The sequence below is a fragment of the Aequorivita sublithincola DSM 14238 genome, from assembly GCF_000265385.1.
GTDB lineage: Bacteria > Bacteroidota > Bacteroidia > Flavobacteriales > Flavobacteriaceae > Aequorivita > Aequorivita sublithincola.
The window spans coordinates 2,351,176-2,408,846 of record NC_018013.1; the positions used below are offsets into that span (position 1 = coordinate 2,351,176).

Consider the following 57,671-nt stretch of genomic DNA (forward strand, 5'->3'; position numbering starts at 1 on the left):
TTGATGAAGCAGATATTAATGATGTGGAAAATTCAGCTCACTTCAAAGTGAAATTGAAAAAACGCTTCAGCAACCGCTTTAAGTTGAATTTTGGCGCAGAACAATTTGTGACCGACTTCAACGAAAATTACAGCGAACCCAATTTTGGGGCGAAGCTTGGTTTCAACAATAATATTTCTGTAGCTTTTACGGAAGCAGATATTATTTTTTCGAGAAAACTAGCTTTAAAGCTTGGCGTTCGTGGAGAATACAGTGAATTGTTCAAAGAATTTACCGTTTCTCCTAGAGCTTCCTTCGCCTTTAAAACTGGAAAAAGTAGTCAGCTTTCTTTGGCTTATGGCGATTTTTTTCAGCAACCAGAAAATGAGGTTTTAAAATTCACAAATAATCTAGAAGCGCAGCACACGCAACATTACATTATGAACTATCAATATTCCGCAAACAACAGGATATTTCGTGCGGAAGCCTACAGAAAACAATACAGCAATCTCGTAACCTTTAATGAAACAATGCCTGACGTAAATAGCACATTTGCAAATAACGGCGATGGTTACGCTCAAGGTTTAGATATTTTTTGGCGCGATAATGAAAGTATTAAAAACGTGGATTATTGGGTGAGCTATTCCTATTTGGATACGCAACGGAAGTATAAAAACTTTCCAATTGAAGCGACGCCAAACTTTGCGAACACTCACAACATTTCGGTAGTAGGAAAATATTGGATAGAAGATTGGAAAAGCCAAGTTGGTTTTAGTTACCAATATGGGAGCGGTCGCACATACACAGATTTAAATAAACCAGGTTTTCTTCAGAGTAAAACAAAAAGCTATAATGGCGTTAGTTTAAACTTGGCGTATTTAATATCACAACAAAAAATTCTGTATTTTTCAATAAATAATGCCTTCGCTTTTAAAAATGTGAATGGTTATCAATACGCTAACACGCCAGATGCAAACGGTAATTTTGCTAGACGAGAACTTCGCCCAGCAGCAGACCAGTTCTTTTTTGTAGGTTTCTTTTGGACAATTAGTACGGACGGTAAGGACAATCAGTTGGATAATTTGTAAAGTTTTGGATGACTGATGACAGAAGACGGAAGTTTCAAACTTTGTCAAAGTTGGAACGAAACCACAATTCAGCTTCAATATTCGACAATTGGGTTGATAGATTTTTTCAGAAGAAATATTTTGAAGCAAATTTGAATTATAATTTAACGACAACAATTAACAAATAACAATTAACACTTAACTTTAAAACCATGCAAACCGTATTCACTTATCTCACAATTTTCTTTACCGCTTTGGTACTGCAAGCTCAATCTGACACTGCCGAGACAAAAACAGATGCCGCATCCACAAAATACCAACAAGGTATGAAAAAAGCCTTCTCACTCTGGCAAGAAAACAAATCTTGGGAAGCCGCAAATGTTTTTGAAAGAATTGCTACGGCAGAATCAGACAATTGGTTGCCGCCATATTATGTGGCACAAATAAATGTGATTAACAGTTTTTCTGAAAAGGATAAAACCAAGCTTACGGCACAATTGGGAAAGGCGCAAGATTTTATAAATGATGCCACGGCTATTTCCAAAGAAAACCCAGATTTGCTGGTTTTACAAGCACAATTGTACACTGCTTGGATTGTTTTTGACGGACAACAATACGGAATGACCTATTCCGCAAAAGCTTCAGAGCTATACAACAAAGCGCTGGCACTGGCTCCAAACAATCCACGGATGATTTTGGCTAAAGCAGAATGGGACATAGGCGGCGCACAATATTTTGGACAATCCATAGAGCCTTATTGCAAGGATATTCAACGAGCCATCGATCTTTTTGCTACTTTTAAACCAGAAGGAGAATTTTATCCAAGTTATGGTGAAGAGCGAGCCAAACAAGTTCAAGCGGAAAGCTGTAAATAAAAATTTTTGCCACGAATTCACGAATGATTGTGTAAAAATATTCGTGGCAACACCATTAAAATTATGAAGCACCTTTTAAAAGACCTCGGAAAAGCACTATTCGTAGGTTCATTGGTTTTTATCATTATAGGAATCATTGAATATATGAACGGCCACACTTACAATAGTGGCAGGGATTTGCTTGTAGGTTTTTTGTATAATCAGATGTATTCTGTGGTTCTTTATATTGTGAATGCCCAATATTTTGGTTTTTTGCTGAAACAATTTCCTAATTCCGTATTTAAAATAAAGAATCTTTTTAAGGGCCTTTTAGGCGGTGTGACCATTACACTTTTAAGCATCTTTTTATTGCGAATTTTTACAGAAGTAGTGATTGATGGAAGAAGTATTTCAGAATTTATGGCTTCGGAACGCATTGAGAATTACTACATAGCCTTTGTAATATCTGTTGTGGTAACATCAATTTTTTATGTTGCCTATTATTACCGAAACAAGCAGCAAAACATTGTTACCGAACAAAAAATAATTGCAGGAACGGCTTCCGCAAAGTTTGATGCGCTTAAAAATCAGCTCGATCCACACTTTCTTTTTAATAGTTTGAATGTTCTTACCAGTTTAATTGAAGAAAACCCTGAAGCCGCAACACGTTTCACTACAACGCTTTCAAAAGTGTATCGATATGTTTTGGAGCAGAAAAGCAAGGAATTGGTGACCTTGGAAGAAGAACTGAAATTCGCCGAACTTTATATGTCTTTATTGACTGTACGTTTTGAGGATAGTATAGTTTATACTCCGCCTTCGCAGTTAACAGATCCGCAGGCTAAAGTCGTGCCTTTGTCGCTTCAACTTTTGCTCGAAAACGCTGTTAAGCACAATCAAGTAATGCCTTCAAAAAAACTTTACATTACTATTTCCGAAGAAAATGGAAGTTTGGTTGTAACCAATAATATGCAACCAAAACAGGTTTTAAAAGAAAGCACAGGAATTGGCTTGCGAAACATTCGAGATAGATATGCTCTTTTAACGAAGCGTTCAGTAATCATTCAAGAAAACCGAAAGGAGTTTAGTGTTGCAATTCCTATTTTAAGCGAAAATATTAAGTTTATGAACACTTCAGATACATTTATTTCAGAAAAAAAATACAAGTTAGCCAAAAAACGGGTTGAAAAATTGAAAGGTTTTTATATACACTTTGGTATTTACCTTATCTGTATTCCAGGGTTTATCTATCTCAATTTCCTTTCGGAAGCAGGATTTCCGTGGGCCATTTTCCCTATTGTGGGTTGGGGAATCGGCATTACAAATCACGCTTCTGAAACGTTTAATTACAATCCATTCTTCGGAAAAAACTGGGAAGAGCGCAAAATCCGTGAGCTTATGGATAAAGATGAATAAATTACGGTTCATCCTATAAATAGTACAGTTCGGGTGTTTCTATTTTAAATTGAAGCTTGACTATAGTACTTTTATACTATAATTTAAAAACAACAATTATGGATTCTCAAGAAAAAGACAATAAATATTTTAAGGCGAAACAACACGTTGCTCAATTAAAGAAGTTTTATAGCAGCTTGATGTTTTACGTAATATTTATAGTTGCGCTGGCAGGATTAAATTATTATGTAAATGAATTACGCCATCCATGGTTTTTATGGGCAGCTTTTGGTTGGGGAATCGGTCTCTTTTTTCAAGCGTTGAAAGTATTTAAATGGAATCCATTTCTAAACAAGGGTTGGGAAGAAAGAAAACTGAAGCAGTTTATGGAAGAAGAGGAACGTAACAATAATAATTGGAACTAATATGAAATATTCTGAAAACATAAAATTAAGAAACGCCCGCAAGAGATTAGAAATGCTAAAGAGTTTCTACAAACATCTACTGGTTTATATTGTCGTTAACATCATCTTATTTGCTATAAGAGGTAATATATTAGGGTTTTTTCAGAACACTTCGCCAGATAAAAATTTCATAGAATGGATAGATTGGAATATTTTAATAGTTCCTATTTTCTGGGGAATCGGATTATTATTTCACGCTGCAAAAGTTTTTCAATATAGATTTAAGTTTATAAAAAACTGGGAAGAAAGACAATTGGAAAGATATGTTAAAGAAGAATAAAATGGAAACTAAGAGAAGTCTAGCATATTTAAGAGCAAAGAAAAAAGTAGAAACCCTAAAAGGTTTTTATAGTCACCTAACAGTTTATATACTCGTGAATGCTGGAATCATCCTAGTTTCAGCCAATGTTTTCAATAGCAACCCTATAGACTTTTCGGACTGGGGAAACTATGTAACCACCTTTTTCTGGGGCATCGGATTGGTGTCTCACGCATTATATCTAATCTTTGTGCTTAACGTAAGAAACAATTTTTTGAAAGATTGGGAAGAGAAAAAAATAATGCAGTTTTTGGAGGAAGAACAAATGTGAAAATTCCAAATTCCAAAAAACCAAATTCCAAAAAAAAATAAAAAATGCGGACTGAATAAATCAATCCGCATTTTTTATTTTAAAGTTTAATAATCCTCTTATTGAAATTTCTATCCAATCAAATCATCAATAATCTTTGCCAGCTCAAAATCCTTTTCAGTTACGCCATCGGCATCGTGGGTAGAAAGGTAAATTTCCAATGAATTGTAAACATTGCTCCATTCCGGATGGTGCTGTAGTTTTTCGGCTTCAAAAGCAATTCGGGTCATTGCCGAAAAGGCTTCCTTAAAATCTTCAAATTCAAAAATGGTATGCAACGCACCTTCGTGGTAGTCCCAACCTTCAAATTCCTTCAACTTAGCTTTGATTTCTTTTTCTGATAATGCTTTCATATTTTTTATTTTTAATTATTGAGGTTTAGCGCGTTAGCTTATTTGATTGATATAATTTCTTCTTTCAAACTACATTCTTCAATAACTTCCGAAACTGTAATTTGTTTAGAAATAGGCAATTTATTTCCCTTTGGAAGAATCGCATTATAACTATCATCGTTACTGCTAAATACACTTTTAAAGATAGGCAATTTATCGCCCAATTTAGAGGTGATTTCTCGAAAAAGATCTTCGTGATGCACCATATCATTGCTAGCCAAATGAAAAATCCCGAAAAGCGAATGATTGATAATGTAATGAACCTGCTGGCAGACTTTGCTAATCGTTGTAGCCGTAATCACTAAATTTGGAAACACATCAAAGTTCGCTTGATGCCGAATACATTGGCGTAGATGAAGAATCTCTGGAGAATTAATACCTAAAACCATCGGCAATCTCAAAATCCCTGTTTGCTGCGGAATGGTTTCCAACAATAATTTTTCTATTGAAATTTTGAATTTTCCCGAAGCGGTTTCCGATAGCGTACTATCATTTTCATAAGAAGGAAGTCGAAACTTTCCATCAAAAACTTCTGAAGACGAAATATAAAGCACAGAACAAGCCTCATTTAACAAAGCGAAATTCACAATTTGCTGATGTACTTCAAACTGATTTCTATAATCTCCTTTTAATGCTGAAATGATAACCGTCGGTTTTATAGTGTTAAGCAACAATAATATGGAATCTTCTTCAACGCAGAATTTAGAGAATACTTGGTTTTCAGAAAACGCGCCTTCTTGTTGGCAGTAAGTACAATGCACATCAAAATAGGGTAGAAGTTCTTTGTACAAGGCATTACCAATGAAGCCACTGCCGCCCAAAATCAAAATCCGCTGTTTTTCTTCTCTCTTTCTCATTAAAATCTTTCGTGAAAACGCTAAAAAATAGACAGTTTCGTTCTTGTTGTAAATTGTTCCAAAGCCTGCATTCCTAAATATGGATTTCCTTTTGGGTTCAAGGCTGGCGCCCAAGTAGCAATAGTAAAGCAGTGTGGTAAAAGTGCTACGATACCGCCGCCAACGCCACTTTTCCCTGGCAATCCTACTTCAAAAGCAAATTCGCCAGCTTCGTCGTAAAAACCGCAAGTAAGCATTATTGCATTAATTCGCTTCACTTGGCTGGCAGTTAAATGCTGAACATTTTTTAAACAAGCTCCTTTGTTTGCAAAAACGAAAAAAGCGTTGGTAAGTTGCTTGCAATCCATCATTATGGAGCATTGATGAAAATAAAAATCCAAAACATCTTCTACTTCATTATTGAGATTTCCGTAGGCTTTTAATAAATTTGCCGCAGCATAATTGTTGAAACCTGTAATTCGTTCAGATTCGGCAATTTTATTGTTGTAGGAAATACTATCGTCGTGCGTCAATTCCTTTACAAAATTTAAAAAGTCTTCTTTAGGATTTTTTAAGTGAGAAAGCAGAACGTCAGCAATCACAATGGCTCCGGAGTTTATTAACGGGTTTCGAGGAATTCCGTTTTCCAGTTCTAAAAGCGAAAGATGGTTAAAAGGGTTTCCCGAAGGTTCCACATCTACACGTTCCCAAAGATCATTTCCAACAAGCTGAAACGCCTTTGCAAGCGAAAGCACTTTTGAAATACTTTGAATTGAAAATTTTTCTGAAGCATCGCCAACAGAATGACTTTCACCAGTAATCAGCTGAAGATGGATTCCAAATTTATCTTTTGAAACATTCCCCAACTCTGGAATATAATTCGCGACTTCTCCCGTGTTGTCAACCTTCTTGAGCGAGCTGTGAATTTCTTCCAATATGGCTTGATAATCTAGCATTAACCTTTGTAGAATGGTGTTTTAACGATAGTTGCCGCAACCGGTTTGTTTCGTATTTGAATAAATATTTCCGTTCCGGGAGCGCTATTTTCAACAGTAACGTAACCCAAACCAATGGCTTTGTTTAAAGATGGCGCCATTGTTCCGCTGGTAACGATACCAATAATATTTCCGTCTTTGTCGGCGATTTCATAATCGTGACGCGGAATACCGCGTTCAGTAAGTTCAAAACCAATTAGTTTTCGTTTTACTCCTTCTTCTTTTTGCTTTTTTAGGTTTTCTGAATTCACAAAATCCTTCGTGAATTTTGTAATCCAACCCAAACCAGCTTCAAGAGGCGAAGTAGTATCACTTATATCATTTCCGTAAAGGCAGAAGCCCATTTCAAGTCTTAGCGTGTCGCGAGCAGCCAAACCAATTGGTTTTATTCCGAAGTTTTTTCCCGCTTCCATCACTTTGTTCCAAACTTGTTCCACTTCGCTATTTTTGCAATAAATCTCGAATCCGCCGCTACCGGTATAACCAGTTGCGCTAATAATTACGTGTTCAATTCCTGCAAAATCGGCAACTTTAAAATGGTAAAATTTAATCGCACTCAAATCTTCAGAAGTTAAAGATTGCATAGCTTCAATAGCTTTCGGCCCTTGAATTGCCAAAAGTGAATAATCATCAGATAGATTCCGCATATCGGCGTCCATCGTGTTTTGTTTTTCAATCCAAGCCCAATCTTTATCAATGTTTGAAGCGTTTACGACCAATAAATATTGCTCGTCTTGAAGTTTGTAAACTATCAAATCGTCCACAATTCCGCCAGTTTTATTAGGTAAACAAGTGTATTGCGCCTGGCCATCCACAAGTTTTGAGGCATCGTTGCTACATACTTTTTGAATTAAATCCAAAGCTTTAGGACCAGTCAATAAAAATTCGCCCATATGCGAAACGTCAAAAACGCCAACGCCTGTGCGCACCGTTTCGTGTTCTGCGTTTACGCCTTCATAAGAAACAGGCATATTATATCCTGCAAAAGGCACCATTTTAGCGCCCAATTGTTCGTGTATGTGAGAAAGTGCTATGTTTTTCATCTTGTTTCTAGTTTTCTTTGAGTGCCCTGCGACTCTGCTCAGGCTTTAAGTTTGATAATAATTATTTAGGTCTTTTGTAATAAATTTTAAGCAAATGTATTACAATCGTGCAAAGGTAACGAAAGTTTGAAAGGTTTATTTTTATCAAGATTTTCGTTAAAATCGTCTAATTTGCAGACCTTTTCTCAATGATTTCATTTACTTTTAAAACAAAAACAATGGCCACAACAACTTCATACAATCCATATAATAACGTAGAATTACAAACATATAAAAATCATACAAAACAGGAGGTTTCAGATCTAATTGATAAAGCGGACAAACGTTTTTACAGCTGGCGTGAAACTTCTTATTCTGAGCGAAAAAAGCTGATGCTTGCTGCAGCTGCTGAATTAAAAAAGAATACAAGAGAATATGCAGAAATGATGTCTTTGGAAATGGGAAAGCCAATTTCACAAGCCATTGGCGAGGTTGAAAAATGTGCTTGGGTTTGCGAGTTTTACGCTGAAAATGCTGAGAAACAACTTCAAGATGAAGTTGTGCAAACGGATGCTTTCAAAAGTTATGTGAGCTATGAACCTTTGGGTATCGTACTTGCCGTAATGCCTTGGAACTATCCATTTTGGCAAGTTTTCCGTTTTGCAGCTCCTGCGTTAATGGCTGGGAATATTGGTCTTTTGAAGCATGCTTCAAACGTTTTTGGAAGTGCTTTGAATATTGAAAAGGTTTTTAAAAGAGCAGGTTTCCCAGAAAATTGTTTTACCACTTTATTGATTGGCAGTAAGGATGTTAAAGAAGTGCTTGAAAACGAAAAAGTAAAAGCAGTAACCCTGACGGGAAGTGGCCCAGCTGGTGCTTCCGTGGCTTCGATTGCGGGTGAAAACATAAAGAAATCTGTTTTGGAATTAGGCGGAAACAATGCGTTAATAGTGATGAAAGACGCCGATATTGATAAAGCCGTTGCAACCTGCGTACAAGCACGATTTCAGAATACGGGACAAAGCTGCATCGCTGGAAAAAGATTGATAATAGATGAATCCATTTCCGAAGAATTTGTAGAAAAAATGGTAATAAAAGTCCGTGAACTTAAAAGCGGCGATCCAATGGATGAAAAAACCTATGTGGGAACTTTGGCACGCGAGGATCTTGCGAAAGATTTGGAAAAACAAGTAAACGCTTCCCTAAAATCTGGCGCAAAATTAGCAATTGGCGGAAATCGTCAAGGTGCCTATTATGAACCAACCATTTTGACAAATGTATCTCAAAAGATGACCGTTTTTGAAGAAGAAACCTTTGGCCCTGTGCTATCAGTAACAACTTTCAAAACAGTTGAAGAAGCCGTTGAAATGTCAAATAATTCAGAATTTGGTTTGGGCGTTTCCATTTTCAGCAAAAACATTGAAGCAGCAGAAAAGCTAGCTTTTCAATTTGACGAAGGTGCTGTTTTTATAAATGAATTGGTGAAAAGCGACCCAAGATTGCCTTTTGGCGGCATCAAGAAGAGTGGTTACGGCCGCGAACTTAGCCAGCATGGTATTCATGAATTTGTGAATAGGAAAACGATTTTTATAAACAAGTAAGATTGTGACTGAGCACTGAATTTAAAAGATTTCTTATATTTACGTTATGAAGAAGATAGAAATAAATGTGCCGAATTCTGTGGATGAACATTCCATAAAGATGCAATTGGCAGGAATTTTATTTGAACAGGGCGTTTTATCCTCTGGTCAGGCTGCAGAATTGGTGGGTATTTCTCGTAGGAAATTTCTGGAAACCATTGGTGAATATGGCATATCCATTTTCTCTGAAACTATGGAGGATATTCAAGAATCACTCAAATGGCTAAAACAGTAATTGCAAACACTAGCTGTTTAATCTCTCTTCATAATATTGGACTGCTTTATATTCTGCAAAAACTTTTTGGAGAAGTTTATATCACTTCTGACATTCAAAGGGTATTTGGGCAATCACTACCAGATTGGATTAAAGTTCAAAACCCAAAGAATTCCGAACTGCTCACCACCTTTTATGCAAAATTGGATAAGGGAGAAGCCAGTGCCATCGCTCTAGCATTGGAAATACAAAACGCCACCGTTATTATTGATGAATTAAAAGGAAGAAAATTTGCCGAATCTTACAACGTGAAAACCGTTGGAACTATCGGCATATTAATATTTGCAAAAGAAAAAGGATTAGTTGTAAATGTAATGGAGGAAATTAATAAAATAATTGAGAGTGGCTTTAGAATTTCCAAAAAATTGCTCACAGAATTAAACGATGAACATAGAGAAGATAAAACTAAAGGATAATATTTAAAAAAAATATACCAATGCTCGACCAACTCCTAAAATACGACACTGAATTTTTTCTTTTTTTAAACAATTTAGGAAACACTTCTTGGGATGGATTTTGGCTTTTCGTAACCGAAAAATGGTCGTCAATACCTATCTATGCTATTCTTCTGTATTTAATTTACAAGAATTATGGACTAAAAGGAACACTCGTAGTTATTGTTTGTGTTGCATTAATGATTACTGCTACAGATCAATTGGCAAATCTTTTTAAATATGGCGTTAGGCGTCCGCGGCCTTGTCAAGTTGCAGAGTTAAAAGAACAAATGCGCTACATTGCCGATGGTTGTGGTAGGTTTGGATATTTCTCTGCACATGCCGCAAGCTCAATGGCGGCTGCTTTGTTTTTAGGACTGAGTCTTCAGAAATGGTATAAATATTTACCGTTTTTATTACTTCTTTGGGCTGTGATTACTGCTTATAGCAGAATTTATTTGGGCGTTCATTATCCGTTAGATGTAATTACAGGAATGGCTTTTGGGGGCGTTATAGGTTGGCTGTTTTATCTTCTGCAAAAATGGGGACAGAAGAAATTTAATTCGTAAATTATGTTAGGTTGAGCGCAGTCGAAACCTCTTTCTAATAACGAAATTTCAAATCAAGAAACCCCTCAACTGCGCTCGGGGTGACATTGCGATTACTTTTTAGTTACAACAAACAAATCCCTATACAATCTATTTTTATGTGTTCGGCTGTCTTTTCCCTTCGGATTCATATCGTAACGGACTATAAATTCTTTATTGAATTCTGAAAAAGCTTCCTCAAAACTTTCGTGATTATTGTCAGAAACCATCACGCCAAATTGATTTTCCTCTGGAATTAAAATATTTTCGTCTTCTCTTAAAATTTTCATCTTTTCGCCATAATCCCAGATAAGCTCTGGCGTCATATCTGAAAATTCATAGATTTCTATGTTCTTCTCTTTCGCAAAAGTATTCGCTTCTGAAAATGGTTTATACTCAGGGTTGTCAGTAATTGCAGCACTCAGTGGAAGTCCGAACCAAATTACCATCACAATAAAAGCTATTGTTAGATAAAAAACGCTTTCAATTTTTCTTCGGAAGAGATTTCTATACATTAAAACCGCTATTGTTAATAATGCAATCGAAAGCAATACAAACCAAACCCAATTTCCGGCAAGTCCGTCTTTCAGAAAGATATAGCCACCTATTGGAAATGCAATTCCTATAAAAGCAATTAGCCCAAAGTTGAAATAGACTGGAATTGTTTCCCTTTTATCTTTCAATTTTTTAAATTTTCTGAAAAGATATTCAATATAAAAACCCGTATTCAAAGCCATTGGAATTAATACTGGCAATAAATAGCGCGATTTTTTCTCTGGAATTAACGAAAGTAAAATCACTGAAATCATCGTCCAAAGAAAAGTGAAGAAGTAGGCTTTTTTATTAAAAACTCGATTCTTTAAATATGGATAAATCAAAGCTATAAATGCCGGAATGGTCCAAACGCCGCTCTGCGTAAAAAAACTCCAGTAATAATAAAATGGCTTAGTTTCATAACTAATCCAGTTTGTAGTTTCTTTTTTGGTGATTTCTGCGGCAGCTGGATCAAATTTTAATGTGTACCAATGCCACCAAGTGGAAACAATTGTTGCGACTATTAGAAAAGCAATCAACGGCAACCAGCGCGATTTAAAGTTTTTGTATTTGTAAACAATTCCAAAGGCAATCAAAAAGGGGAGGAGCAATGCGTAAAACGAAACAGGGCCTTTGCTCAAGAACGAACAACCAAAGAAAAGTCCAGCCAAAAGTGCATTTCTATATTTATGGGTTTCTTCCGTGAAAAATAAGTACAGAAGATAGATGCAACCCATCATAAACCCGTGGGTGTAAATATCCCACTGCCCATCACGAGCGGAGGCAACGATGTAAAACGAAGTCGCCAATACTAACGAACTTATAAAGGCATATAATTTTTCCGAAGTTAATTTTGTGGCAAGTTTATAAGAAAAAAGCACTAAAATTAAACTCATAATAGCTGCCGGAAGTCGTAGTGCCCAAATAGTTTTTATTCCAAATATAGCTGCAGAAAAAGCAGTAAGCCAAGTAGGAAGCGGCGGTTTTTGATAGCGTGGTTCACCATTTATTGTGGTTAATAACCAGTTGCCATCTTGCAACATTTCACGTGCCGTAATGAAGTTTCTCGCTTCCATAATATTTACTGGCAACGAGTTTAAATTCACGAAGAAAATAGCCGCGCAAGTAATTAAAAGAAGCAGTAAATAATTCTTTTCAATTTTCATAACGCATTTGTTTTTTCCAGATAAAAATATTCCGAACGTAAATAATCAAACCAGCAATGTGGCCTACAAAAAGTACTGGATCTTCTCTAAAAATTGCATAGGTTAAAATTAGCGAAGCCCCTAAAACACTCATTCGCCAAAAGCCAACGGGTAATTGTGAAGTTTTTGTTTTTTCAGAAACTATCCATTGATATACAAAACGAAGTGTGAAAATTAGTTGTGAGACAATTCCTAAAAGTAGGAGCCAAAAAGGAATGTCGTCGTTGTTGAAAAGCTTTTGGATGTCATATTCGCCGTTATTGTAAGCATAAATTACAACGAAAACTGGAAAGACAAAAAGAAAAATTTGCAACCATTTGGGCGATTTCTTCCATTCGCCTTGCAATTGTAAATTTCGAATATAAATGTAATAGGTTAAGGCTTGACCGAGCATAATCGCGAAATCATCACGTAAATGTCCGTAAACGAAAAGTAAAAAGGAAGCGAGCAAACTCAGTTTCCAAAAAGCTGAAGGTGTAATTATACGCTTGCTTTTTTCGGAAAGAATCCATTGAACAATAAGCCTTCCGCTGAAAAGGATTTGTGCCAAAAAGCCAATGCCATACACAATCCAGTTGCTCATCTTTTGCTTTTAATTTCGTAGTTGATGTATTTTTTCTTCATCCAAAGGTAAGCGAAACAGTCCATCAGAGGCCCAATCAATCTATTCCAAAGTCCAAATTTTGCAGTTCCCGCCATTCTTGGAAAATGTTTTACAGGCACTTGTATAATTTTTCCGTTTTGCAAAAGAATCATTGCGGGTAAAAACCTGTGAAGGCCTTTAAACATTGGAATGCGTTTTGCGTAATCACTTTTTATAACTTTTAGAGGGCAACCCGTATCGTCCATTCCGTCATTTGTAAAAGCTCTACGAATTCCGTTTGCAATTTTGGATGACATATTTTTTACGAACTTATCCTTTCTATCTGCGCGAACTCCTGTAACCAAATCGTATTCGCCAATATGTTCCAGCAAAAGGTTGAAATCTTCTGGCGCAGTTTGTAAATCGCTATCAATATAACCAACCAACGGACTTTCAACATAATCAAAACCTGCTTTTATGGCAGCGCTCAGACCTCGGTTTTCTTTGAAATTTATAAAATGAAAAGCCTCATTGCGATTACAAATTTGTTCAATTAGCATTTGGCTGTTGTCCTTAGAACCGTCGTTTACAAAGAGGATAGACGTTTTTTTAAAGGCGATTTTGGTGTAGTCAAGCAGTTCCTTTTCAACACGTTCTAAGTTTTCTTCTTCGTTATAAACGGGCACAATTATGGTAAACTCGTACATTCAGTTTTTTTGAAAAGGTTTGTGCAAAAGTATTTCTTTTTTGAAGAATAAGGCATAACGCTAAAAAAGATGTTATTTTGCAGATGAAAAGGAAGCAAGAAACAGGACTTAAATGACACAGGACAATTTTGGATATAAAATCCAAATTCGTCTTGATTCCTGAATCCCTTCAGTCTTGTTTCAAAAGAAAATATATGAAAATACTCGTTACAGGCGCTGCCGGATTTATAGGTTCCCATACTTCGGAAAGATTAAAGAAACTTGGTCACGAGGTGATTGGTATTGATAATTTTTCGCCTTATTACGATATTTCACTAAAGAATCTGAATGCCAAAGTCCTTTCAGGAAAAAATATCAAAATCCTAAACCTTGATTTAAGAGATACTGATTTAGCTGAAAATCTCCCAAACGATTTAGATTTTATATTCCACTTTGCTGCGCATCCTGGTATTTCTAGCACTTCTTCGTTTGAAGATTATTTCAGCAATAATATTTTAGCAACACAGCGTTTGCTTGAATTTGCTGAAAGACTTGCAAAGAAACCATTTTTTGTGAATATTGCTACTTCTTCAATCTATGGGTTGGAAGCCACTTTTCCTGAAAGCGTTCCGCCGAAACCCGCTTCTTGGTACGGCGTTACAAAACTTGCTGCCGAACAATTAGTGCTGGCAAAAAGCCGTGAAAACAAATTGAAAGGAACTTCACTTCGTCTGTTTTCAGTTTATGGGCCGCGCGAAAGACCAGATAAACTTTACACTCGCTTGATAGATTGTGGCTTGAATAATAAAGCGTTTCCGTTGTTTGAAGGTAGCGAAAAACACTTGCGCAGTTTTACCTATGTACAAGATATTGTGGACGGAATTGTGAGTGTTATTGGTAAAGAAGAAGTCTGCAATGGCGAGGTTTTCAACCTAGGAACAGAAACCGAAAGCACTACCGCACAAGGAATTGCGACGGCTGAGGAAATTCTTCAAAAGAAAATAAAAACGGGAATAAATCCTCCACGTGACGGCGATCAATCCAGAACCAAAGCGAATATTGATAAAGCTAGAAAACTGCTCAGTTATAACCCGCAAACAACTTTGAAAGAAGGATTGATTGCTCAAACTGAATGGTTTAAAGAAAATTTTTAATTTTTTGTAATTATCTAATATTCAGTAATTTATTTTCACTTCCGTTTTTTGGTATCTTTTCACCTTTATTACCATTTGTTTGAGAAATTAATTTAAATGTATATTGCCATAAAATAAATATGAAAAAAACTACACTCCTCTTCTTGTTTATAGCTTTTAGCTTTAATTATATTTTAGCGCAATGCCCTACAGGACCTATAGTTCTTTCCACACAAGATGATATAGATAATTTTGCTATAAACTATCCTGGTTGTACACAGCTTACCAATAATTTAACAATAAGCGGAAGTACCATTGAAAATCTAAATGGTCTGAGTTCCATTACGTCCATTGATGGAGATTTAGTGATAACCGCGAACACTCGCCTAAGATATTTGGCAGGGTTGGATAACCTAACAAACATTACTGGAAAATTTGAAATTTCAGGTACTCTGATCTATAATTGTAATGGTCTTGGATCCTTAACAAATATTGGCGGTGATTTTGTAGCTAGAAAACTTGAAAAGTTTTTAGGTTTGAGTTCTTTGGTCTCTATTGGGGGAACTTTGAACATAGAATATAACGGTAGTCTCGAGACTTTAATTGGTCTGGATGCACTTACTACTATTGGTGGAGATTTAAAATTTAAGAATAATAATAATTTATTAAGATTATTGGGTGTAAATAATTTGCAAAGTATTGGAGGAGATTTTGCAATGATAAATGTAAATATTAATTCTAATAATTTGGATGGATTACAGAGTTTGGAAAGTATAGGGGGGAATCTTGACATCACCTCTTCCATAAATTCTATGTATGGATTAAGTGGACTTACCAGTATTGGTGGCAATTTGGATTTAAATTCAGGTTCATATATTAACGATTTAGATGGATTATTATCGTTGAATTCTATTGGAGGAGATTTCATTATTACAAATAGCACTATTGAAGATATGACATGTGCCACCCTCCAAACTATCGGTGGCTCATTATTAATTCAAAATTGCGACGAGCTTACCAACATTAATTTTCCTGGGATTGCTGGAGTAGGTGGCTATATGTCTATTTTTGATAATGGTGTTCTAACTTCAATTGCAGGATATACTCCATTGTCAGCCGTAGGTAGTTATTTAAAGATTTCCAACAATGGGTTAATGACAACCATCCCCGATTTCAACAATCTTACTACTGTTGGTGGGGATTTAAACTTGAGCAACAATTTTTCGCTTCTTGCCGTAAATAACTTCCAAAGTTTGACGAATGTTCCAGGATCATTGGATCTTTCAAACTCTGCGGAATTATTAAGCATTTCAGGGTTTAATGCTGTTGAAACAATTGGCGGTGGCTTGAAACTCGATTCAAACCCAAAATTAGAAACGCTTGCCGGTTTTAATTCGTTGCTTTCTGTTGGAGCAGATTTTAAAATCAACAATAATAATAGTTTGATAAATTTTTCAGGTTTTAATAGTGTTACTGAAATAACAGGTGCGTTTTCAATTAATCAAAACCCAAATCTTCAAGCTATAAACGTGTTTAATGCCTTGGAAACTGTAGGCTCTTATTCAATTATAGGAAATCATAATCTAGATACATTAACTGGTTTCAACGCAATTACCACCATTAATGGAAATTTTGAAATAATTGATAACATTGTGTTGAGTAATTTAAACTCTTTTCCATTGGTAACCACTGTTTCAGGTAGTTTTATCTTTTCTAGTAACTCTATTGCCACACAATTTCAAGGTTTTGAAAATTTGGAAGCTATTGGTGGAGATATGAAATTTACTACTAGTCCATTACTTGTTTCAATGCCAAGCTTTAATTCGCTAGCATCAATTTCTGGAGATGTCTGGTTTGATAGAGTAGATTCGTTCAAAAACTTAAATACTTTAAGTTCATTAACTGCCATTGGAGGGTCTATGCGATTTGAAAATATGGAAACCTTTAGTGATGTGGAAGGTCTGAATAATTTATTGACTATTGGTGGAGGTATTTATATTGCTCGCTGTAAAATACAAACTGGTTTTGATTCCTTGGTTTCTATGGGAGGAACTTTTTATTATACAGATATAACCATTGTGCCTCAATTTCAGGGCTTTGATTCTTTGGAAACCCTTGGTGGATCTTTCGTACTCTCTGGTATTAGTTCCGATTTTCAATATTTTTATTGGCCACCCAATTTAACAACCATTGGTGGAGGGATTAGTGTTGTTGGATGTGGTGCGTGGGAAATTATAGGCATGGAAATCTTAACATCTATAGGCAGTAATATCACATTTTACCAAAATGGGATAAGGAAAATTGATTTGAATTTATTGGTTAACGTACCTGGTCATGTTGAGATAAATCGCAACGGTGCCTTGAAACATGTAAATTTTTCTTCTTTAGAAACTGTGGATGAACATTTTGAAATTGAAAAATTGAGCACCTACCTGAATTTGAACAATCTAACCACAGTAGGAGATTATTTTAAATTAGAAGAAATGGGAAACTCCTCAAACCCAGTTGTTGATCTTGTAATGAGTTCTATAACTTCAATTGGCAGCGATGTTACAATTGATGGTACGGTAGATTCTCTATTAGGTTGGGAAAACTTAACAACCATAAATGGAAACCTTTCTTTAAAGAGTAAAGATTTTATGCCTGGATTATATGGCTTAGAAGGCCTAACAACGGTAACTGGAAATTGTGAAATTCGCGGCGATTTCTCTACCTTCTCTGGTTTAGATAATCTAACATCCATTGGTGGTTATTTCAGGTCCACTCCCGTTCAATTTGCAGGAAGCCAAGGCAATCCGGTTGAAGATTTTACAGGCTTGGGGCAATTAGGTTCCATTGGCAGCGATTTCTTAATTGAGGGAAGAATTCATACGCTAAATGGTATTTCAAGTTTGGAGACCGTAGGTGGGAACCTTAAAGTTTCAATTGACTTTAATTTGCAAAATTTAATAGGTTTAGAAAATTTGCAATCCGTTGAAGGTGATTTATTAATAAAATCAAATACCAATTTAACAAGTCTGGAAGGTCTGGATAATTTAGATTATAACTTACTTGACAACCTTGAGATTACAAGCAATCCCAACCTAAGCATGTGTTCTATTTTACCAGTTTGCGGCTATTTACAGACCAATACAAACTATATCATTTACGGCAATGGTACAGGTTGCGATAGTGATAACGATATTTTGAGCCTGTGTAATTACAATACAATATTAGGAAATGTGCGTTATGACTTTAATGTGAATGGTTGCGATTCTTCAGATTACGGAGCTGGTTCGATTCTTATTGATGTTTCAAATGGGGTTAATAATTACAGAACATTAACTAAAGATGATGGTTCTTATTTAATTTTTGTAGGCGAAGGAACTTTCACAATTTCAATAAATTCTGAATCCTTACCAGAAAATTTTGAAGCTACGCCAGCTTCAGCCACAACAACTTTCACAGGAAACGGAAACGAAGACACCGTAGATTTTTGTTTAACAGCCACTACAATTTTTGACGATTTAAGGGTGACTATACTTCCTTTAAATCAAGCGCAACCAGGGTTTGAGACAGAATACCTGATTGTCTATGAAAACTTGGGAACCCAGCCGCTCAATGGCGATGTAACATTACAATTTGATGATTCCCGTCAAAGCTTTTTAATGGCAAACCCTTCGCAAACAACCATTAATAATGATATTATTTCTTGGGATTTTACAGATTTACTGCCTTTTCAGTCAAAAGAAATACGAGTGGTTTTCAACACTTTTCCACCACCAATTAACCAAGGCGGTGATATTCTACATTTCAGCACGACCATCAATCCGATTGGATCAGACGCCAACCCAGACAATAACGTGGCCGAAATGGATCAAATTATTGTAAATTCTTACGATCCAAATGACAAGCAAGTAGCTCAAGGCACTTCAATTTTTATTGATGAAGCGAATGATTATTTAGACTATGTTATTCGTTTTCAAAATACAGGTACTGCAAACGCAACTACTGTTAAAGTTACGGATCATTTAAGTAATAATCTAAACTGGAATACAATTAGAACGCTTTCGTCAAGTCATGAGTATCGGGTGGAAATCAGGAATAACAATGAGGTTAATTTCATATTTGAGAATATAGATTTACCGCCAGAAACTACTGATCCCGAAGGTAGTAACGGATATATAGCTTTTCAGATATTGCCAATTTCAAATCTTCAAATTGGTGATTCTGTGGACAATACAGCAAATATATTTTTCGATTATAACCCAGCCATTATAACTAATACGGTAACAACTACAATAATTGAAGAATTGGGCGTGACCGAAAATTCGCTAATAAAACTAACTTTATTTCCAGTTCCTACTAGTGGAAACGTAACTATAAAGTATAGTGGAATTATCCAGCAAGTAGAATTATATAGTGAATTGGGCCAACTTTTATCTAAAGAAATAAATTTGCAAGGAATTCACTCTTTGAATACTGAAAAGCTTGCTAATGGTATTTATTTCGTGAAAATTAAAGACAGTAACGAAAATGAAATAGTGAAAAAGTTGATAAGGAACTAAACGCTAAAACAAATTAAAAGAATAGTTACTTTTAGAAACGAAATGATTCAAAATGACTAATTTAGTTGTCTTATAATCAGTAAGACTAATTTCGTTTTATTGTAGACAACCAACTCCCTTCATGTTATTATTCTCAAGATTTTTTCCAAAAAGATTTCGGCTTCTGTGGTATTTTGTTGGCACTTTTATAGTTCTTTCAACAATAATTCGCCTCGTTTTTACCTTTTGGATGTTGAGCGAAGTTGATACTTCCTTTTTCAAAATAGGCAATACATTGCTCATCGGTTTTCTATTTGATATTGGGACGGTTTCCTTTTTTGCCGTTCCGTATGCATTGTATTTATTGATTTTTCCAAAGAAATGGTATGGTTCATTGTTTGACAGAATTGTAACTTGGTTCGCCTATACACTTGGAATCATTATTTTTCTGTTTTCCTTTTTTGCGGAAATCACTTTTTGGGAAGAATTCAAAAATCGCTTCAATTTCATTGCGGTAGATTATTTGATTTATACGTATGAAGTTGTAAAAAACATCAACGAATCCTATCCAATACCTTTATTGGTAGGTGGTATTTTACTTTTAACAGCCTTTCTACTTTATAGGACAAAGCGAAAAGGAGTTTTACGAAAAACGTTCAATAACGAAAACACTTCCAAACAAAAATTACTTCCAACCTTATTTTTTATAGCAATTGCCGCCATTTTTGCACTATTTGTAAAAAACAAAGATGCCGAACAGTTTGAAAACCGATACAACAACGAAATTGCAAAAACAGGAATCTATTCCTTCTTTGCCGCTTTTCAAAATAACGAGCTTTCGTTTACAGATTTTTACAAAACTCTTCCCGTAAAAGATGCTTTTGCTGAAGTGAATTCGGAGTTTAAAAAACGCGGAGATAGTATACTATTCCCTGAAAAAGAATTGATTTTTAGAAATATTTCAAACATTGATTCATTGCCAGAACTTAAACCAAATGTAATTTTTATTTGCGTTGAAAGCCTTAGCGCAAAATTTCTAGGAAGCTTCGGAAATAAAGAAAACATTACGCCAACGTTGGATTCTTTAGCAAATCACAGTTTGTTTTTCAACAATCTTTTTGCTAACGGAACGCGAACCGTTCGGGGTATGGAGGCAATCACGCTTTCCATTCCGCCAACACCGGGACGAAGCATTGTGAAACGCGAAAACAATCAGCAACTATTTACTATTGGTGAAGTTTTCAAACAGAAAGGCTATAACCGGAATTTCTTTTACGGCGGCGATGGTTATTTTGACAATATGAACAGTTTTTTTGGTGGAAATGGTTTCAATATTGTAGATCGTGGTCGTGGTTTCTTACTAGATAAAAGCATCACCACAACCCGTACCAATATTGAAGATGAAGAAGTAACTTTTGAAAACGCTTGGGGAATTGCCGATGAAGATATTTACAACAAAGTAATTAAAGTCGCTGATGAAGCTCACAGTGCCGGCAAACCCTTTTTCGATTTTGTGATGACTACGTCCAACCACCGTCCATATACCTATCCCGAAGGAAAAATTGATATTCCATCAGGCTCGGGGAGAAGTGGCGCGGTAAAATATACAGATTACGCCATTAGTCAGTTTCTGAAGAAAGCACAGCAAAAGGAATGGTACAAAAATACAGTCATAATTATTATGGCAGACCATTGTGCTTCTAGCGCTGGCCGCCAAGAATTGGACGTGAAAAATTATCACATTCCAGGCTTGATGTTGAATTTGCCAAATATTTCACCAGAAAAAGTTGACAAAATGGCTTCGCAAATTGATATTTTCCCAACGCTATTCTCGTTGCTTAACTGGAACTATGATTCTAATTTGTACGGAACCGATATCTTAAAGATGAAACCCGAAGAAGAACGTGCTTTTGTGGGAACTTATAGAAAATTAGGTTTGTTAAAAGGAAACGATGAAGTAATGGTTTTGGGCGATCAAAGAGCTTCGAATTCATATAAATGGAACCGAGAAACTAATGAACTACAGCCTTTAAAGGAAGACGAAGTATTTCTAAAGGAAATAATTTCAAACTATCAAACCGCAGACTATTTATTTTCAAATGGGGGATTGAAACTGAAAAGTTTGGGACTTGAAAACTAACATTCACTTTATTGTAAACCCGATTGCGGGGAAGGGTAAAAACGAACTTTCCGAAGCTTTGTTGGAAACCTATTTTCCTAAAGATGAATATTCCGTTTCAATAAAAAAAACCGAATTTGTACTTCACGCAACGTCGCTAACAAAGGCTTCAATTGATGAAGGAGCGCAAATAATCGTTGCCTGTGGCGGCGATGGAACTATCAATGAAGTGGCTTCTTCTTTAGTTAGTACCTCAGTTATTTTAGGAATTCTGCCAATGGGTTCTGGCAATGGTTTGGCTTCCAATTTAAAAATTCCGAAAAATCTAAATAAAGCATTGAACATTATTAAAAGTCAGAATGCGATTGCCATAGACACTGGCACACTAAATGGCGAACCGTTTTTCAGCAACACAGGCGTGGGTTTTGACGCCCATGTTATCTCAGATTTTGAAGAAAATACTACGCGTCAACTATTCAGTTATGTGAAATCTACCTTGCGAACGCTGAAAAATTATCACTATAAAAATATAGTAGAACTGAAATACAATGGAACTACTGAATTGATTTCACCCTTTCTGCTCTTCGTTTCAAATAGTAATGAAATGGGCTATAAAATGAGTCTGACGCCCCGCGCGTCCTTGCAAGATGGATTGTTGGATTTGGTTATTGTGCCAGAACTTTCACATTTCAAACTCTTCATTTTCGCAATACTTTTTCTTTTCAAAAAACAGCATTGGATGAAAGAAGTGCGATTTGAGCAAATTACATCTTTGGAAATAAAAAGTCAGGATAATAGAATTTTGAAAACGCAAAAAGATGGAGAGTTTTTTGTTCCGAAAGAACCTAGAATTGAGATTGCGATTCATCCAAAAAGCTTGAATGTGTGTGTTCAATAAATTTTTTAAATTGAAACTACCTTATTTGGATAGGTTTAATAATTTCTCAGCCGCCTCAAAAGGCGTAGTTCTATTTTCATCCAAAGCTTTTAATTGTTTTTCAAGTTCTTTTTTAACGGAAGGATTTGCATAAAACTCAATTTTCAATCTACTTTCAACAGTCTGCAACAGCCAGAATTTATTTTGCTCTTTTCGTTTATTCTGAAAATATCCATTGCTTTTTACGGTTTCAAAATAAGTTGAAATTACTTCCCAAATTTCAGAAATTCCTTCATTTTTAAGGGCACTGCATAAAAGTGTTTTTGGCGCCCAACCGCTTTCTTTGGCGGGATAGAGATGAAGCGCACGGTTAAATTCATTTTTCGCCATTTTTGCGGCTTTAAGATTTTCGCCATCTGCTTTATTGATAATTATGGAATCTGCCATTTCCATAATTCCGCGTTTTATTCCTTGTAGTTCGTCACCCGCTCCTGCGAGTTTCAGTAGTAAAAAGAAATCGGTCATAGAATGGACGGCGGTTTCACTTTGGCCAACGCCTACGGTTTCAATTAGAATAACATCAAAACCAGCTGCTTCACAAAGAATAATGGTTTCACGAGTTTTACGTGCAACACCGCCCAAAGTATCGCCACTGGCGGAAGGACGGATAAAAGCATTTTCCTCTTTCACCAAATCTTCCATTCGGGTTTTATCGCCTAGAATACTTCCTCTGCTAATGCTACTGCTAGGATCAACGGTGAGAACGGCAACTTTTTTCTTTTCAGAAACTAGTAATTTTCCAAAGCTTTCAATAAAAGTACTTTTTCCTGCGCCGGGAACACCAGTAATACCAATTCGGATGGATTTGTTGGAACGTGGCAAGCATCGCTCAATAATCTCTTTTGCTTGTTGCTGATGTTTTTGAGCTCTACTTTCAATAATTGTGATGGCTTGACTAAGCGCAGTTTGATTCTGGTTTAGAATTCCAGAAACCAGTTCATCAACAGATGGAGATTTCTTTTTAAGACTTTTTAATTGTTTTGCAACCACCATATTTAAGGTTTCAGGTTGCAAAACGCCTTCTTTTTCGTTTAAAGCACTTATATTTTTTTTCTTCTTTGCCACAGCGTGAATTTAGGACAATTTTATGAATTTGTTCTTTTAAAAACGGGTTTAACGCAGTATCTTGAAAATTAATAATTTTAAAATTCAAAAAAAAATGAAAAAGTTATATGAAGCTTCATCTACAGCAGTAGGCGGCAGAAAAGGGCACGTAACCACAGATGATAATAAAATTGATATGGAGCTTTCAGTTCCAAAAGGTTTGGGTGGCGATGGCGGTAAAGGAACTAATCCTGAACAACTTTTCGGGAGTGCCTATGCGGCTTGTTTTGGTGGCGCAGTACAAATGGTTGCCGAAAGTAAAAAAATCAAGTTGGGTGACGATATGAGCGTTACAGCTAATATTGAAATTGGAAAAACCAAGGATGGTGATTTACAACTAAAAGCAACCTTAGACTGCTATTTACCAGGAGTTGATGTTGAAACTGGCGAAGATCTAGTAAACAAAGCACACGAAGTTTGCCCATATTCTAGAGCTACACGCGATAATATTACAGTAACTCTAAACTTGCTTTTGGACGAATAATCCAAACCTTAAAGTATTAAAAAAGCCCTGAATCCAGGGCTTTTTTGTTTTACATTGCTTTTAAGTTTATCACTTTTCCGCCTTGATTTTCTATACAGGGATCTTCTTTTTTTTCTTCAACTTTTACTTCCACAAAAGCACTTTTCTTTGGCTGTTGTGCAGCCTGCTTGATATACCATTCTAATTGGTATTTCTGCTTTTCCAAAAGTTCAAGAATGCTATCTGGCAATTGTTTGCGTTCCAAAAGCTCGTCATACCTTTTAATGTTGTTGCGGTCACGGCTTATACAAGAATTTACAAGAGCTTCCACATCAAAATGTTCTAGAGCTTCTTTAATTTCTTGCCAAGTGCGATCCAAGTTTCCTTTTTCAGAATCTTCCTTCAACGGCTCGATATCTCGCGAGTGCAGCTCGTTGGAGATATCGTGGCTCATTCTGTTGCGTTCAACAGCCATGTAGTTTAAAAACCGTTTTAAATCTGTGGTCTGAGCATCTTGGGCAGCGTTGTAGTACAACTTCTCTGCTTCAAAACAAGCCACTAGCAAGCGGTTAAGTTTATCAAAATCTGCGTATTTCTTTTCCATAATTGTACAATTTTAACAAAGTTAGTGTAAAATAGGTGTATTCAAAATTCTAACTATCAAATTTTTTATAAAAGATTTCAACATATATTGCAACATCTTTTTTCTTTTGTCGTCTTTAAAGAGAACAGCAACCAAAAAAACCATCAAGTTTGTCCGATTTACTAATCATCGAGCAATGCAAACAATGCAATCGTAAGGCGCAAATGGCGCTCTATGGAAAATATTGTGACGGCATGTTTGTCATAGCTCAAAGATATTTAAAGGACACCGCGGCGGCGGAAGACGCAATGCAGGAAGCCTTCATTAAAGCATTTCAAAAACTGAGCCAATTTAAAGGAGACGTCACTTTTGGGGCTTGGTTGAAACGGATTGTTATCAACACTTGCCTAGACACAATCAAAGCAAGAAAACTAGAAACGGAACCTTTAAAGGATGAAGTTTTTACGATTGTTGAAGCAGAAAATGATTGGTCTATTGCAGATGAAACGACGGTTTCAGAAGTTTTGGCTGCCATTGAAGAGTTGCCAGACAATTACAGAACGACGGTAAAATTGTTTTTAATTGAAGGTTATGACCATCAGGAAATTTCAGAAATACTGCAGATTTCTGAAAATGCATCGCGAACCTATTTGCATCGCGGAAAAACGAAATTGAAAGAAACACTAAAACACTTGCGCTATGGCACGGGATATTAAAAAAATGTTTGAGAATTATTCACCTGAACCTTTGGAACTTCCGAAGGGACACGAAGCACGATTTGAAGCAAAATTAGATAAGGCTTTTTCGGAAACTATTTCTCAAGAAAAGCACAGTTCTAAGCAATGGCTGAAAATAGCGGCCGTGGCTATCGTATTACTTTCCGTGAGCTTTTTTGGCTATCAACAGCTTTCAAATTCGGGGGTTAATAATATTGATGATTCTAAAAATTTCGTAGTTGAAGAGGATGCAAATACTATTGAATTGGATAATACTCCAAAACTGACATTGGCAGATATTTCTCCAGACCTTAAAAAAGTGGAGGAATATTATATGACCGGAATCAACGTGCAGTTGGCATCTTTAAAAATAAATGATGAAAACAAAGATTTGGTAGATGGTTATATGCAAAGGCTTGCAGAATTGGACAAAGAATACACTTCACTCAACGTTGAACTTGGCAAAGTTGGCCCAACGGAAGCTGCGGTAACCGCGTTGATTGATAATTTGAAAATGCGTTTGGATTTGCTGTTCAAACTAAAAAATAAATTAAAAGAACTTAATAATCAAAACAATGAAGAATACAAAGCTATACAAACGTAGAACAGCGTTCCTTTTACTGCTGTTAATTGGCACCTTCGGCTATTCGCAACAAAAACGAGTAGAAAGTTTCAATGTATCTGATAATGTGGAAGTTTCTGTGAATACTTCCTATACAAACATCATTTTTGAAACTTGGAACAAAGATAAAGTAGAGGTGGAGGCTTATATTGAAGATGAAAAGCTTTCAGAGAAAGAAAAGCAGGGTTTAATGAAAAATTGGAACTTGAATATTACCGGAAACAGTAAAAAAATTGAAATCAGTTCCGACTCCGGAAATCAAAATTTTGCAGTGAGCGATATGCCATCAATGGATTTTATTGGTCCGTTGATGGAGAACATGGTTTTGCCAATGCTTCAAAACACAAAAGTACCACCACTTCCAGATGACTTGTTGGAAAATCTTGGTAATGTTCAATTTGATTATGAAGCCTATCAAAAAGATGAAAAGGGCTATATGAAAAAGTTTGAAGCTCAAATGGATAAGAAATTTGGAAAAGATTTTCAAAAGAAGATGGAGAAGTGGGGCGAAAGTTTTGAGGATTCGTGGGATGATAAGAGAGCGGATAGCATTGGAGAAGCTTATGGCAAAAGAATGGACGCTTGGGGCGAAGCCTACGGAAAGCGTATGGAAGCTTGGGGCGAACAATTCGGTAAAAAAATGGAGGCTTGGGCAGAACAATTTGATGAAGACAATGATGATTATGATGATAGCGATTACTCAAAGACAGTAACCAATAGCCCAAACGGTACTTCCATCGTTATTCAAGGTAGCAGAAGTACTAAATCAAGTAGTGGAAATGGCAAAAAAACGATAATAATCAGAATGCCAAAAAACACAAAAACCAATGTAAACATTCGTCACGGCAATTTAAAAATGGCAGATGCAAATAATATGCGGGCTAATTTGGATTACACACCGTTTAAAGCAAACAGCATTGATGGAGGACAGACCTCCATCAATGCTTCGTATGCTTCAGTTGTTGTGAACACTTGGAAACAGGGTTCGCTAAATGTGAAGTATGTGGATAATTGTTCTATTGAAAATGTTCAAAACCTAAGCCTATCCGCCAACTCCAGCGATGTTCGTATAGGCAATATTACCAAACAAGCCTTTCTTTCTGGCTCGTTTGGGGATTTAAGGATTGATAAAATTTCTGATGGTTTTGAAACTTTAGATATAAATTTGGAAAATACCGACGCAAGAGTAAAAGTGCCAGTTGGTGCGTTTTCTTTTTATTTCAACGGAAAAAAATCTACTTTAAAATTTCCGAAAACACTTCAACTTAAAGAATCAAAAAACGCAGATAGAGTTTTGGTAAAAGGGTTTAATCAAAATAATAGCTCGAATAAAACGATTACAATTAATTCTACATATAGCAACGTTTCGCTTCAATAATTGCTTTGCTTCGCCTTATGAGATTGCTTCGCTACACTCTTAAAGACAAAAAAACCCCTTTCCAAAAAATGAAAAGGGGCTTGCACAAAAGTGCATAGAATTAGGGAGTCTAGTTATTGCTTCACTACTTTTAAATTTTCTACACTGCCATTGCTAGTTACTTTTACTAAGTACACGCCAGTGGCTAAGCTTGAAAAATTCAATTCAGTTTTGTTTTCATTGAAAGCAATGTTTGAAACTAGTTGACCTGTAATTGTGTAAACACTTACAGAATCAATCGCTTCTTTTGAATTTAGATGAAGTATGCTTTCAACAGGGTTTGGGAAATAAGACACAGTATTTTGTGAAACTGTATTGGTTCCCAAGATAAGATCATCAAGATAAACCATCCAGCCTTCAGCAAATGGTGGAGAACCATTTACCCAACCTGCAATATATTTTCCGTTTGGTGAAACTGAAATTGCTGTTCCCAAAAGTCCATCTGGAGTATTTACTGTTACACCATTATCTGCCAAAACATCCTTTAAAAATAACGGTTGGTCACCTAAGGAAGGATGGTAAATTATTGCGTCTCTTACTTGAAAGTCTACATCTGCAAAACCAACAGCCACACCGTTTTCAGAAATACTTGTAAAAGCTGCAGAGTCTGCTCCAGTAGGAACATCAAAACTTGTAAAAGTATTGGTAGCTCTATTGTACATAAATGGTTTAAGATCGAAATCGCCTACCATTACATCAGCACTGTTTATGTCGCTAATAGCATTTACTCCCGAAATTGTAGGCAGTTGACCTTCTGGAATGAGGTGATATTCCCCGTCCAAAGTTCTATAAGCAGGCACTCGAAGTGTTCCGCCACTATCTGGTCGATCAACCCATCCCACCATAATACCACTGTCGTTTACTGCGTAAGAAGCGCTCGCTTCACCTTGAGGGTCTAGGGAAATTATAAGTTCTTCTGTTTGTGTGTCAAACAAAAATCCTCCATAATCATTACCAATGTTGGATTGACCAGTAATGTATCTACTATTTGGAGAGATTCCGTAAGTGAAATTTTCGTCATAGTTTGTTGGATCTTGATTTGGAGTAAACCCAATTGGCATCCAAACCCCATTCATTCTATAACCGGCTTGTAAAATAAAATTGGGTTCGTCATAAAACATGAACCCTGCAACATTTTCGTCATTGTTAGTTGAAGCCAACATAACCGCTTCTGGTTCTGGAGAAGTTAAGGTTCCTGTTGTGAAGTTATAATACTGTCCAACAGTTACGCCAAATCCTGAATCGTTAACATCGTTAAAACGCGTGGACATTTGGGTAAGAACTTTCAATTCCACTTGTGCAGCAACATTTAGGGAACCAAGAAGAATGGCTGCCATAAATACGCTTTTTGCAAAAAAGGTAATTTTTTTCATTTTGTTTGTTTTGTATAGAATTAGTTTAATTTGAAGCCGCAAGATATATTGAACAGGTTTCTTATAAAAGAAAGAGTCTTTCGAAATTCGGAATTCCTATAGCATTTAATATTTAAATGCTTGAGGAACAATAGATAAAAATACTGGTAGAAAAATGTGAAGTTTATTTAATTATTGAAATTATTAAAGCTTCAATTGTTTTTTAAGTGTATTTAAAGTCTTTTCAGAAGAATAAATTGATTGGACAATAAAAATGATTACAACAATTATTAGTATTAAAAGTATGGAGCGGAATAGGTTATTTCTTTTTTGAAAATCGTCAATCTTTTTGGAATTTGCTTCCATTATGTTTTGGATGGAATTGTCAATAGATTTCCGTTCGGTTTCTATAATTTCATCGTGAATAGACAGCGTTTTGTTTTGATAAAGAGAATAATTTTTTAAATCGTTTACGGCCAAATAATTATTTGCTAAAGCCATGTAAATAGATCGATTTAATATTTTATCTCCAACTTCTTCTGAATTTTGAAGTGCTTCAACAAGGAGATCAATAGCTTTTTGATAGTTTTTTTTAGCAGTATAAAAACCTGCAAGTCCTTTTTTGGCAAATGCAATCAAGCTTTTGGCATTATTATTTTCCGCATACGTTATTGCTTGCAGAAAACTAGCTTCCGCATCGTTTAAATTATTGATTGTAAGCAAGCAATTTCCCTTATTATAGCATGCAATACTCAAATTTGAAGTTACCAGAGATTGGGGCGATACTTTTTTATAAGCTTCAATGGAACGATTAAAATAATCTAAGGCTGTATCGCAACTCATCTGTTCTCTATAAATAAATCCACGAACTAGATTATTGAAACCTAATGCTTTAGATTTATCTATACTTTCAGATAATGTTTTGAGTAATTTATAAGCTTCGTCCAAATACGTTAGCGACTTATCGTAAACTTTTAATTCTTGATATTGACCGCCAGTTCTGTTAAGTAGAAGTATCTTTAAATTTATGTCGGTTACATTAGGTAACATGTCAATAGCCCGTAGGGAATATTCCAACGATTTTTCGTAATCTCTTTTTGATGAATATGCAGTAGAAACCACAATGATTGCACGAACCTTAAGGTCGATCGTAGCTTCGGGAGATTTTAATATCTCGTTCGCTTTCTCAATGGCTAGATTTGGGTTTTCATAAATCTGCTGGGTTGCTAAAGCTAGGATACTGTCCATTTTTTGTTGTGGCCAAAGTACCTGAGAAAGCAAGAAAAAACTGCTAATCAAGAAATACAATCTGTATGAAATTTTAGTTTTCATCATTATTATGCTAAGCCGCAGGGCTTTCTTGTTTGTCTCGCAATATGGTTATAAATGTTGTGGGAGAAATTCCGGTAACCGATTTAAATACTGTGGCAAAAACGCTGTGGGATGAAAAGCCACTGTCTTCAGCCAAATAACTTATTTTGTACTGTAAATATTGAGAGTCGTTGTTTAATTTATCAATAATATAATTGATACGTAATTCATTAATATAACCGTTAAAGTTTTTTTGTTTGTGAGTGTTTACAGTTTCAGAAAGGTATTTAGTATTTGTTTCAAATTGCAGCGCCAACCGTGAAAGTGAGATGTCTTTGTTAGTAAAATCTTGTGACTTTTCAAACTTTCTCAGTTTTGTTAGCAAGAGGTCTTCTGCTTCTTTTGGAACATTTAGCGTCCTAATTGTATCGGGTTTTGATGGCGGAGTAGCAGTGACTAATTCTTTTCTTTTTTCCAAATATCCTATAAATTTTTGGTACTGATTTATCTTGGCTTTGTATCTCAGCCTTGTGTATCCTAGAATTAGTAATAGCATAAGTAGAATTCCGCCTAGAACAAATAAGAGCCATTTTGAATTTGTTTGAAGTAAATCAAATCGTTGCGTTTCATTATTATTAAAAATATTATAAGCCGTATTTACCGCGTCATTTTCATTGTCACCTCTTGTGTCGTTGAGTTGCTCCGTCATTTGGTTATAATTATTAAACGCTGCAATGTTATTTAGCGCTAAATAATTTTTGGCGATGGCTTGAGAAATAATAATTTGTTCAGATAAATTTTGAAATTTTTGGGCAATCTCCATTGCAGAATTTAGGCTGTCAATAGCTTCAGAATGAGTGTTTTTAAGAAAAAGAAAGTTACCGTATTTGATGAGTGACTTCATTTCTAAATAATTGCCAGCTTTATTTTTCTTGCTTTCTCGTAAGGCTTTTGAAATGTAAACCTGAGCAGAATCCAGCTGAAATTCCCGAAGGTAAACTTCTGCCAGATCGAGATTAATATTCCCTATTTGGAAAGTATAGGCTCCTGTCTTCTGATTTTTGAATTTATTTTTTGCTTTATAAAAGTGGTCTAAGCTATTTTTAGTGCTACTTGCCTCTTTCTCGATTAAGGAATATTGAATAATTTTTCCCTCAGTCCAACTTTGAATATCATTTTTGGAGTTTTCATTTATCAAATTGCTTGCCCTGTTGCCGTAATAGCTTGCTAGCGAATTGATTTCCAGCTCCTTCAGTATTTTTGCAAGAAGAATATTCAACTTAGTTTTTGTGACAGTATCGCCTTTAAATTCTTCTTCTGAAAACTTCAATCCAATTTTTAATGCTTGATCGTATTTTCCTTCCATATAAAAACCACGAGTAAGTATATAGGCGGCCTGCAGCAATTTTGGTGCTTGATCAGATTTTTCCAAAACATATTCCGCAATGCGGATTGACTCCTGCGGTTCTGTGTAGAGAACGTTTTCCGCTTGCATTAGTAGGCTAGAGGTATTGCCTTCCTGTGCAGCAGCAATGCCACAGAAAATCAATAAAAACCAGATTGTACAAAACGAACGCATGAATAATTGTGTTTTGGACTGTAAAAGTAGTTACTATGTAATAAAGGTAGAAGTAATTCTTAAAATGAATTGAAAACTATTTCTTCCTTACAAAAAAGGCAACATTAGCTGCAGTTGCAACTCCTAAACCCAAAGCGCCAAAAGCAGATTGCCACATATAGCTATTTATGTTGAAGAATTCATTAGCCTTGTTGCGCGTCATCAAATCGTTAGTTACGGAATATTCTATAACGTTGTTGAAGTATTCCGGAGTGATGTAATTGTGGGTAACGTATTGCGCCAATGGAGAAAGTAGGGTGATGAAAATAGTAAGAATTACGCCAGAAGTAAATCCTTGCAACCAAGTCATTTTTCCGCCATAGACTCTTCTTCGTTTTTCGCGCATTTCAGATAAATATAGCAATATGGCAAAGGGTACGAATAAAAGGGTTAGCCATTGGTGGTTTGCAATTTGTTCTTCGTGCCAACCTAGGGTTTTTTCCAGTAACATCCAGCAAAGAATGGCTATTGTGAATATGAAGGCCCATTTTAATTCTATATATACTTTCTTCATTTTTTCTTTTTTTAAATAGCGATTAAAGATAGGTTTTTTACCATAAAAAATCCCGAAGATTTTACTTCGGGATTGTTTCTGTTTGTTTGCTTAAATTTTCTTTGTGGAAAAGCTATAACACAGAGTTGGACAAAGAGTTTATGATAAGAATTACCCAACCAAAAAACTATATAGTCTTACTTCCTAAGTCCTTTCGCCTTAAGTCAAAAAACTATTCATCCACCAAAACCCAATCGCCTTTATCTAACAATGGAATGGCTTGTTTAAACTTCATCTCTTTGTTTTCACCGCTCATAACGTGTTTGATTGTCACTTTATCGTTACGGTTAATTTTTGGACGCTCACGCGTTATTGTCTCCGTTACCTGCTGATGCTGAGGTTGTGTGTTCCCAGCAGCACGCGATTGTGCTGAACGCTCATCCATATTCGGAATTTCGTCTTTTTGCTCGCTTAATTTCTCCTTTGATTTTACCTCACGTGCTTCCTGGATTTGTTGTTGGTTTTCCTGTGGAAGTTCACCTTTGAAAAGGAACGAGATTACATCTTTGTTTACTTTTTCGATCATCGCTTTGAAAAGTTCAAAAGCTTCAAATTTATAGATAAGTAATGGATCTTTCTGTTCGTGTACTGCAAGCTGAACCGATTGTTTTAGCTCGTCCATTTTACGCAAATGCGTTTTCCAAGCATCATCAATAATCGCAAGCGTAATGTTCTTTTCAAAATCGTGCACTAATTGCTTTCCTTCCGATTCATAAGCTTTTTCAAGGTCTGTAGCCACATTTAAGGTTTTAACGCCATCTGTAAATGGCACTAAAATTCGCTTGTATTTATCTTTTTGTGTTTCGTAAACATTTTTGATTACAGGATATGCCATTTCAGCATTGCGAATCATTTTGTTCTGATAATGAATATAAGCCGCTTTATAAACTTTTCCTGCAATTTCCGCGCTGTCCATTTTCTCAAATTCCTTTTCAGAAATAGGAGAGGCCATGGAGAAGTAACGAATCAATTCAAACTCAAAATTCTTGTAATCTTGCGCCATTTTGTTGCTTTCGGCAACTACTTCGGCAGTATCAAAAATCATATTAGCAATATCCACACGAAGACGATCGCCAAATAGTGCGTGGAAACGACGTTTATAAACCACCTCACGTTGGGCGTTCATTACATCATCATACTCAAGCAATCTTTTACGGATACCGAAGTTATTTTCTTCTACTTTTTTCTGTGCACGCTCTATAGATTTTGAAATCATTTTATGTTGAATAACTTCGCCTTCTTTCAAGCCCATTTTATCCATCATTTTTGCAATTCGCTCGCTTCCGAAGAGACGCATCAAGTTATCTTCCAAAGAAACATAAAATTGTGAGCTTCCTGGATCTCCTTGACGACCACTACGACCACGTAACTGCCTGTCCACACGACGCGAATCGTGACGCTCAGTACCTACAATTGCAAGTCCGCCCGCTTTTTTCACTTCTTCGCTTAATTTAATATCCGTACCACGACCAGCCATGTTGGTTGCTATGGTTACGATTCCGCTTTTTCCTGCTTCGGCAACAATATCCGCTTCACGTTTGTGGAGTTTTGCGTTCAAAACGTTGTGTGGAATGTTTTTGATACTAAGCATTCTACTCAATAATTCTGAAATCTCTACGGAAGTAGTACCAATCAAAACCGGCCTTCCTGCTCGTGAAAGTGCTACAACTTCTTCACCAACGGCGTTGTATTTTTCACGTTTTGTTTTGTAAATTTTATCATCACGATCAAAACGTGCAATTGGACGGTTAGTTGGAATTTCAACTACATCTAACTTGTATATTTCCCAAAGTTCGCCTGCTTCAGTTACTGCAGTACCCGTCATCCCTGAAAGTTTGCGATACATACGGAAGTAATTCTGAAGCGTAATAGTTGCAAAAGTTTGAGTCATTGCCTCAATTTTCACATCTTCTTTTGCTTCAATTGCTTGGTGAAGTCCATCGCTATAACGACGACCATCCATAATACGTCCGGTTTGTTCGTCAACGATCATTACCTTGTTTTCCATAACCACATATTGATCATCTTTTTCAAAAAGCGTGTAAGCTTTCAAAAGCTGATTCATAGTGTGGATACGTTCACTTTTGATAGAAAACTCACGGAAAAGCTCTTCTTTTTCGGCAACTTCCTCTTCTTTGGAAAGTCCCTTTTTTTCAATATCGGCTATTTCTGTTCCAATTTCTGGCATTACAAAGAAATCTGGATCACCTTCACCGGAAAGAAAATCGATACCTTTATCTGAAAGATCTATCTGATTGTTTTTTTCGTCAATTACAAAATAGAGCTCCGCATCAACCTTCGGCATTTCACGGTTGTTGTCGCTCATATAATGGTTTTCGGTTTTCTGAAGAATTTGTTTTATTCCTTCTTCCGAAAGATATTTTATGAGTGCTTTGTTTTTCGGCAAACCACGGAAAACACGTAGCAATTGGAAACCACCTTCTTTGTGGTCACCTTCTTTTATAAGTTTTTTTGCTTCAGCTAAAACTCCAGTTAAATACTTTTTTTGTACTTCAACTATATTGTTAATCTTAGGCTTAAGTTCGTTGAATTCGTGACGATCGCCTTCCGGAACGGGTCCAGAAATAATAAGTGGCGTACGTGCATCATCAATCAAAACCGAATCCACCTCATCCACAATAGCGTAGTGGTGCGGACGTTGTACAAGATCGTTTGGCGAATGCGCCATATTATCACGCAAATAATCGAAACCAAACTCGTTGTTAGTTCCGTAAGTAATATCTGCCAAATAGGCTTTTCTTCTTTCTTCTGAATTTGGACGGTGATTGTCAATACAATCAACTGTCATTCCGTGAAACTCGAATAAAGGTGTCATCCAAGCGCTATCACGGCGGGCAAGATAATCGTTTACTGTTACAAGGTGAACCCCGTTTCCAGCAAGAGCGTTTAAGTACATTGGGAGCGTTGCAACAAGAGTTTTACCTTCCCCTGTGTGCATCTCAGCAACTTTACCTTCGTGAAGTGCAACCCCACCAATAAGTTGAACGTCGTAGTGAACCATATCCCAAGTGATAGGTTTTCCGGCGGCATCCCAAGAGTTATTCCAAACGGCTTTGTCGCCTTCAAGGCTTACGTAATCTTTGGCTGCGGAAACTTCTCGGTCAAAAGGATTAGCGGTAACAGAAATAGTTTCGTTGTTTTTAAAGCGTTTTGCAGTTTCTTTCATCACAGCAAAGGCTTCAGGAAGTATTTTGGTAAGGGTCGCTTTTTCAATTTCGTAGCGATCGTCCTTCAGTTTGTCTATTTGGTTGTAGTTATCTTCCTTTTTGTTGATGTCTTCTTCGGTTTCCGAATCTTTTTCAAGTGCATCAATTTGATCCTGCACCTCTTTTTGAGCGTCTTTTATTTCTTTTTTGAAGTAATCAGTCTTCGCTCGAAGCTCGTCGTTGGAAAGTTTTTCTATGGCCGCTTCGTGTTTCTTAACCTCGTTTACCAGCGGCTGTATTTCGCCAATATCTTTTTTTGATTTATCGCCAACAAAAACTTTTAGTACATTATCTAATATTCCCATGATGTGTTAATTTATTTTGAAGTGTTGCGGGGCAGCACTGTTTTATCAATTTTGATTTCAGAATATAAAAAAATTAAAATTCCAAAATATTATTTCTTTCACCACGAATACACGAATATTTTTTTCTAAAGTGTATTTTTTGGCTGGCTGTCGCCAGACTTGTGGTTAATCAATATCTTTCTTTCACCGTGAATACACGAATACCTTTCTATAATTCGTGTATTCGTGGTTTTATTTTTTCAATACTTTTTAAATAAAAAAAAGCCTCGTAAAAGAGACTTTTTATATTATTTTTTAAATGTTTTCCAAAACTTTTGGATTAATATTCATCCTCGTTCCAAAGATAATCGTCGTCGGTAGGGTAGTCTGCCCAGATCTCTTCAATAGAGTCATAAGAGTCGCCCTCGTCTTCAATTGCCTGAAGGTTTTCCACTACTTCTAGTGGAGCACCAGTCCTGATCGCGTAATCAATTAATTCGTCTTTGGTTGCGGGCCAGGGTGCATCGCTTAAATAGGATGCTAATTCTAATGTCCAGTACATAGCACTTTAGGTTTTATAATTTCTGCAAAAGTAATTTTTTAGATTAAAAAGTCAAGTAAAATCTAAGTTATTTCTGCACTATTTTAAAGAACGTTTGTTGTTTACTGATTTTCAATGTTTTATAAAGATGTTTGTTGATAAGTTATTTATCGTAAAGCCACTATTTTGGAAAATTACACCATTTTTCCGACAACCGACAACCGACAACCGACAACCGACAACCGACAACCGACAACCGACAACCGACAACCGACAACCGACAACCGACAACCGACAACCGACAACTGACAACCGACAACCGACAACTCACAATTTCTTCGGAATCCACTGCGTCTCCTCCGCGTTTAGGTCTTTAGACAACTTTCGTGCCAGCACAAAGAGGTAGTCAGATAGTCGGTTTAAATATTTAATTACCTTTTCGTCAATAGGTTCTGTTTCATTTAAAAGCGTGGCCCGACGTTCTGCACGGCGGCAGACGGTGCGAGCAATGTGACAATATGACACTGTAGAATTTCCACCAGGTAAGATGAAATGCGTCATTTCTGGCAGGGCTTCGTTCATACTGTCCATTTCCTTTTCTAAAAGCTCTATATCTTCTTCTTCAATTTTTGGAATGTTTAAACGTTCTTTTCCACTCTTCAGTGTAGCTTTTGCGGGATCCGTGGCTAAAATGGCACCAAGAGTAAATAATCTATCTTGAATGTGAACCAATATTTCTTTGCTTCTTGCATCTATATTTTGCGTACGGATCAATCCGAGATATGAGTTCAGCTCATCAACAGTACCGTAACTTTCAATGCGGATATTGTGTTTAGGAACGCGTGTACCGCCGAAAAGGGCTGTTGTGCCTTTATCGCCAGTTTTGGTGTATATTTTCATGGGTTTGTGAATAAGTGAGTTTGTTAATCTGTGAATAAGTGAAAAAGTATGTTTGATGTTTCAAAATTACGAATAACTACTTTAAAAAACGGCTTGGAATGGCGTGAAGACGAAAAGGAAATTTTGTAGAATTTTTAATCTGCGAGATTTATTTGAAATCTAGGCGCGCGATGAATCACGCGCCTAAGGGTTACTGTTTACTTTCTTTCTCCAGTTCTTTTTTACGTTCGTAATAACTGCTGCGAAAATTTTTCTGTTTGCGTTGTCTTTGTTTTGAAGAGTTGCGTTTGTTCCAAAAATATAGAATGGCCAAGAATAGTATGCCGCCAACTGTTAAAACGATTGGATTTGAAAGGTCGAGATTCATAGCTCAAAGATAAAATACGAAATAAGAAATACGAAAAGAGAAGTACAAAATTTAAAAAACTTTATTCTGAATTAACGAATTAACGAATTAACGAATTAACGAATTCCCGAATTAACGAATTAACGAATTCCCGAATTCCCGAATTAACGAATTAACGAATTCCCGAATTAACGAATTAACGAATTAACGAATTAACGAATTCCCGAATTAACGAATTCCCGAATTAACGAATTCCCGAATTAACGAATTAACGAATTAACGAATTCCCGAATTAACGAATCCCGAATCAACGAATCCCAAAAACCATCTACAGCAACTGACTAAAGCCAACTTCCTTCTTAGTATCACTCTCAATCACCCCATCCCGAAGACGGATAATTCTATGAGCGCGTTCCGCAATTTCTTCTTCGTGAGTAACTACTATTACCGTGTTTCCAGCTTTATGAATATCGTTGAATAAAGCCATAATTTCTTCCGAAGTTTTCGAATCTAAATTTCCCGTAGGTTCATCGGCTAAAATTATGGAAGGTTTATTTACCAAGGCTCTTCCAACCGCTACGCGTTGACGTTGTCCTCCAGAGAGCTGGTTTGGTTTGTGATCCATTCTATCTGCAAGTCCAACATCTGTTAAAACTTGTTTTGCGCGCTCGGTTCTATCTGCTTTTGATACGCCAGCATAAATCATCGGTAAAGCCACATTTTCTAGCGCAGTAGTGCGGGGCAGAAGGTTAAAGGTTTGAAAAACGAAACCTATTTCTTTATTGCGAATTTCAGCTAACTCATCATCACTCATATTGCTAACGTCGCTTCCGTTTAGTTCGTAGCTGCCCGAAGTTGGTGTGTCTAAACAGCCCAAAAGATTCATCAAAGTAGATTTTCCAGAACCTGAAGGTCCCATCAATGCTACGTATTCACCGCGTTCAATGTCTAGGTCAATTCCTTTTAAAACTTTTACAATTTCATTACCAAGTGGAAAATCTCTTGTGATATTTCGAATCTTTATTACTAAACTCATAGCTGTTTTTCAATATTCTTTAATAGGACGCAAAGGTACGAGGGTTGTTACAGAAAATTAAATTACAAATGACAAAAACCAAATTCCAACTCTTCGACTGCGATCAGGGTGACAATAATAATGAACAATTTAAACCCTAATAATAAAATGCTCCTTTCGTTGCTCTTTTCTAAAAAAAACGAGTCCCCATTGAAAGGTGTCTATGCTTACTGTAACTTTTTCGTGCGTGATTATTTGCTGCCACGCTGCCGTCATATCCTTACTCCAGTAAATATCGTCAAAAATTATGACGGAGTCGTTGTGGATATTTTTTAAAAGTGAATTGAAATAACCCAAAGTCCGTTCGCCATTGTGATCGCCGTCTATGAAGATCAAATCATATTTTTGCGAAGTATTTTTTGAAAGGAAATCACTAAAAAGTTGTTGATGAATTGCAATATTATGAAGGTTGAATTTTTCAAAATAACTTTGTGCTTTTCCTAATGTATTTGGACAGCCTTCCACAGTATTTATTGCGGCGAATTCATTAGAAATTGAAAGAGCTACAGTTCCCAAACCGAGCGAAGTGCCCAATTCCAAAATGTTCTCACTCTTAAAGTACTTCGCCAATCGGAAGAGCAATTTTTGTTGTTTCTTTTTCATCCCCGCATTTTTCAAAACTGCGGAAACTTTTCTGGCATTGCCTTTAAACACTCGGGAGCCTTGGCCAAAATCCTTCATTTCAAACATTGAAGTATCTTTTCGTAAGGCTTGACGGTGTTGCTTTAAAACTTCATATTCAGTGTATTTTGTTTTATCGTTGAAGCACTTCGTTACCAAATTATACACAAAAGGGGAGTGCACCCCGTGTTTGTTTTTGGAAAGCCGAACAAATTTTATAAAACTTTTTGATTGATGTATCATAATCTTGAATTCTGAATTCCGAATTCCGAATTCAAAATTACTCCATTTTCGCAGAAAGCTCAAACCAGCGTTCTTCCTTGGATTCAATCTTATCAATTATCTCCTGAAGTTTTACGGATTGTTTGTCTATTTCGGCGCCGTCCCAGTTTTCTGTTGCAAACTTATTTTGAAGTTCCTCGCGGTTTTTTTCAAGGTTGGCAATTTCTTTTTCCAGTTTGTTGTATTCTTTTTGTTCGTTGTAATTCAACTTTGCAGGGGTGGAATCTTGTTGCTTCCAGTCCTTTTTTACTTTTGGTGCGGCTTCACTTGCCTCGCGTTTTTCTTGAACGTTGCTGTCTTCGTAAGTTCTAAAATCTGAATAGTTTCCAGGGAAATCTTCCACTTCAGCATCTCCTCTAAAAACAAAAAGGTGATCCACGATTTTATCCATAAAATACCTGTCGTGAGAAACCACTAATAAGCAGCCAGGAAAGTCCAAAAGGAAGCTTTCCAACACATTTAAGGTTACAATATCAAGGTCGTTTGTGGGTTCATCGAGAATCAAAAAGTTTGGGTTTTTGATGAGAACGGTACATAAATAAAGACGTTTGCGTTCGCCGCCACTTAGCTTTTCAACAAAATCATATTGCTTTTTTGGGTCGAAAAGGAAGCGTTCCAAAAGTTGAGAAGCAGAGATTTGTCTTCCCTTTTTCAGCGGAATATAATCGCCGTATTCGCGAATCACATCAATCACTTTCTGGCCGTCTTTAATGTTGATACCAGCTTGGGTGTAATAACCAAAATGAACGGTTTCACCAACAATCACTTTACCCGAATCTGGTTTTAAAGCTCCAGTAAGTATATTTAAAAATGTAGATTTTCCAGTTCCGTTTTTACCGATAATCCCAACACGTTCGCCACGATTGAAGTTATATTCAAACTTATCTAACATTACTTTATCGCCAAACGATTTTGAGACTTTATGAAGTTCTACAACCTTAGAGCCCATTCGCTCCATATTCAGTTCCAGTTGCACTTCGTGGTCGTTTCTACGTTTGCTGGCGCGGTCTTTTATTTCGTGGAAATCGTCTATTCTACTTTTACTTTTTGTGGTTCGCGCTTTGGGTTGGCGACGCATCCAGTCCAATTCTTTTTTGAAAAGTTGCTTTGATTTTCCAAGCTCAGTAGCTTCGGTTTCTATTCTCGCGTCACGTTTTTCAAGGTAATAGCTGTAATTTCCTTTGTAACTGTAAAGAATCCCTTCATCTAGTTCCACAATTTCATTACAAACACGTTCCAAGAAATAACGATCGTGCGTAACCATAAACAAGGTGAAATTTTCCTTCGCAAAAAGATTCTCCAGCCACTCAATCATTTCTAAATCAAGATGGTTAGTAGGCTCATCCATGATCAACAAATCTGGAGTGGTAAGCAACGCGTTGGCAAGAGCCAAACGTTTTTTCTGTCCGCCGCTTAGTGTGGAAACCTTTGCGTGCAGGTCTTCCATTTTCAGTTTAAAGAGAATTTGTTTGTAGCGAGTTTCGAAATCCCAAGCGTGATGCGCATCCATAGCGTCGAATGCTTTTTGGTATGCATCGGCGTCGTCTGGGTTTTCAATGGCGTGTTCGTAGGCTTCAATTATTTTCAGGATTGGATTGTCTGAAGAAAAAATGGTCTGCTCCACAGTTAGCGCTGGATCCAAGTTTGGTTCCTGCGGAAGATAGGCGATTTTCAAACCTTTTCTAAAGACAACATTACCAGTATCGGTTTTGTCGAGGCCAGCAATTATATTGAGCAGCGAGGTTTTGCCAGTTCCATTTTTGGCTACGAAGCCTATTTTTTGTCCTTCGTTAATTCCGAAGGAAATATTTTCAAACAAAACCCGCATCCCGAAGGACTTGGAGACGTTTTCTACTGAAAGGTAATTCACGATTTTATATTTTCGGCAAATGTAGTGAAATAGGGAATGAGGATTCGTTAATTTGGGATTTGTTAATTTGTTAATTCGTTAATTCGGGATTCGTTGATACAAAAGCCGTCATTGCGAGTCCGCCATAGACGGACGATGCAATTTTATAAAGAGGGCTTCCAATTTGCATTTGCAACGCACGTCATAAGATTGCTTCAATCGCGTTTGTCATCGCTAGCGAAGCAAAGCAATCCGGTCGCGCCTTCGCAATGACGGTCCTGTTGAATTAATTGCTGTCATTGCATGGACAAACAAGAAACTAGAAACCATAAACCAGAAACAAGAAACCAAAAAACATTGAACATTGAAATGTTTCATTATTAAATACGTTACTTTATATTTGTCCACTATCAAGCCTGCTTTATGAAGTTTTCGTATTTATTATTCTTTTTGATTGTAATAGTCTGCGCCACTTCCTGCGTAACCACAAAACAGCTTACCTATTTGCAGGAAAATACTAACAGTGTAGATACTTTGGCGCTACTACGGAAAAGACAGGAGCCTTATAGACTTCAAATAAATGATTTATTGAGCATTCGCGTAAAGGCTTTGGATCAGGAAACTGTGGGGATTTTTAACCCTATTAGCGATGCCAACCCTAATGCCACTGGCGAAGAACGTCTGTACTATGACGGTTTTGTTGTGGACGACCACGGAAATATCCGCATTCCAAGTATGGGAGATATGAACGTTTTGGGTTATACGGTAGATGAGGTTCGAGAAAAGCTAGAAGAACGATTGTTGAAGGATTATTTTAAAGCTGAAGCTAACGTTTTTGTAACCGTGAAACTTGCCGGAATCCGTTATACCATTAATGGCGAAATTGGCAGTCCAGGTTCAAAAATTATTTACCGCGATCAAGTTAGTATTATGGAAGCCATAGCCAATAGCGGTGATATTGAACTTACGGGTGATAGGAGCGATGTGGTAATAATTCGTCAATATCCTGCAGGACAAAAGGTGCATCACATAGACCTAACGAAGCTAGAAGCAATGAATTCTCCTTATTATTACGTAAAACCAAACGACTTGATTTTGATAAACCCGCTCCCACAAAAATCGCTGGGAACTGGAACCACAGGGCTTCAATCGTTCACAACCATCATTTCTATAGCCACGGCTTTGGTAACCACAATTTTACTGTTCACAAGATTATAAAAAGCTATGAGCGAGGAATTCGAAATAAACGAAACCAATATTATCTTTGATTTTAAAGGTTTTCTTTTTAAACTTCTTCGGCATTGGCCGCTGTTTCTGATTTCTCTAATTATTGCGTTTTCAATTGCTTACTATATCAACGTTCGTAAGCAGCCTATTTACCAAATGGAGAATATGGTGAGCATCAAGGACGATCAAAACCCTTTCTTCACCAGTAATACAAGCCTTACGTTTAATTGGGGCGGAACTACAGATAAAGTAAACACAGCCGTAATTACCTTGCAGTCGCGATCGCACAATGAAAAAGTAGTGGAGCGACTTCAGTATTATATGGAGTATCTGCGTGAAGGGAAGTATCAACAGGTGGATGCCTACAAGCAAACGCCGTTTTTTGTGGAAGTGGACACCACGAAACCCCAAATGATAAACCAACAAATTAAAGTGGTTTTCAAAGATTCTGTAAATTTCAACTTGAGTGTTTCTTTTGCCGAAGCTGGAAACATTGCACTTCAAAATTATTCTTCAAAGGAAAAATCTACCAAGTTTGTAGATGCTGGCGAGTTTTCGAAAGATTTTAAAATAGGGCAGCCCATAACCTTGCCTTTCTTTAGTGGTACTTTTATGCCAAATCGGGAAGTGATTGCAAACCCAGGCACTCCGTATTATATTGTTTTTAGAAATTATGACGGCATTGTTAAAAGGTATTTAGACATCCGCGTTGATCCTGAAAGTAAAGGTTCTTCGGTTTTAAAAATGAGGCTTACTGGAAATAATAAGTCTGGCTTGGTGGATTATTTAAATACTTCGGTGCAAGTGTTAAGCGAAGATATGCTGGAGCGTAAAAATCTTTTCGCTACAAAAACTATTAAGTTTATTGACAGCAGTCTCGCAATGAAATCTGAGGAACTTTCTACAGTTGAAGATGAGCTAAACAAATTCAAAAACAAGAATGCTATTTTCAATCTTGAAACCGAAGGTTCTGAAATAAATGCAAAATTAAACGAGCTAGATCTGCGGAAAGAAGCCGTTAGCCGCGAACTTAATTACTTCAATACTTTGCAGGATTACCTTATTAACCGTTCCGATTATAGGGATGTGCCAGCACCATCGGTAGCTGGTATTTCTGAAGCTAGCGTCGTGGGTGGCGTGGGTAAAATCGTGGCTTTGGCAGAGGAACGCAACAAATTACAATACACCTACAAGGAAGGTGCGCCCATTTTTAGTGATATTGATAGACAGATCGATGCGGTAAAAAGGGTTTTACTTGAAAACATACGTTCTTCAAAAGGTCTAAAAAACCAAGAACTTAGCAGTATCAACCAAAATATTGGTCGTAACGAAGGTGAAATACGGAAACTTCCCAAAGAGCAACAAGACCTTTTGAATATTGAGCGACGCTACAATCTTAGCCAGGGTACCTACAATCTTTTCTTGTCAAAACGAAGTGAAGCGGGACTTGTAAAAGCAGCCAACGTTAGCGATGTTATGATTATTGATCCCGCAAAAGATACGGGCGGTGGGCAAATTGGTCCCAATACCCAACTGAATTATATGATGGCTGGCCTTCTAGGACTTTTTCTGCCATTTTTGTTTGTGTTTGCTCGTGTGTTTTTTGATACGAAGATCAGTAATGTAAAGGATTTGGAGCGGATTACCCCGATTCCATTGCTCGGTATTCTAGGAAAAAATCCTTTAGACACGAACTTAGTGGTTCTTACTAAACCGAAGTCCGCCATTGCGGAAGCTTTTAGAGCTTTGCGTTCCAGTCTGCAATTCATCTATAAAAAACAGGGGATAGAAGGCGCCAAGACGGTTCTTGTTACGAGTTCCGTTAGTGGTGAAGGAAAAACGTTTTGCTCCATTAACTTGGCATCGGTTTTTGCTTTAAGTGAAAAGAAAACGGTGCTTGTTGGTCTTGATTTACGGAAACCTAAAATATTTGGGGATTTCAATATCAATAATTCCGTGGGAGTGGTTAATTATTTAATCAATGAAGCCGATATAGACGCTGTTATTCAAAAAACTGAAATTGAATATTTGGACGTTATTCCTTCTGGTCCCATCCCTCCAAACCCTTCAGAATTACTTATAGGTGAAAAGCTAGACGAACTTATAAACTCTTTAAAAGAACGTTACGACTACATTATTCTAGACTCACCACCGTTAGGCCTCGTTTCTGATGCCTTGGAATTAATGAAACACGTGGACGCGACGCTTTATATGGCTCGATTTAATTATACTCATAAAAACATGCTCACTTTCGTCAATGAAAAGTATAAAACTGGCGAAGTAAAACACATAAGTATCGTTCTCAACGATTATATGGAAAAGTCCGGTAGAGGCTACGGTTACGGTTATGGCTACGGTTACGGCTATGGCTATGGTGCATATGGGAATTATGGCAATGGGTATCATGAACATGTTAAGGCGCCTTCGTTTTTGGATAGGGTGAGGAAGGCTTTAAAGAGGAAATAAGTCGTTGCGAGGCCACTGCAAAACCGTCATTGAGGACATAACAAAGTAAACTTATGAAAGTCCCACATACTTACATAACGACAAACACTTACAACAAGGTTATTTACACTGGAGTTACTTCAGATATTGTTAAACGCGTTAAGCAACACAAAGAAAAATATTACAAAGGGTTCTCAAGTCGCTATAATTGTGACAAACTTGTTTTTTACAGAGAGTTTCCCACGATGCTTGAAGCTATTGCTTTTGAAAAGAAACTAAAAGCTGGCAATAGAAAAAACAAAGAAAAACTTATCAATGAGATGAATCCTGAATGGAAAGATCTGTCGGAGGGTTGGTATGAATAGTCGTCGTTGTGAAGGAGTGATTGCTTCGCTGCGCTCGCAATGACGCATTTGTAATGAAAAAGCCGTCATTGCGAATCCGCCGTAGGCGGATGAAGCAATCTTATGAAGTGGGCTTCCAATTTGCATTTGGAACGCGCGGCATAAGATTGCTTCAGTCGCGTTCATCATTGCGAGGCCGCCGAAGGCGGACGAAGCAATCCGTCGCTCCTTCGCATTGTCGGTGCGTTGAATCAAATGCGTCATTGCGAGCGAATCAAAGCAACTTGATCGCTCCTTCGCAATGACGGAATCAAAAATAATTTTTCCTCGAACTATTCCCAATAAAAACCGTAATTTTGCCGCCACAAAAAATAGATTGGTTTCGGTCAAACAACAGAAATAACAGAAACCAAAAATACCCACAGCATCAAAAAATGAAACAAAATCCAACAATTGCAGTAATCGGTCTTGGTTATGTAGGCTTGCCGCTTGCCGCAGCTTTTGCAGAAAAGTATAAAGTAATTGGTTATGATATCAATTCGAAACGAATATCAGAGCTGCAACAAGGCACAGACAATACGCTAGAGCTTTCTTCCGAAGAACTAAAAAAAGCATTGCAGCAAACCGATAATTCGGGACTTCTTGTTACCGATGATGCTTCAAAATTGGCAGATGCTACTGTTTATATCGTTACTGTGCCAACACCGACCAACAAGTATAACCAACCCGTTTTGATTCCGCTAGAAAAAGCGAGTGAAGCCGTTGGGAAATATTTAAGTGAAGGCGATGTGGTTATTTATGAATCCACAGTATATCCAGGGGTAACGGAAGATATTTGTGTTCCTATTTTAGAAGAAGTCTCAAAATTAACTTTCAACAAAAATTTCTATGCGGGCTATTCCCCAGAGCGAATAAACCCGGGAGATAAGGAGCATACCGTTACCAAAATTCTAAAAGTAACTTCTGGCTCCACGCCCGAAGCTGCAAAATATATAGATGAATTGTATGCTTCAATTATAACCGCAGGCACGCATTTAGCTCCTTCTATAAAAGTTGCTGAGGCAGCGAAAGTAATAGAGAATTCACAGCGCGACATCAATATTGCTTTTGTAAATGAACTCTCAAAAATATTTAGACTTCTAAAAATTGATACCCAAGATGTTTTGGAAGCTGCGGCAACCAAATGGAACTTTTTAAGGTTTACTCCAGGATTGGTTGGTGGACATTGTATAGGCGTAGATCCTTATTATCTAGCTCAAAAAGCACAAGAAGAAGGCTACAACCCAGAGATCATTTTAGCAGGAAGACGTATGAATGACGGTATGGGCAATTATGTAGCTCAGGAAGTTGTAAAGCTGATGATTCAAAAGGAATGTAAGGTGAAAAATGGGCATGTACTGGTCTTGGGAATCACCTTTAAAGAAAACTGTCCTGATATCAGAAATAGTAAAGTGATAGATGTTATTGAAGCTCTTCGCACGTATAACCTCAATATAGATGTTTATGATCCATGGGCAAAAGTTACCGAAGTATCTCATGAGTTTGGACTCCGATTATTAAGTGAAGAGTCTCAACTTAAAAATAATTATGAAGCTATAATCCTAGCAGTAAGCCATAATGAGTTTTTAAAATTTGATATAGAAAAGTATAAAGCGTCTCCTTCTGTTGTGTTTGATGTGAAGGCGTTTTTTGGACGTAATGATATTGATGGACGGCTTTAGTTTTTAGTTTCTGGTTTCTGGTTGGATGAACTGGCAATGACGAAAGTAAAATTAACAAACCGTCATTGCGAAGGAGCAATTGCGTCGCTTCGCTCGCAATGACAGTTTTCGAAGCTGCCTGCCAGTAGGTTAACAAACCTGTCATACTGAGCGCAGTCGAAGTCACGAATTAACGAATCACGAATTAACAAATCACGGATTAACAAATCACCAAATCACAATGCAAAGACCCAAATACCACACCGCAAACCTTTCAAACCACACTTTTCTCGTTACCGGCGGGGCTGGGTTTATTGGCTCTAACCTTGTTGCCTATTTACTGAATAACAACGCCAAAAAAGTACGTGTACTTGATAATTTGGCTACTGGCTTTATGAAAAACCTGGAGCCATTTCAAAACAATCCGAGCTTTGAGTTTTTGGAGGGCGATATTCGTGATGTGGAAATCTGCAAAAAAGCAATGGACGGGATAGATTATGTTTCGCATCAAGCTGCTTTGGGCTCTGTGCCGCGTTCTATTAACGATCCTATTACTAGTAATGATGTAAATGTGGGTGGTTTTTTGAATATGCTTGTCGCTCAAAAGGAAAGTAAAACCGTTAAGCGCTTGGTTTATGCGGCATCCAGTTCTACGTATGGCGATAGCCCAAGCCTTCCCAAAGTAGAAGATACCATTGGGAAACCTTTGTCGCCCTATGCGGTTACTAAGTTGGTTAATGAACTTTATGCCGACGTATTCTACAAAACCTACGGCACACAGACTATTGGCCTGCGTTACTTCAACGTTTTTGGTCCTAACCAAAGTCCCACGGGAGCTTATGCAGCGGTAATCCCGTTGTTTATGCAAGCGCTGAAAGATGAAAAAGCCCCAACGATAAATGGCGATGGCGAACAGACCCGCGATTTTACCTTTGTGCAAAACGCCGTTCAAGCAAATGTGCGCGCTCTTTTTGCTAAAGAGGAAGCTGTAAACCAAGTATTCAATGTAGCTTTTGGCGAAAGGATAAGTTTAAATACACTTTGGAGTGATTTACAAAGTATTTCTGAAAAAGAATTGAAAGCAATCAACGGCCCAGAACGTAAAGGTGATGTTCGCGACTCTTTGGCTAATATTAACAAGGCCAGAACACTTATGGGTTATGATCCTTTGTTCTCTGTGAAGGAAGGTTTAAAATTAACCTGGAAAGATTTCACCAAAGCTTAATCACGACATTCATTGCGAGGCCAATGCAAAACTCTAAATGCCAGACCACTGCGAACCCGTCATTGCAAGGTCACTGCGAAACCGTCATTGCAAGGCCGTAGGCAGAAGCAATCCCATGAAGCTAGTTTCAATCAACCTTAGAACGCCTCTCATGAAATTGCTGCAGTCGCACCCTTCAGCTCCTTCTCTGCATTGACTATTCAGCTCGACATGTAGATTTGAAAGTAAATCAAACCAATTGAGGTGACCAGATACTAAGAAGAATAACTACCTCCAAAAAAACATATTAAAACTAAAAATATATTTTGTACTTTTCGCAGATACAAATAAAACCAAATATTAATTCTAAATTGTGATTGTTAGGAATTTAGTGTGGGACTATTAAATTTCTTAACGTCATAGTTTTCTTATTTTCTTTCTATGAAAAAAGCTTATTTCTCCAAAGTAGGGATACCTACGTTTTTTAGTTTCCTGTTTTTGTTTTCGTTTACATGTTTTGGGCAGGTTGGGATTGGGAATACAGACCCTAAAAGCGCTTTAGATGTAAACGGGGCTTTATCGTTAAGAGAAGGGGTAGCTTTGAACTTAATTAACAATAACAACATAGATATAAATTTAGGAACTCCAATCTATTCTCAATATAGAATTACTGGGCCCACGGCTAATTTTAAAATATTAACCTTTCTTACGCCGAATGGAGTTTCAGCAGCGGATGGACAGTTATTGACTTTAATCAACACTACAAACTTTAAAATGACAATTGTTCATGATCAAGGTTCAAGCCCAGAAGTACAAAGAAGAATTTATTCTCCAGGTGCTACAGATCTGGATTTAGAAGGTCGAAACTCCACAGTTACCTAGCAATATAATTTGAGTTTATCAAGATGGGTAGTTGTTGGTTATGCGCGTTCTGAAGGCTTTGGTAGAAATATTTATAAAGTTACAGGAAACACTGATATAAATACAGATTCATCTAGTTTTAGTTCTATGGCTGATATGAGTTTAACATTCACACCAAAACGTTCTATGGTATATGTAAATTTCAGTGCTTCTGGAACTATGGATAAAGGTGGTAATTCTGATGCCCAAGGATATGCCGCGTTTAGAATGATGAACGGAGCGACCCAAATTGCAGGTACTACAACTATTGCTACTGACCGCAGTTTTTCTGTATCTGGTAGTGGAGGGATTGCTTTTTATGATAGTGGTGGAAAAAGCAGCAATTACTTTGATAATGAAACTATAACATCAACATATAATCCCGTAAATCCCGCAGATAAAGTCTCTGTTAGCTTTTCTTTTTTTAATACTGAGTCTACATTTGATGGATTAATGATTTATAATGGTCCTAATGCTTCTTTCCCTCTTCTTTCTTCAGGATCAAATTATAATTATTATGCCTGCCCGAATGGTGCCTATACTGGAACAGGTCTATATTCTGCGCAGGGTAAAACATTTACCTCTACTGACGCTAGTGGTGCTTTAACATTTGTTTTTACTTCCGATACTAATACTAGGCGTGCAGGATGGGAGGCATCAGTTACTAGTTCTATTGCAGGGCCACCAACTTCAGGTTACAGTCTCGATACGGCTTGGAATACTGGTTTTACCATGTATCCTGTTCAAGTTACACCTGGAGTTGAAACTATAATAAGTATACAGTGGTTACGAGATGGTAATCCTGGTCTTCCCAAAGTTTTAAGAAACAATGTTAATACCAATAGGCAAAGAAGTCATAGAAATTTAACTATTATTGATTAATTATTTTAAGTTTAGAAAGAATGAATATGATTCTTAAATTTATTGGGTATTTTTCATTTTCTGTTAGTTATTCCTTAATGGCTCAAGTGGGTGTAAATACAGATAATCCACAAACCATGCTTGATATTAACGGCAATTTGTCGCTTAATGCTAGCACACTGTCTCTTAATGACGGAAGTAATGCTGTCGTAGGAGGTAATTATACTTTTTTTAATATTTCTGGACCTGTTAACAATTTTGAGATAAATACAATTCAACCACTTACCGATGTGGATGGTCAAATTATTACATTAGTAAATACGACCTCTAACTCAATGATCTTAGTAGATAATGACGGAGCGGGTACGAATAGTATTTACTGTTCAAATGGATCTGATTTGGTTTTAATAGGGATCTACTCAACAGTTACATTACAATATAATAAGACATTGGAACGATGGACTGTATTAAGGCATGTAGATGGAGAAAGGGCAGGGCAAGGAATGATTTATAATAATAGTGGTAAAACGGATATATCTACTAATTCTAACAATTTTTCAGATATGGGCAGTGATATGTCCATTACTTTTATTCCAAGAAGTACGATAGTCTATGTAAATATAAGCATCTCTGGAAGTATGGCGGCTCCTGTCAATGCTGATTCTCAAGGTTATGCTGATTTTATGTTACGAAAAACGGTTGGTATTATTAATACAGATGTAACTGGTTTTACCACAATTGCAACAGATATAGACTATGGAGTATTGTTAACACCTTGGTATGCAAGATTAGCAATGTATCCTGTTACAGTTACTCCAGGAGAATCCACAACATTAAAAATACGTTGGCGTAGAGGTGGTAATAATCCTAATAGATTAGATTGTGCTCCTACAAGTTTACCAAATAACTCGCATAGAAGTATAACAATCTTTGATTAAATAGAAATACCAAATTATTCAAATTTTGTTGAATTATTCTAACCTTTCTGCTGATTAATTATTAGTATATCTATTAAAGAGTATTTAGGTAAAAATTATCGAATTTATTTTCGCTATGGTGTTACATATACTTATTGCTAAAACATTTTTAAAAATGCGATGCATACTTTTCCATTGTTTCAAAATTCCTTTCTTCGTTACCAAGAAAAAACTATTACATAATAAATGAAATTGAAAACCGAAGTCTACCAAAAAGAAAACAATCTTCGCATTGGCAAATTGCTTAAAGAAAGCTTGGCAGTTATTATTCATTTCATCTTACAGCATTATATTCTTCAAAAAGAGGAATTGGGATTAAGTAGTGCAAAATGATTTAAGATATTTTTACTGCTTTGTATATTTGGTATTAAAATCTATTTGAGTTAACATATTTTGATATTTTAAAATAATACTATTACCTGTCCTTATAGGGGTTATAGCTGTTAAAGAAAATGTAGATTTCGAAGAATTTTGACACACTTTTTTAGCAGAGTGCAACTAAGTGCCACCATGGTGCAAGTATCATGGGAGTATCGTTGGAGTGGCATGATATGTTGACCTGTCCTTAAATAACTATTCAAGTTAAAGAATAAATCCTGATATTGTTATACAAATATAACTGATAATACTATAAGAACTATACATCTGTTTTTTCATAGTTAAGATACTTATTATAGTTCTTCCATCTTTTTTTCAAATTCCCTAACTGCAAATGCCCTTGATTATGCCGCAAAACTTGAATCGATACTCAACTTCAATTTAAAACCAAACAATACCAAACCTAAAATTCCATAAACAGAATTGTTATTTTGCTATTGCATTTCCAAAGCATAAATAACAATGAAATTCAAAATTAGTAATCTATAAGATAGTATCAAACATCGAAAACCTTATCTTAGCCACCTCATAAAAATCAAAATACGTGGCCCTCAACGACAACGACACTTGGCTCTATGAAATATCCTCTAAAAGAAAAGCCTTCGACCTTAACTTAAAAGAAGTATGGCGCTACCGCGACCTCTTGATACTCTTTGTGAAAAGAGATATTACCACTGTCTATAAACAGACTATTTTAGGACCTTTGTGGTACTTTATTCAACCACTATTTACATCGGTTATCTTTACATTGGTGTTCAATAATCTTGGTGCTATTAGTACCGGTAAGATACCTCCGTTTCTCTTCAACCTAGCGGGAATTACTGCGTGGAATTATTTTACAGCTTGTTTTACGGGTACCTCCAATACTTTTAGGAGTAATGCCGGATTATTTGGAAAAGTGTATTTCCCAAGGGTTATTATGCCTATGTCCATTACCATTTCCAACTTGATGAAGTTTGGTATTCAGTTATTGATATTTATTATTTTCTATTTTTATTATTTATTACAGGGTTTTGAGTTAAGTCCGAATTTACATTTATTGCTATTCCCTGTTTATATTGTAATGATGGCGTTATTAGGCTTGGGCTTGGGAATGACCATAAGCTCTATGACCACAAAGTATCGCGACTTGAATGTATTGGTAGGTTTTGCAGTTTCGTTGCTTATGTATGTTTCTGCCGTGCCCTATCCGCTATCGGAAGCTCGGAAAAAACTACCAAGCTATGCTGCGGATATAGTAGCGTATAATCCATTGACGCAAATAATTGAAGGTTTTAGATATATGTTATTGAGCACAGGCAGTTTTAGTTGGACAGGATTTTTCTATGTTCTTATTGTTAGTCTGGTTTTGTTTTTGGTAGGTTTGGTTATTTTTAATAGAACGGAAAAAACTTTTATAGATACTGTATAATGGGAATAATTCTAAAAGCCGAAAACATAAGCAAACAATACCGCCTAGGCACAGTAGGCACGGGAACCATTAAGCATGATTTCAATCGTTTTTGGCATAGAATACGTGGCAAGGAAAACCCATATTTGAAAATAGGGGGGATAAACGATAGGAGCAGTAAAGCGACGGAAGAATATGTTTGGGCATTGCGCGATATAAATTTTGAAGTGCAGGAAGGCGAGGTTTTAGGAATTATTGGAAAAAACGGTGCAGGGAAATCTACACTTTTAAAAATTCTTTCTCGTGTAACCAGTCCTACCACAGGTGTTATAAAAACAAGAGGACGTATAGCTTCATTACTTGAAGTAGGTACAGGTTTTCACTCTGAACTCACAGGCAGGGAAAATATTTATCTCAATGGCGCTATTCTAGGAATGACCAAAACTGAAATAGCTTCCAAGATTGACGAGATAATTGAATTTTCAGGCTGCGAACTATATATAGACACTCCCGTAAAACGTTATAGTAGCGGAATGACTGTGCGTCTTGCCTTTGCAGTGGCAGCACATTTGGAACCTGATATTTTGGTGGTGGACGAAGTGCTTGCTGTTGGTGATGCGGAGTTTCAGAAAAAGGCGATTGGGAAGATGAAGGATATTAGTAGAGAAGGGGGTCGGACTGTTTTGTTTGTTAGTCATAACATGGCAGCGGTGAAGAGTTTGTGTACTAGGGCGATTGTTTTGGAGCATGGGAAGACGATTTTTGAAGGTGATACGAATGAAGCTGTTGATTTTTATCTGAACACGAATTTAAATACTGTAAACAAAAAGCTTCTTGATCGAAATGATAGAAAAGGAGCAGGAAATTTTATAATTGAAGAAATAAAAAAAATAAATTCTTCTGGAAAGACAAGTGAGATTTTTTTAAGTGGAGATAGTTTAACTTTTCATATTAAAATTGGGAATAGACTTAAAATTCCAATAAAGGATCTAAGAATGGATTTTGGTCTCAATGATTCGAATGATTTACGGGTCTCATGGTTTAGTACATCTTTGTTTGAAAAACAATATAATTTTGAAGATTCGGAAAGAATCAAGATTATAATGGAAATTCCTAATATTCCTTTGTATGCCGGATTTTATACTCTGACCTCCAATCTCATTGTAAATGGCAATAACGAGGATTGGCTTCCACATGCAGTTAGCTTTGAAATTGAAAATGGTGACTTTTATAGAACTGGAAAGATGATGATTTCGCAGCAAGGAAATTTTTTAATTAATCATAAGTTTAAATAATGAAAATAACCTCATACATAAAGAAATTCATTAAAAATAGTAATGAGAGTTTTCTGGAATTAAAGAATAACTCTAAAAAGTCAGATGATATTTATTCAATGGCTATTTTACAGCCCTTATTAACGGACTTACCTTATTTGCCTTTTAATGGGGGAGCATTGAGACCATTTGGAATGGCATACGTTTTAAACGAGATTATAATAAATCAGCGACGGTTAATTTTGGAGTTTGGCTCAGGTTTGTCCACTATATTAATGGCTCGATTGATAAAGAAGAATAACTTACAAACTCAGATTTTTACTTTTGAACATAACAAAAAGTGGGCCTCGATTATTGAAACTTATTTAGAAAGAGAAAATTTGTCAAGAATTGTTCAAGTTATTAATACTGATTTAAAGAAAGTGGATACGTCTTTAGGCGCCGTTAAATGGTACGATCCATCTGTGTTTGAAAAAACCCTTGCCAACTATAAATTTGATCTAGTCTTGATAGATGGACCTCCGGCCAATTTAAAGGAATTGGAATATTCGAGACTTCCAGGGTTAACTAATATAGAAAATAATTTAGCTCCAGATTTTTGTATAATTCTAGATGATATAAATCGTAAAGGAGAACAAGAAGTTGCTAAGAATTATCATGCTTTAAATCAGGAGCTGACATTTACAACGGTAAGTCAAACTATCGGAGTATTTAGAACCAAAAATGATTTTAATCCAATTCCAATTCATTATTAAATATTCTCTCAGTTGAAAATAGCGATATACACGAGTATTTTTGGAGATAAGGATGAAATACGATCGCCACTGAATTATAGGAAATCAGCTTATATAGACTATTATCTTATTACAGACAATCGGGAATCTATTCCTCTTGATTATAATATTATTTATAAAGAACCTATTTTTGATGATATAACCAAAAATGCAAGATATTACAAAATAAACGGACTGGAGATATTTAAAAACTATGATTATGTCATTTGGCATGATGCCAACTTACAAATTGTAGATAACGAAATAATGAATATTTTAGATTATGTATGGAATAAGGGTATTGCTTTCTTTCAACATCCAGAACGAAATTGTACCTACGATGAGGCAATAAAATGCATTGAATTAGAAAAGGATTATCCTTTTAAAATATTTAGACAAATTTATTTTTATTTCAAGTTGGGATTGAAAAATGACACGGGACTATATGCCACAGGACTATTTGTGAAAAACAATAAACTTGCAGATTCAAGCTTTTTATATTTTTGGTGGAATGAGATAAAATCGAATTCTCGAAGAGATCAACTTTCTCTTCCTTATGCTTTAAAGAAATATAATATTAGACCAGGAGTAATAGAAGGTGATATTCGTAATAATAAGTATTCGTTTTTCCATCAACATAAGCACCGGGAATATAGGTTTTTATCGACAGGAAAATCGAAACTCGTTTTTGAGCCTTCAAAGTTCTTAACAATAAAACTTATTCAATTATTTAAAAGATTGAATAAACTGGATTAATTATGAGTGACAATATCGAATATAACAAGTCTTACATAGGTTTACGTCAGGACTTACTAAAATATATTGAGGGGAAATCCAATATTGTTTTGGACGTGGGTTGCGCGTTAGGAATAAATGGTAAGTTTTTACTCGATAGTAATATAGCGGATCAAGTTTATGGAATTGAATATGATTTTGGCATGGCAAGGCAAGCTGAAAAATTCAATACTAAAGTGTTTTGTGGTGATTTAAATGATGCCAGTTTTATTGAATCCATTTTAAATTCAAATAATTCTTTCGACTACATAATATTTGGAGATATTTTAGAACATCTTTTTGATCCATTAAAAGTACTTGCAGAATTGAAATCAATGTTAAAACCACATGGAACTATTATTATTTCAGTACCAAATATCGGGCATATCGAATTATTTATTCAAATTTTTATTAAAGGAACTTGGCCTAAAAACGAGAGAGGTATTTTTGATAAGACCCATTTAAGATGGTTCACCCGCAAAGATGTGTTTAGTTTGGCTGGATCCGCCAATTTAGAAGTGATAAAATATGAACGTAAGTTTAGAGCCAGAGATGCTATAGGTTCTCGATTTACGTGGAAAACTAAATTGTTAAAATTAATTAATAAAGATCTTGTCACTTTTCAGCACATTATAGTTTGTAAACATGCCTAATTTAACATATATTATAATCGTCACCTACAACGGCATCCCTTGGATAAAACGATGTTTAGATAGTTGTAATGAGTATAATGTTATAGTAATTGATAACGCTTCCCATGACGAAACTACTACCTTTATAGAAACCAACTACCCAGATGTAATACAACTAAAACAAGATAAAAATTTGGGTTTTGGCCAAGCCAACAATCTGGGTATAATCCACGCTCTAAACAACGGTGCGGAATACGTGTTTTTATTAAACCAAGATGCCTATCTGCAGAAAAACACTTTAAAAATTCTTATTGAGACCAATCAAAATAACCCAAAGTTTGGAATTCTAAGCCCTATACATTTGAATGGAGAAGGAAAAAGACTAGATAAAAATTTCTCTAACTATGTTGCTTATAGAAACAATCCCGATTTTTACTCAGATTTTATACTGGAAAAATCATTAAGTAATGTTTATGAAGTGCCTTTTGTTAATGCCGCAGGATGGTTATTAACCCGTGGAATATTGGAATCCGTAGGGGGCTTTGATCCGATTTTCTTTCATTATGGAGAGGATGATAACTATTGTCAACGTGCAATTTATCATGGTTTTAAAATTGGGGTGGTACCTACTGCCTTTATGCTCCATGATAGGGAAGATAGATTAGTTACTCACATAGAACATGGGTCATCGCAATATTTGGATAAGTTAGAAAAATCGGTTAAAATTAAATTTGGAAATATCAATTTGGAGAATGATGCCGAGTTGGATGCCTTAATTGTAAAAAGAACCAAAAGTAAAAACAGGGCTTATATCAAACTCGAGTTCACTAAGGTTACATTTCTGAAAAAGGAAATAGCACTTTTGAAAAGTTTAAAGAACCAAATTTATAGTAGTAAGAAGCAAGGTAAAATTTCGGGTACGAATTATTTGAGTGATTTCTAGTAGTTCTGGAGAGTTTGTCTTATTGTTGCTCTAAAAATATATTCGTGATGATGCTTTTAAAGAGATGCAACAATTAATCTTTTCTGATTTTCGTGCACCATTTCGGTTTCAGCCACTTCAAGCCTTTAATTAACAAATCTCCAAATATGATTCTTCTTTCTAATCTCTTTTTCATTATTTTTGAAAATAAATGATTTATCCTGTGACAGCTGAAAAACCACTGGTTTCAATAATCATCCCAACCTACAACCGCGCCCATTTAATTGGGGAGACGCTGGATTCTGTTTTGGCACAAACTTACCAGAATTGGGAGTGTATTGTGGTGGATGATTGGAGTACGGATAATACAGATGATGTGCTGGCAGGGTATATGGCCAAGGATGCTAGATTTCAATATCATCATAGACCAAAAGGTAGATTGCAGGGAGGGAATGCTGCGCGTAATTATGGATTTGAGTTGAGCAAGGGAGACTATATAGCATTCTTAGATTCTGATGATCTTTTTCATAAAATGGCTTTAAGTATAAAAATAGGTTTGATTTCTGTTTATAAAAGTGATGTTGTTATTTCACAACATACGATTCTATTAACGGAGTTGCGAATAGATGAAAAGAGATCACCAATTATTATTGAGAATTCCACTTTTGATATAGGTTTTATTTTATCGAGAAATACAATAATTACTTCCGACCCT

53 protein-coding genes (2 of these 53 only partly in view) are annotated in these 57,671 nt (G+C 36.3%); 34 read left to right on the forward strand and 19 right to left on the reverse strand.

Annotation, left to right across the window (positions count from 1 at the left end; all coding sequences use genetic code 11):
• The 6 genes from AEQSU_RS10790 to AEQSU_RS10815 form a co-directional block, all read left to right on the forward strand.
• Window positions 1-1,067, forward strand: the end of a protein-coding gene (locus tag AEQSU_RS10790) for a TonB-dependent receptor (protein ID WP_014782895.1). It extends 1,087 nt beyond the left edge of the window; only the last 1,067 of its 2,154 coding nucleotides appear in the window; its start codon lies off the left edge, out of view; its stop codon occupies window positions 1,065-1,067.
• Between the two features lie 191 nt (window positions 1,068-1,258).
• Window positions 1,259-1,921, forward strand: a complete 663-nt coding sequence (locus AEQSU_RS10795) for a hypothetical protein (RefSeq protein WP_014782896.1) — start codon at window positions 1,259-1,261, stop codon at window positions 1,919-1,921.
• Between the two features lie 63 nt (window positions 1,922-1,984).
• Window positions 1,985-3,316, forward strand: a complete 1,332-nt coding sequence (locus AEQSU_RS10800) for a 2TM domain-containing protein (RefSeq protein WP_014782897.1) — start codon at window positions 1,985-1,987, stop codon at window positions 3,314-3,316.
• A 98-nt stretch (window positions 3,317-3,414) separates the two neighbouring features.
• A complete protein-coding gene (locus tag AEQSU_RS10805; protein ID WP_014782898.1) occupies window positions 3,415-3,720 on the forward strand; it encodes a 2TM domain-containing protein in 306 nt (101 codons plus the stop codon).
• A 1-nt stretch (window position 3,721) separates the two neighbouring features.
• Entirely contained in the window at window positions 3,722-4,039 is a 318-nt protein-coding gene (locus AEQSU_RS10810) for a 2TM domain-containing protein (protein ID WP_014782899.1), read from the forward strand.
• 1 nt (window position 4,040) lies between these two features.
• The gene (locus AEQSU_RS10815; protein WP_014782900.1) at window positions 4,041-4,349 is read left to right on the forward strand and encodes a 2TM domain-containing protein; all 309 of its coding nucleotides are present in this window, start codon (window positions 4,041-4,043) and stop codon (window positions 4,347-4,349) included.
• Between the two features lie 110 nt (window positions 4,350-4,459).
• Here the strand turns inward: AEQSU_RS10815 and AEQSU_RS10820 are convergent, their stop codons facing one another.
• The 4 genes from AEQSU_RS10820 to gcvT are packed head-to-tail and all read right to left on the reverse strand — an operon-like array spanning window position 4,460 to window position 7,654.
• Window positions 4,460-4,741 carry a 4a-hydroxytetrahydrobiopterin dehydratase gene (locus tag AEQSU_RS10820; protein WP_014782901.1) on the reverse strand — a complete coding sequence of 94 codons (282 nt, stop codon included), beginning with the start codon at window positions 4,739-4,741 and terminating at the stop codon, window positions 4,460-4,462.
• A gap of 38 nt (window positions 4,742-4,779) precedes the next feature.
• Window positions 4,780-5,637: a sugar nucleotide-binding protein gene (locus tag AEQSU_RS10825; RefSeq protein ID WP_014782902.1), complete on the reverse strand. Its 858-nt coding sequence runs from the start codon at window positions 5,635-5,637 to the stop codon at window positions 4,780-4,782.
• 20 nt (window positions 5,638-5,657) lie between these two features.
• A complete protein-coding gene (locus AEQSU_RS10830) occupies window positions 5,658-6,572 on the reverse strand; it encodes a glutaminase (protein ID WP_014782903.1) in 915 nt (304 codons plus the stop codon).
• A complete protein-coding gene (gene gcvT, locus AEQSU_RS10835) occupies window positions 6,572-7,654 on the reverse strand; it encodes a glycine cleavage system aminomethyltransferase GcvT (protein WP_014782904.1) in 1,083 nt (360 codons plus the stop codon). Before gcvT ends, AEQSU_RS10830 begins: the two co-directional genes overlap by 1 nt.
• 218 nt (window positions 7,655-7,872) lie before the next feature.
• Here gcvT and AEQSU_RS10840 point away from each other — a divergent pair, with 218 nt between their 5' ends.
• From AEQSU_RS10840 to AEQSU_RS10850, 4 genes are read left to right on the forward strand one after another with little or no spacing between them, the layout of a single operon-like run.
• Window positions 7,873-9,234, forward strand: coding sequence for an NAD-dependent succinate-semialdehyde dehydrogenase (locus AEQSU_RS10840; protein WP_014782905.1), 1,362 nt, complete (start codon window positions 7,873-7,875; stop codon window positions 9,232-9,234).
• A 46-nt stretch (window positions 9,235-9,280) separates the two neighbouring features.
• The gene (locus tag AEQSU_RS16465) at window positions 9,281-9,508 is read left to right on the forward strand and encodes a UPF0175 family protein (protein ID WP_014782906.1); all 228 of its coding nucleotides are present in this window, start codon (window positions 9,281-9,283) and stop codon (window positions 9,506-9,508) included.
• Window positions 9,493-9,963, forward strand: a complete 471-nt coding sequence (locus AEQSU_RS10845; protein WP_014782907.1) for a PIN domain-containing protein — start codon at window positions 9,493-9,495, stop codon at window positions 9,961-9,963. The genes AEQSU_RS16465 and AEQSU_RS10845 overlap by 16 nt, the downstream gene beginning before the upstream one ends.
• A gap of 20 nt (window positions 9,964-9,983) precedes the next feature.
• Entirely contained in the window at window positions 9,984-10,550 is a 567-nt protein-coding gene (locus AEQSU_RS10850; RefSeq protein ID WP_014782908.1) for a phosphatase PAP2 family protein, read from the forward strand.
• Window positions 10,551-10,642: 92 nt separating this feature from the next.
• Here AEQSU_RS10850 and AEQSU_RS10855 read toward each other — a convergent pair whose 3' ends face one another.
• Genes AEQSU_RS10855 through AEQSU_RS10865 form a run of 3 tightly spaced genes read right to left on the reverse strand, consistent with a single transcriptional unit; the run spans window position 10,643 to window position 13,597 of the window.
• Window positions 10,643-12,268, reverse strand: coding sequence for an ArnT family glycosyltransferase (locus tag AEQSU_RS10855; RefSeq protein ID WP_014782909.1), 1,626 nt, complete (start codon window positions 12,266-12,268; stop codon window positions 10,643-10,645).
• Complete coding sequence (locus AEQSU_RS10860; protein WP_014782910.1) at window positions 12,258-12,890, reverse strand: lipid-A-disaccharide synthase N-terminal domain-containing protein; 633 nt, start codon at window positions 12,888-12,890, stop codon at window positions 12,258-12,260. The genes AEQSU_RS10855 and AEQSU_RS10860 overlap by 11 nt, the downstream gene beginning before the upstream one ends.
• Window positions 12,887-13,597 carry a glycosyltransferase family 2 protein gene (locus AEQSU_RS10865; RefSeq protein ID WP_014782911.1) on the reverse strand — a complete coding sequence of 237 codons (711 nt, stop codon included), beginning with the start codon at window positions 13,595-13,597 and terminating at the stop codon, window positions 12,887-12,889. Before AEQSU_RS10865 ends, AEQSU_RS10860 begins: the two co-directional genes overlap by 4 nt.
• A 194-nt stretch (window positions 13,598-13,791) precedes the next feature.
• Here AEQSU_RS10865 and AEQSU_RS10870 point away from each other — a divergent pair, with 194 nt between their 5' ends.
• The 4 genes from AEQSU_RS10870 to AEQSU_RS10885 all read left to right on the forward strand — a co-directional run bounded on the left by AEQSU_RS10870 (window position 13,792) and on the right by AEQSU_RS10885 (window position 22,252).
• A complete protein-coding gene (locus tag AEQSU_RS10870) occupies window positions 13,792-14,730 on the forward strand; it encodes an NAD-dependent epimerase/dehydratase family protein (protein ID WP_014782912.1) in 939 nt (312 codons plus the stop codon).
• 119 nt (window positions 14,731-14,849) lie between these two features.
• Window positions 14,850-19,256, forward strand: coding sequence for a DUF7619 domain-containing protein (locus AEQSU_RS10875; protein WP_014782913.1), 4,407 nt, complete (start codon window positions 14,850-14,852; stop codon window positions 19,254-19,256).
• A gap of 121 nt (window positions 19,257-19,377) precedes the next feature.
• The gene (locus AEQSU_RS10880) at window positions 19,378-21,375 is read left to right on the forward strand and encodes an LTA synthase family protein (RefSeq protein WP_014782914.1); all 1,998 of its coding nucleotides are present in this window, start codon (window positions 19,378-19,380) and stop codon (window positions 21,373-21,375) included.
• Window positions 21,365-22,252 carry a diacylglycerol/lipid kinase family protein gene (locus AEQSU_RS10885; RefSeq protein ID WP_014782915.1) on the forward strand — a complete coding sequence of 296 codons (888 nt, stop codon included), beginning with the start codon at window positions 21,365-21,367 and terminating at the stop codon, window positions 22,250-22,252. The genes AEQSU_RS10880 and AEQSU_RS10885 overlap by 11 nt, the downstream gene beginning before the upstream one ends.
• A 21-nt stretch (window positions 22,253-22,273) precedes the next feature.
• On the opposite strand, the gene meaB is transcribed toward AEQSU_RS10885, so the two are convergent.
• Window positions 22,274-23,356 carry a methylmalonyl Co-A mutase-associated GTPase MeaB gene (meaB, locus tag AEQSU_RS10890; RefSeq protein ID WP_014782916.1) on the reverse strand — a complete coding sequence of 361 codons (1,083 nt, stop codon included), beginning with the start codon at window positions 23,354-23,356 and terminating at the stop codon, window positions 22,274-22,276.
• Between the two features lie 94 nt (window positions 23,357-23,450).
• Here meaB and AEQSU_RS10895 point away from each other — a divergent pair, with 94 nt between their 5' ends.
• On the forward strand, window positions 23,451-23,879 hold the full coding sequence (locus tag AEQSU_RS10895; protein ID WP_014782917.1) for an organic hydroperoxide resistance protein: 429 nt from the start codon (window positions 23,451-23,453) through the stop codon (window positions 23,877-23,879).
• A 49-nt stretch (window positions 23,880-23,928) separates the two neighbouring features.
• Here AEQSU_RS10895 and AEQSU_RS10900 read toward each other — a convergent pair whose 3' ends face one another.
• Window positions 23,929-24,462, reverse strand: a complete 534-nt coding sequence (locus AEQSU_RS10900) for a DUF2383 domain-containing protein (protein WP_014782918.1) — start codon at window positions 24,460-24,462, stop codon at window positions 23,929-23,931.
• Window positions 24,463-24,611: 149 nt separating this feature from the next.
• On the opposite strand from AEQSU_RS10900, the gene AEQSU_RS10905 reads away from it, so the two are divergent.
• The 3 genes from AEQSU_RS10905 to AEQSU_RS10915 are packed head-to-tail and all read left to right on the forward strand — an operon-like array spanning window position 24,612 to window position 27,157.
• Complete coding sequence (locus AEQSU_RS10905; RefSeq protein ID WP_014782919.1) at window positions 24,612-25,157, forward strand: RNA polymerase sigma factor; 546 nt, start codon at window positions 24,612-24,614, stop codon at window positions 25,155-25,157.
• The gene (locus tag AEQSU_RS10910; protein WP_014782920.1) at window positions 25,141-25,761 is read left to right on the forward strand and encodes a hypothetical protein; all 621 of its coding nucleotides are present in this window, start codon (window positions 25,141-25,143) and stop codon (window positions 25,759-25,761) included. The genes AEQSU_RS10905 and AEQSU_RS10910 overlap by 17 nt, the downstream gene beginning before the upstream one ends.
• Window positions 25,733-27,157 (forward strand): DUF4097 family beta strand repeat-containing protein, encoded by a 1,425-nt coding sequence (locus tag AEQSU_RS10915; RefSeq protein ID WP_014782921.1) that lies wholly within the window; start codon window positions 25,733-25,735, stop codon window positions 27,155-27,157. Before AEQSU_RS10910 ends, AEQSU_RS10915 begins: the two co-directional genes overlap by 29 nt.
• A gap of 113 nt (window positions 27,158-27,270) precedes the next feature.
• On the opposite strand, the gene AEQSU_RS10920 is transcribed toward AEQSU_RS10915, so the two are convergent.
• The 10 genes from AEQSU_RS10920 to AEQSU_RS10965 all read right to left on the reverse strand — a co-directional run bounded on the left by AEQSU_RS10920 (window position 27,271) and on the right by AEQSU_RS10965 (window position 41,176).
• The gene (locus AEQSU_RS10920; protein ID WP_014782922.1) at window positions 27,271-28,569 is read right to left on the reverse strand and encodes a T9SS type A sorting domain-containing protein; all 1,299 of its coding nucleotides are present in this window, start codon (window positions 28,567-28,569) and stop codon (window positions 27,271-27,273) included.
• A gap of 183 nt (window positions 28,570-28,752) precedes the next feature.
• Window positions 28,753-29,883, reverse strand: coding sequence for a tetratricopeptide repeat protein (locus AEQSU_RS10925; RefSeq protein WP_157429274.1), 1,131 nt, complete (start codon window positions 29,881-29,883; stop codon window positions 28,753-28,755).
• A gap of 7 nt (window positions 29,884-29,890) precedes the next feature.
• Complete coding sequence (locus tag AEQSU_RS16205) at window positions 29,891-31,438, reverse strand: helix-turn-helix domain-containing protein (RefSeq protein ID WP_014782924.1); 1,548 nt, start codon at window positions 31,436-31,438, stop codon at window positions 29,891-29,893.
• 76 nt (window positions 31,439-31,514) lie between these two features.
• Window positions 31,515-31,991 (reverse strand): DUF4199 domain-containing protein, encoded by a 477-nt coding sequence (locus AEQSU_RS10935; RefSeq protein WP_014782925.1) that lies wholly within the window; start codon window positions 31,989-31,991, stop codon window positions 31,515-31,517.
• A gap of 211 nt (window positions 31,992-32,202) precedes the next feature.
• Window positions 32,203-35,562 (reverse strand): preprotein translocase subunit SecA, encoded by a 3,360-nt coding sequence (secA, locus tag AEQSU_RS10940; protein ID WP_014782926.1) that lies wholly within the window; start codon window positions 35,560-35,562, stop codon window positions 32,203-32,205.
• Window positions 35,563-35,881: 319 nt separating this feature from the next.
• A complete protein-coding gene (locus AEQSU_RS10945) occupies window positions 35,882-36,103 on the reverse strand; it encodes a DUF2795 domain-containing protein (protein ID WP_014782927.1) in 222 nt (73 codons plus the stop codon).
• 306 nt (window positions 36,104-36,409) lie between these two features.
• Window positions 36,410-36,982: a cob(I)yrinic acid a,c-diamide adenosyltransferase gene (locus AEQSU_RS10950; protein WP_014782928.1), complete on the reverse strand. Its 573-nt coding sequence runs from the start codon at window positions 36,980-36,982 to the stop codon at window positions 36,410-36,412.
• 674 nt (window positions 36,983-37,656) lie between these two features.
• The gene (locus AEQSU_RS10955) at window positions 37,657-38,364 is read right to left on the reverse strand and encodes an ABC transporter ATP-binding protein (RefSeq protein WP_014782929.1); all 708 of its coding nucleotides are present in this window, start codon (window positions 38,362-38,364) and stop codon (window positions 37,657-37,659) included.
• A gap of 129 nt (window positions 38,365-38,493) precedes the next feature.
• Window positions 38,494-39,267, reverse strand: coding sequence for an O-methyltransferase (locus AEQSU_RS10960; RefSeq protein ID WP_014782930.1), 774 nt, complete (start codon window positions 39,265-39,267; stop codon window positions 38,494-38,496).
• A 37-nt stretch (window positions 39,268-39,304) separates the two neighbouring features.
• A complete protein-coding gene (locus tag AEQSU_RS10965; RefSeq protein WP_014782931.1) occupies window positions 39,305-41,176 on the reverse strand; it encodes an ABC-F family ATP-binding cassette domain-containing protein in 1,872 nt (623 codons plus the stop codon).
• A 402-nt stretch (window positions 41,177-41,578) separates the two neighbouring features.
• Between AEQSU_RS10965 and AEQSU_RS10970 the strand changes: the two genes are divergently transcribed.
• From AEQSU_RS10970 to AEQSU_RS11040, 16 genes are all read left to right on the forward strand, one after another.
• Complete coding sequence (locus AEQSU_RS10970; RefSeq protein ID WP_014782932.1) at window positions 41,579-42,373, forward strand: polysaccharide biosynthesis/export family protein; 795 nt, start codon at window positions 41,579-41,581, stop codon at window positions 42,371-42,373.
• 6 nt (window positions 42,374-42,379) lie between these two features.
• Window positions 42,380-44,848 carry an exopolysaccharide transport family protein gene (locus AEQSU_RS17005; RefSeq protein ID WP_014782933.1) on the forward strand — a complete coding sequence of 823 codons (2,469 nt, stop codon included), beginning with the start codon at window positions 42,380-42,382 and terminating at the stop codon, window positions 44,846-44,848.
• A gap of 53 nt (window positions 44,849-44,901) precedes the next feature.
• Window positions 44,902-45,192 carry a GIY-YIG nuclease family protein gene (locus AEQSU_RS10980; protein WP_014782934.1) on the forward strand — a complete coding sequence of 97 codons (291 nt, stop codon included), beginning with the start codon at window positions 44,902-44,904 and terminating at the stop codon, window positions 45,190-45,192.
• A gap of 413 nt (window positions 45,193-45,605) precedes the next feature.
• Complete coding sequence (locus AEQSU_RS10985; protein WP_042492440.1) at window positions 45,606-46,892, forward strand: nucleotide sugar dehydrogenase; 1,287 nt, start codon at window positions 45,606-45,608, stop codon at window positions 46,890-46,892.
• A gap of 220 nt (window positions 46,893-47,112) precedes the next feature.
• Window positions 47,113-48,096 carry an SDR family oxidoreductase gene (locus AEQSU_RS10990; protein ID WP_014782936.1) on the forward strand — a complete coding sequence of 328 codons (984 nt, stop codon included), beginning with the start codon at window positions 47,113-47,115 and terminating at the stop codon, window positions 48,094-48,096.
• 420 nt (window positions 48,097-48,516) lie between these two features.
• Window positions 48,517-48,957, forward strand: a complete 441-nt coding sequence (locus AEQSU_RS10995; protein WP_014782937.1) for a hypothetical protein — start codon at window positions 48,517-48,519, stop codon at window positions 48,955-48,957.
• Between the two features lie 9 nt (window positions 48,958-48,966).
• Complete coding sequence (locus AEQSU_RS11000; RefSeq protein ID WP_014782938.1) at window positions 48,967-49,857, forward strand: CUB domain-containing protein; 891 nt, start codon at window positions 48,967-48,969, stop codon at window positions 49,855-49,857.
• A gap of 20 nt (window positions 49,858-49,877) precedes the next feature.
• A complete protein-coding gene (locus AEQSU_RS11005; RefSeq protein ID WP_014782939.1) occupies window positions 49,878-50,774 on the forward strand; it encodes a hypothetical protein in 897 nt (298 codons plus the stop codon).
• A gap of 225 nt (window positions 50,775-50,999) precedes the next feature.
• Complete coding sequence (locus tag AEQSU_RS16635; protein ID WP_014782940.1) at window positions 51,000-51,146, forward strand: hypothetical protein; 147 nt, start codon at window positions 51,000-51,002, stop codon at window positions 51,144-51,146.
• Window positions 51,147-51,735: 589 nt separating this feature from the next.
• Window positions 51,736-52,602, forward strand: a complete 867-nt coding sequence (locus AEQSU_RS11010; RefSeq protein ID WP_014782941.1) for an ABC transporter permease — start codon at window positions 51,736-51,738, stop codon at window positions 52,600-52,602.
• Window positions 52,602-53,876 (forward strand): ABC transporter ATP-binding protein, encoded by a 1,275-nt coding sequence (locus tag AEQSU_RS11015; protein WP_014782942.1) that lies wholly within the window; start codon window positions 52,602-52,604, stop codon window positions 53,874-53,876. Before AEQSU_RS11010 ends, AEQSU_RS11015 begins: the two co-directional genes overlap by 1 nt.
• Entirely contained in the window at window positions 53,876-54,610 is a 735-nt protein-coding gene (locus tag AEQSU_RS11020) for a class I SAM-dependent methyltransferase (protein WP_014782943.1), read from the forward strand. The genes AEQSU_RS11015 and AEQSU_RS11020 overlap by 1 nt, the downstream gene beginning before the upstream one ends.
• Window positions 54,611-54,622: 12 nt before the next feature.
• Complete coding sequence (locus tag AEQSU_RS11025) at window positions 54,623-55,384, forward strand: glycosyltransferase domain-containing protein (RefSeq protein WP_014782944.1); 762 nt, start codon at window positions 54,623-54,625, stop codon at window positions 55,382-55,384.
• Window positions 55,385-55,386: 2 nt separating this feature from the next.
• Window positions 55,387-56,055 (forward strand): class I SAM-dependent methyltransferase, encoded by a 669-nt coding sequence (locus AEQSU_RS11030; protein WP_014782945.1) that lies wholly within the window; start codon window positions 55,387-55,389, stop codon window positions 56,053-56,055.
• Complete coding sequence (locus AEQSU_RS11035; RefSeq protein WP_014782946.1) at window positions 56,048-56,977, forward strand: glycosyltransferase family 2 protein; 930 nt, start codon at window positions 56,048-56,050, stop codon at window positions 56,975-56,977. The genes AEQSU_RS11030 and AEQSU_RS11035 overlap by 8 nt, the downstream gene beginning before the upstream one ends.
• A gap of 202 nt (window positions 56,978-57,179) precedes the next feature.
• Window positions 57,180-57,671, forward strand: partial view of a glycosyltransferase family 2 protein gene (locus AEQSU_RS11040; protein WP_169313459.1) — the 5' portion only. 435 nt of this gene lie beyond the right edge of the window; 492 of the gene's 927 nt are visible here — the first part of the coding sequence; the start codon lies at window positions 57,180-57,182; the stop codon falls past the right edge of the window.

What these genes read in the sequence shown, in the direction of transcription:
- AEQSU_RS10795 (WP_014782896.1), top strand. Translation starts at nt 1,259, where the DNA reads ATGCAAACCGTATTCACTTATCTCACAATTTTCTTTACCGCTTTGGTA.
- AEQSU_RS10800 (WP_014782897.1), top strand. Translation starts at nt 1,985, where the DNA reads ATGAAGCACCTTTTAAAAGACCTCGGAAAAGCACTATTCGTAGGTTCA.
- AEQSU_RS10805 (WP_014782898.1), top strand. Translation starts at nt 3,415, where the DNA reads ATGGATTCTCAAGAAAAAGACAATAAATATTTTAAGGCGAAACAACAC.
- AEQSU_RS10810 (WP_014782899.1), top strand. Translation starts at nt 3,722, where the DNA reads ATGAAATATTCTGAAAACATAAAATTAAGAAACGCCCGCAAGAGATTA.
- AEQSU_RS10815 (WP_014782900.1), top strand. Translation starts at nt 4,041, where the DNA reads ATGGAAACTAAGAGAAGTCTAGCATATTTAAGAGCAAAGAAAAAAGTA.
- AEQSU_RS10820 (WP_014782901.1), bottom strand. Translation starts at nt 4,741, where the DNA reads ATGAAAGCATTATCAGAAAAAGAAATCAAAGCTAAGTTGAAGGAATTT.
- AEQSU_RS10825 (WP_014782902.1), bottom strand. Translation starts at nt 5,637, where the DNA reads ATGAGAAAGAGAGAAGAAAAACAGCGGATTTTGATTTTGGGCGGCAGT.
- AEQSU_RS10830 (WP_014782903.1), bottom strand. Translation starts at nt 6,572, where the DNA reads ATGCTAGATTATCAAGCCATATTGGAAGAAATTCACAGCTCGCTCAAG.
- gcvT (WP_014782904.1), bottom strand. Translation starts at nt 7,654, where the DNA reads ATGAAAAACATAGCACTTTCTCACATACACGAACAATTGGGCGCTAAA.
- AEQSU_RS10840 (WP_014782905.1), top strand. Translation starts at nt 7,873, where the DNA reads ATGGCCACAACAACTTCATACAATCCATATAATAACGTAGAATTACAA.
- AEQSU_RS16465 (WP_014782906.1), top strand. Translation starts at nt 9,281, where the DNA reads ATGAAGAAGATAGAAATAAATGTGCCGAATTCTGTGGATGAACATTCC.
- AEQSU_RS10845 (WP_014782907.1), top strand. Translation starts at nt 9,493, where the DNA reads ATGGCTAAAACAGTAATTGCAAACACTAGCTGTTTAATCTCTCTTCAT.
- AEQSU_RS10850 (WP_014782908.1), top strand. Translation starts at nt 9,984, where the DNA reads ATGCTCGACCAACTCCTAAAATACGACACTGAATTTTTTCTTTTTTTA.
- AEQSU_RS10855 (WP_014782909.1), bottom strand. Translation starts at nt 12,268, where the DNA reads ATGAAAATTGAAAAGAATTATTTACTGCTTCTTTTAATTACTTGCGCG.
- AEQSU_RS10860 (WP_014782910.1), bottom strand. Translation starts at nt 12,890, where the DNA reads ATGAGCAACTGGATTGTGTATGGCATTGGCTTTTTGGCACAAATCCTT.
- AEQSU_RS10865 (WP_014782911.1), bottom strand. Translation starts at nt 13,597, where the DNA reads ATGTACGAGTTTACCATAATTGTGCCCGTTTATAACGAAGAAGAAAAC.
- AEQSU_RS10870 (WP_014782912.1), top strand. Translation starts at nt 13,792, where the DNA reads ATGAAAATACTCGTTACAGGCGCTGCCGGATTTATAGGTTCCCATACT.
- AEQSU_RS10875 (WP_014782913.1), top strand. Translation starts at nt 14,850, where the DNA reads ATGAAAAAAACTACACTCCTCTTCTTGTTTATAGCTTTTAGCTTTAAT.
- AEQSU_RS10880 (WP_014782914.1), top strand. Translation starts at nt 19,378, where the DNA reads ATGTTATTATTCTCAAGATTTTTTCCAAAAAGATTTCGGCTTCTGTGG.
- AEQSU_RS10895 (WP_014782917.1), top strand. Translation starts at nt 23,451, where the DNA reads ATGAAAAAGTTATATGAAGCTTCATCTACAGCAGTAGGCGGCAGAAAA.
- AEQSU_RS10900 (WP_014782918.1), bottom strand. Translation starts at nt 24,462, where the DNA reads ATGGAAAAGAAATACGCAGATTTTGATAAACTTAACCGCTTGCTAGTG.
- AEQSU_RS10910 (WP_014782920.1), top strand. Translation starts at nt 25,141, where the DNA reads ATGGCACGGGATATTAAAAAAATGTTTGAGAATTATTCACCTGAACCT.
- AEQSU_RS10915 (WP_014782921.1), top strand. Translation starts at nt 25,733, where the DNA reads ATGAAGAATACAAAGCTATACAAACGTAGAACAGCGTTCCTTTTACTG.
- AEQSU_RS10920 (WP_014782922.1), bottom strand. Translation starts at nt 28,569, where the DNA reads ATGAAAAAAATTACCTTTTTTGCAAAAAGCGTATTTATGGCAGCCATT.
- AEQSU_RS10925 (WP_157429274.1), bottom strand. Translation starts at nt 29,883, where the DNA reads ATGATGAAAACTAAAATTTCATACAGATTGTATTTCTTGATTAGCAGT.
- AEQSU_RS16205 (WP_014782924.1), bottom strand. Translation starts at nt 31,438, where the DNA reads ATGCGTTCGTTTTGTACAATCTGGTTTTTATTGATTTTCTGTGGCATT.
- AEQSU_RS10935 (WP_014782925.1), bottom strand. Translation starts at nt 31,991, where the DNA reads ATGAAGAAAGTATATATAGAATTAAAATGGGCCTTCATATTCACAATA.
- secA (WP_014782926.1), bottom strand. Translation starts at nt 35,562, where the DNA reads ATGGGAATATTAGATAATGTACTAAAAGTTTTTGTTGGCGATAAATCA.
- AEQSU_RS10945 (WP_014782927.1), bottom strand. Translation starts at nt 36,103, where the DNA reads ATGTACTGGACATTAGAATTAGCATCCTATTTAAGCGATGCACCCTGG.
- AEQSU_RS10950 (WP_014782928.1), bottom strand. Translation starts at nt 36,982, where the DNA reads ATGAAAATATACACCAAAACTGGCGATAAAGGCACAACAGCCCTTTTC.
- AEQSU_RS10955 (WP_014782929.1), bottom strand. Translation starts at nt 38,364, where the DNA reads ATGAGTTTAGTAATAAAGATTCGAAATATCACAAGAGATTTTCCACTT.
- AEQSU_RS10960 (WP_014782930.1), bottom strand. Translation starts at nt 39,267, where the DNA reads ATGATACATCAATCAAAAAGTTTTATAAAATTTGTTCGGCTTTCCAAA.
- AEQSU_RS10970 (WP_014782932.1), top strand. Translation starts at nt 41,579, where the DNA reads ATGAAGTTTTCGTATTTATTATTCTTTTTGATTGTAATAGTCTGCGCC.
- AEQSU_RS17005 (WP_014782933.1), top strand. Translation starts at nt 42,380, where the DNA reads ATGAGCGAGGAATTCGAAATAAACGAAACCAATATTATCTTTGATTTT.
- AEQSU_RS10980 (WP_014782934.1), top strand. Translation starts at nt 44,902, where the DNA reads ATGAAAGTCCCACATACTTACATAACGACAAACACTTACAACAAGGTT.
- AEQSU_RS10985 (WP_042492440.1), top strand. Translation starts at nt 45,606, where the DNA reads ATGAAACAAAATCCAACAATTGCAGTAATCGGTCTTGGTTATGTAGGC.
- AEQSU_RS10990 (WP_014782936.1), top strand. Translation starts at nt 47,113, where the DNA reads ATGCAAAGACCCAAATACCACACCGCAAACCTTTCAAACCACACTTTT.
- AEQSU_RS10995 (WP_014782937.1), top strand. Translation starts at nt 48,517, where the DNA reads ATGAAAAAAGCTTATTTCTCCAAAGTAGGGATACCTACGTTTTTTAGT.
- AEQSU_RS11005 (WP_014782939.1), top strand. Translation starts at nt 49,878, where the DNA reads ATGAATATGATTCTTAAATTTATTGGGTATTTTTCATTTTCTGTTAGT.
- AEQSU_RS16635 (WP_014782940.1), top strand. Translation starts at nt 51,000, where the DNA reads ATGAAATTGAAAACCGAAGTCTACCAAAAAGAAAACAATCTTCGCATT.
- AEQSU_RS11015 (WP_014782942.1), top strand. Translation starts at nt 52,602, where the DNA reads ATGGGAATAATTCTAAAAGCCGAAAACATAAGCAAACAATACCGCCTA.
- AEQSU_RS11020 (WP_014782943.1), top strand. Translation starts at nt 53,876, where the DNA reads ATGAAAATAACCTCATACATAAAGAAATTCATTAAAAATAGTAATGAG.
- AEQSU_RS11030 (WP_014782945.1), top strand. Translation starts at nt 55,387, where the DNA reads ATGAGTGACAATATCGAATATAACAAGTCTTACATAGGTTTACGTCAG.
- AEQSU_RS11035 (WP_014782946.1), top strand. Translation starts at nt 56,048, where the DNA reads ATGCCTAATTTAACATATATTATAATCGTCACCTACAACGGCATCCCT.